This is a genomic window from Cryobacterium inferilacus (genome assembly GCF_019599185.1).
In the GTDB taxonomy this organism is placed as follows: domain Bacteria; phylum Actinomycetota; class Actinomycetes; order Actinomycetales; family Microbacteriaceae; genus Cryobacterium; species Cryobacterium inferilacus.
This window is the reverse complement of record NZ_JAIEUL010000004.1, coordinates 55,469-113,139: the sequence shown is the minus strand read 5'-3', so window position 1 is coordinate 113,139 and position 57,671 is coordinate 55,469. Positions and strand designations below refer to the sequence as shown.

The following is a 57,671-nucleotide window of genomic DNA, read 5'->3' as shown; positions in this document are numbered from 1 at the left end:
ACCTGGCAGCCGGGTCAACTGGTGCTGCACACCTCCGCCAGGTACGGCACCGACGTGCTCCGGCCGGCGCTGATTTCGGGGGCGATCCCATTGGCGATCCACCCGGCCATGACCTTCACCGGAACGAGCCTGGACATCGCCCGCCTCACCGACAGCTACTTCGCCGTCACCGCGCCCGGCCCGGTGCTGCCGATCGGGCAGGCCCTGGTCGTGGAGATGGGCGGGGAACCGGTGATCGTCGCCGAGGCGGACCGGACCGCGTACGCCGAGGCCATCGAGACGGCGACGGCCTTCTCGACGGCTATTGTGGAGCAGTCCACCCGGCTGTTGCAGGGCATCGGTATCGACCAGGCCGGCGCCGTGATCGCCCCGCTCGTGCGATCGGCGATCGAGAATGCGCTCAGCCGCACCGGCGCCGACCGGCTCGGCGCAGCGCATCCGCTGGACGAACTCGACGACCAGATCTACCCGACCCACCCGCGTGACCCGTTCGACCCGGAGGACCCGTGACCGTGCTCACCAAGCCAGAAGTCATCACCACGATTGACGAGCTGCAGGGCCGGCTGTGCCTCGCCAAGCAGAACATCGCCGCCAAGGGCGGAGACGCCCACGTGGTGCTTGTACCCACCATGGGCGCCCTGCACGACGGGCACCGGGCGCTGGTGCGCCGGGCCGTGGCCCTGGGCCAGATCGTCGTGGTGTCGATCTTCGTCAACCCGTTGCAGTTCGGCGTGAACGAAGACCTCGACACCTACCCGCGCACCCTCGACGCCGACGTCGCCGCCCTGGCCGAGGAGGGCGCCACCTTCGTCTTCGCCCCGCACACCCGCCAGATGTACCCTGATGGAGCCTCGACCACCCGCGTGACCGCCGGAGCCGTCGGGAGCCTCTACGAGGGCGCGGCCCGGCCAGGTCACTTCGACGGCATGCTCACCGTCGTCGCGAAGCTGTTCAACATCGTCGAGCCGGATGTCGCCGTGTTCGGTCAGAAGGACGCCCAACAGGTGTTCCTGGTGGAGCGGATGGTCGCGGACCTCAACCTGCGCACGAGCATCGAGGTCGTTCCCACGGTGCGCGAAGACACCGGTCTCGCCCTGTCCAGCCGCAACCGCAACCTCGACGAGCCGGCGCGCACGGCCGCCAGGTCGCTGTCGGTGGGCCTGACGGCCGCCGCGGCCGCCGCCCACGGCGGGGTCCCGGCGGCGATTGTGGCCGCCCACGCGGTGATCGGCGCCTCGCCTCTGGTTAAACTGGACTATCTCGTTGTCGTGCATCCGCACACCTACCTGGTGGTCGACGACGACTATCGCGGCCAGGCCAGAATGCTGGTCGCCGCGATGGTCGGCAGCACCAGGCTGATCGACAACATTTCACTGGACATCCCCTAACCGATTTTCAACGGGGTACCGGCCTGGCCCGTGTACGCCCACCGACGGAGAAACCGCATGAGCACCACCCCCGACGCCGTGCCCGATGACAACGACGACGCCCAGGCCGCGGCCGAACTGTCCGAGCAGAAGGCCGTGCGCCTGGCCAAGCGGGACCGCCTGAACCAGGCGGCCACCACCGCCGGCGGCGGCGCATACCCGGTATCGGTGCCCGTCACCCACACCATCCCGGCCGTGCGTGCTCAGTACGGCGAGCTTGAAGCGGATGCCGCCACCGGCGACACCGTGGGCCTGGCCGGCCGCATCGTTCACCTGCGCAACACCGGCAAGCTCTGCTTCGCCAGCCTGCAGTCCGGCGACGGCAGCCGCATCCAGGCCATGGTCTCGCTCGCCGCCGTTGGCGAGGAGTCCCTCGCGGCCTGGAAGGACCTCGTCGACCTCGGCGACCACGTCTTCGTCGCCGGCGAGGTCATCTCCTCCCGCCGCGGTGAGCTGTCGATCATGGTCACCGACTGGCAGATCGCCGCCAAGGCGTTGCTGCCGCTGCCCAACCTGCACTCCGAACTCAGCGAGGAGACCCGGGTACGCAGCCGCTACCTCGATCTGATCGCCCGCGAGCAGGCCCGCCGCACCGTCGTGCAGCGCTCCCAGGCCGTGGCGAGCCTGCGCGCCACGTTCACCGGCCGCGGCTTCCTCGAGATCGAGACGCCGATGCTGCAGACCATGCACGGCGGCGCCTCCGCCCGGCCGTTCAGCACGCACAGCAACGCCTTCGACACCGAACTGTTCCTGCGCATCGCGCCCGAGCTGTTCCTCAAGCGCGCCGTCGTCGGCGGCATCGACCGGGTCTACGAGATCAACCGCAACTTCCGCAACGAGGGCGCGGACTCGACCCACTCGCCCGAGTTCGCGATGCTCGAGGCCTACGAGGCCTACGGCGACTACACCTCCATCGCCGAGCTCACCCAGACGCTGATCCAGGATGCCGCGGCCGCCATCACCGGCGGCTCGCACGTGGTGACCTGGGCCGACGGCACCGAGTTCGATCTGGGCGGTGACTGGGACCGGATCAGCATGTACGACAGCCTCTCCGCCGCGGTCGGCCGCACCATCAGCCCGGCCACCCCGCTGACCGAGCTGCAGGCCCTCGCCGCGGCCGAGGGCGTCGAGGTCGACCACCCCATCCACGGCAAGTACGTCGAAGAGCTCTGGGAGCACTTCGTCAAGGCCGATCTGGTCCGCCCCACGTTCGTGCTCGACTTCCCGGTGGACACCAGCCCGCTGGTGCGCGGCCACCGCTCCATCGACGGTGTCGTGGAGAAGTGGGACCTCTACATCCGCGGCTTCGAGCTGGCGACGGGGTACTCCGAGCTGGTCGACCCCGTCGTTCAGCGCGAACGCTTCGTCGAACAGGCCAGGCTGGCCGCCGGCGGAGACCCGGAGGCCATGCGCCTGGACGAGGAGTTCCTGCGCGCGCTCGAGCACGGCATGCCGCCCACCGGCGGAATGGGCATGGGCATCGACCGGCTCCTGATGGCCCTCACCGGCCTCGGTATCCGGGAGACCATCCTCTTCCCCTTGGTAAAGTGAGGTCATGATGACTTACCTGCCCAAGGACGAGCTGAAGCCAGACGACGACGGCGGCAAGAAGGGCCCGTCGACGAACCGGATCCTGATCTGGATCCTCGTCGGCGGTGTCGGACTGTACCTGCTCGGCTCCGGCATCTGGGGCATCCTCGTCAAATAGCCGCCCCCAGCCCCGCCCCCACCCCCGCTGGGAGGACGGCCGCCGGGGTGCGGGCGGAGTTCGCGTAGGCTGGAGGGACTATGGATAGCTTCTGGGCCAACGCTTTGTACTCGCTCGCGCCCACCGTTCTGGTCGGGGTGATCTTCTGGATCATCATGCGCGCCATCATCCGCGCCGACCGCACCGAACGGAACGCGTACGCGCGCATCGAAGCTGACGAGCGAGCCAGGCTCGGCCTCGACACCCCGGCCGACTGACCGTGTTCGGCATTGAACTGTCCACCATCTTGCTTGTGGTGGCCTTCCTGGTGGACTTTGCCATCCGGGTGGTGGCGATCATCGTCGTCCCGCGCAACCGCAGGCCTACCTCCGGCATGGCGTGGCTGCTGGCGATCTTCCTGATCCCGTACTTCGGTGCCCTGTTGTTCCTGCTGATCGGCTTCCGCACCCTGCCCAAGCGCCGGGTGGAGATGCAGGCGGAGATCAACCAGTTCATCCTCGACAGCACCGCGGGGATGGAACGGGTGCAGCGGGAGCATCCGTGGCCCGGCTGGCTGGAATCGGTGGTGGAGCTCAACCGCAACCTGGGTTCGATGCCGCTCGTCGGCGACAACCGTGCCCGGCTGCACGGCGACTACGACGAGACCCTCGCCGCCATGGCCGCGGACATCGACCAGGCCACCAAGTACGTGCACGTCGAGTTCTACATCCTCTCGCTCGACGACACCACCGGCCCGTTCTTCGACGCGATGGAGAACGCCGTCAAGCGTGGCGTGACCGTGCGGGTGCTGATGGACCACATCCAGTCGATGCGGAAGCCCGGCTTCAAGGAAACGAAACAGCGCCTCACCGCGTCCGGGGTGAAGTGGCAGCTGATGCTGCCGTTGCAGCCGTTCAAGGGCAAGTGGCAGCGCCCCGACCTGCGCAACCACCGCAAGCTCGTGATCGTCGACGGCCGGGTGGGCTTCATGGGCTCGCAGAACGTGATCGACCGCAGCTACAACATGAAGCGCAATCTGCGCCGCGGCCTGAAGTGGAAGGACCTGATGGTGCGGCTCGAGGGCCCCATCGTGTCTGGCCTCAACGCCATCTTCATCACCGACTGGTACAGCGAGACCAACGAACTGCTCACCCGCGACATCGAGCCCGTGCACCCGGTGCAGGTCTCGGATGCCATCGACTGCCAGATCGTGCCCAGTGGGCCGGGCTTCGAGGGCGAGAACAACCTGCGCCTGTTCCTCGCGCTGCTGTATTACGCCCAGGAACGCATCGTGATCACCAGCCCGTACTTCGTGCCGGACGAGTCGATCATGTACGCCGTCACCACCGCCGTGCAGCGCGGCCTGCACGTGGAACTGTTCGTCTCGGAGATCGGCGACCAGGCCCTCGTCTACCACGCTCAGCGGTCCTACTACGAGGAACTGCTGCGTGCCGGCGTGAAGATCTACATGTACAAGGCGCCGTACGTGCTGCACGCCAAGCACTTCACCATCGACGATGACGTGGCGGTGATCGGGTCGAGCAACATGGACATGCGCTCGTTCAGCCTCAACTTCGAGGTGTCGATGATGGTGCGTGGGCGCTCCTTCGTGGAACAGCTGCGCGCCGTCGAGGACGGCTACCGCGCCGACAGCCGTGAACTCACCCTCGAGGAATGGATGAAGCAGCCGCTCAAGTCCACGATTCTGGACAACCTCGCCCGACTGACCAGCGCGGTGCAGTAACGCCGGACGGGCGACCCGGTCGGGCTCACCGGCGGGGCTTGAGCCTGACGGTGGGAAGCTCGGGTGCCGGCAGGGCCGACCCGTGGTACGCCACCTGACCGAACCGGCCCGCGGCATCCGCCTGATCGATCACCTCGAGCTGCCACTGGGCGCGCCAGGCGATGATCTCCTCGTGACTGCGGCCGATGAAGTTCCACCACATCACGATCTGCTCGCCGAGCGGCTCCCCGCCCAGCAGCACCACCCTGGCCGGGCCGTCGCCGGTGTTCTCCAGGCGGATGCCCGTGCGGCCGGCCTCGATGAAGCCAAGCTCGGTGCTGTGCACGGTGCTGCCGGCGACGCTCACGGTGCCGGTGTCGACGAGTACCCCGTGCTCGAAGGACCCCTGCACCCCGAGGTCGATGGCGGTGCCGACCGGCAGGTCGATCTGTGCGCCGAGCAGGGGGGTGTCTGCGGTGGCGTCGGCGGTGTGCCCGGCCACAGTGCCCAGGAACACGTGCAGGGTGACACCGTTGCGCACGATTGGAGCGATGACGTGGTTCTCGAAGTGCGGCGCCTGGTGCCGGGTGAGGTCGGGGAGCGCTATCCACAGCTGCACGCCGTGCAGGGCGGTGGTGTTCGGGGTGGACACCTCGGAGTGGCTGATGCCGGCGCCGGCGGTCATCAGGTTCAGTTCGCCCGGCCGCACCAGGGCGAGGCTGTCGACGCTGTCGCGGTGCTCCACCTCGCCGGCGAAGAGCCAGCTCGCCGTCTGCAGCCCGGTGTGCGGATGCGGCGGCACCACCATCCCGCCGGTGACGGACACGTCGTCCGGACCGTAGTGGTCGACAAAACACCAGGCGCCGATCAGGCTGCGCTCGCGCTGGGGCAGGGTGCGCCGCACGTTCATCGCGCGCAGGCCGCCCAGGGGCACGTCCCGCGGGGCCAGGATGACGACGGTGGGATCAGACGCCACGGCGGCCTGGGCGTCGCAGACCAGCTCGGCGGGTTCGGTCTCGAGATTGCTCACAGTGTGAGCCTAATCCGGCCTGCTGTCCGCACGGATCGGTTCGAGCGGCTCGGTGGGGCCGGTCTGCCCGCGCAGGTTGTCCGGGTCCCCCGGCGGGAGCGGAAGGGTCGGGTTGGCCGCGGTATCCGTGCGGGCGGCCGGACCGGCCGGGCCGGGTCCGTCGCCGGGGGCGGCCCCGGCCAGCGGCGTCGCCGGCGGCGCCACGGGCGGGCGCTGCAGCACCTCGACGAGCAGCACCGCGATCAGGGCGAGCACCGCCGTCCACAGGATGACCGGGGGAGTGAGCGGCCGCCAGAAGATGGCCACGGCGGCGGCGGCCAACCCGATCAGCACGTGCGCCAGGCGCCGGTAGTGGTACAGGAACGCGCCGAAACCACCGGTCGTGATGCCGGCGTTGCCGGCCGCCGCCCTGATGCTGGCGGCGGTGCCGATGGTCGACCGACGCAGCATGCCGGAGCCGCGGAACGGCCCGGCCAGATAGGCCACAACGGCCACGGTGAACCCGACCAGACCCACCGACAGCGCCGTGGTGTTGATGAACGGCACCACCGCGTCGTAGAGGGCCTGGGCCACGTTGTTGGGCAGATAGGTGGGCGAGAGTGCGCTGATGAAGAGGATCCGGCCAACGGCGATGCCGGCGGCGAGGATCGCCATCGACAGGGCAAGGGTCAGACCGGCCCAGATCAGGGTGCGGGAGCGGCGTTTGGCCACCAGCACCCCGAGCGCGATCAGGCCCAGGCTCACCACGGGCAGGACGAAACCGAGCACATTGAGCAGTTGATACCCCGTGCGCGCCTGCACCAGCGAGTCCGACTGGGCGACCACGATGGTGCGGTCCACCTCGGGGATATTCTGTGCCAGCGAGAAACCCCGGTTCACGAGCTCGGTCTTCACCTCGTCGATGATCGGGCCGAGCTGGATGCCGATCTCGCCGGTATCGCTGATCACCAGGGCCCCGCCGGTATCGCCCTCCAGCGCGGCGATGACCTGGGTCTGGCTGGTACGCAGCGCCTGTTCCCAGAGCTGGGCGAAGGCATCCGAGGCGACGATGTTCGTCGCCGTCGACCTGATCAGGCCCTGAACCCCCTGGATCGCGGGCTGCTCGAGCAGGCCCAACGCATTCTGGGCGGCCGGCGGGAGGTCGAGGTTCGCCAGCCCGTCGAACAGATCGCTCGTGATCCCCTCGATGTCGACATTGTCGTTCACGACGGTGACGATCTCGTCGACCAGGTAGGCCTGCACGGCCGGGTCCTCCGCGAGCGGGGCGAGCGAGGCGACGAATCGGTCGGTGTCGTTGATGTAGCCCTTGGTCCAGTACGCCACGACACTGACCGGGGCCAGAATCACGCCGATGGTGATGAGCAGAGCCGCGAAGAACGCCCGCCACCTGGCGGCCGCACGGTGTTCGGCGGCCGGGCCGAGCTGCCCGCGTAGGCGGGCGTTTTCGGCGGAGAGACGGGCGATCTCGTCGGCCGGGTCGGTCTCGATGGTGCCCGCAGTGCGAGGACCGGCGGATTTCTGGGAGCCGTCCATGGTGCCACCGCCTTTCGCCTGCCGCTGCAGGTTGCGAAAATCGTGGAGCCGGATGCTGACAGTATTTGCGCTCTCCGGACCCCTCGCAAGGGCAGGCGATGGCTCTCAGTCGGCGCGGACGAGCAGGGCGATGGGTTCTCAGTCGGCGCGAACGAGCAAGTCACCCACCTCGCAGTCCAGGGCGACACAGACGGCGGCCAGGGTGGAGTAACGGATGGCCCTGGCCCTGTCGTTCTTGAGGACCGACAGATTGACCACGCTGACCCCGACCAGCTCGCTCAGCCGGGTGAGGGTGATTCCCCGTTCCACCAGCAACTCGTCGAGTCGGCAGTGGATGCCCGTGGACTCCTCGTCGCTCTCCGGCGCCATCAGACCAGCCCCGCGGTGTCCTGCTGCAGGCGCTGGCCCACCCGGATGGCGGCGGCCGCGACCAGGATCACCAGGCCGGCCACGGCGGGGGAGGGGTCGATCAGCGCGGCCAGCGGCCAGAAGTCGGCACCGGCCGCTGCGCTGAGTTCGTCGGCCGCCATCATGCGGCCCAGCCCGCCGAAGCCCTGACCGAGGACAGTGCCGAGGACCAGCGCGTACCCGACCAGAGCGACTAGCCAGAAGACCGGCCGGTTGAAGGGGCGCCGGCGCAGCACGCTCCAGCAGAAGTACCCCACGGTGACCGACACCAGCAGACCTGTCGCCACAGCCGTGGCCCCCTCCAGGGTGAGCAGAAAGCGGGGCAGGACGCTGAGCCCGGACACGATGACGTCTGCGGTGCTGAAGGTGCCGTCCACCAGCTCGGCGGTGCCGGCCGAGGCCTCGGCAGGCAGGGCGGTATCCACCAGTAGGGTCACGGCGAAGCGATCGCTGATCAGCTGCCCGATCAGCGAGACGGCGCCGATCACGACCGACAGCGCCCCGAACACCACGCTTCCCGCCAGCACCAGCCAGGTGAGTCCGCGGCCCAGCCGGCGTTCGAGGCGGGCGTCCCTGGCGGCCTTCGCGGCTGGTGTGCGTACCATGATGCTCTCCTAACGATTATCGATATGATATCCAGGCTGAACATATCGATTATCGTTGGCATGCGCAAGTGCGACCCCTGCGCAGGCGGCGAGGCAACCCGGGTAAAGCCTGCACGTCGCGTCACATCCGTCACGCCCACGGCGAACAGAGGCACGCATCCGGGCATCCGCTGGTTACTCTCTTTGTATCGGTGCCATAACCGCCCTGGCGCCAAGGGAGTGTTCATATGTTTGAGAGATTTACCGACCGAGCTCGTCGTGTCGTCGTCCTGGCCCAGGAAGAGGCCAAGATGCTCAACCACAACTACATCGGAACCGAGCACATTCTGCTCGGTCTCATCCACGAGGGTGAAGGCGTGGCCGCCAAGGCCCTGGAGAGCCTCGGCATCTCCCTGGATGCCGTGCGCGAACAGGTGCAGGACATCATCGGTCAGGGCCAGCAGCAGCCCACGGGTCACATCCCGTTCACGCCGCGTGCCAAGAAGGTGCTTGAGCTAAGCCTGCGCGAAGCGCTGCAGCTCGGCCACAACTACATCGGAACCGAGCACATCCTGCTCGGGCTCATCCGCGAGGGCGAGGGCGTGGCCGCCCAGGTGCTGGTCAAGCTCGGTGCCGACCTCAACCGGGTGCGCCAGCAGGTCATCCAGCTCCTTTCCGGCTACCAGGGAAAGGAGCAGGTGCAGGTGGGCGCGAACGAGACCGCAGCCAACCCCGCGGGCAGCCAGATTCTCGACCAGTTCGGACGCAACCTCACCCAGGCGGCGCGAGACAACAAGCTCGACCCGGTGATCGGGCGCGAGAAGGAGATCGAGCGGGTCATGCAGATCCTCTCCCGCCGGTCCAAGAACAACCCCGTACTCATCGGTGAGCCCGGCGTCGGCAAGACCGCCGTCGTGGAGGGCCTGGCCCAGGCGATCGTCAAGGGCGATGTGCCGGAGACGCTGAAGGACAAGCAGCTCTACTCGCTCGACCTCGGCTCGCTCATCGCCGGCAGCCGCTACCGCGGTGACTTCGAGGAACGCCTGAAGAAGGTCACCAAGGAGATCCGCACCCGCGGCGACATCATCGTGTTCATCGACGAGATCCACACCCTCGTCGGAGCCGGTGCCGCCGAAGGCGCCATCGACGCGGCCTCGATCCTCAAGCCCCTGCTCGCCCGCGGTGAACTGCAGACCATCGGTGCGACCACGCTCGACGAGTACCGCAAGCACTTCGAGAAGGATGCCGCGCTCGAGCGCCGCTTCCAGCCCATCCAGGTGAACGAGCCGTCGCTGCCGCACACCATCAACATCCTCAAGGGTCTGCGCGACCGCTACGAGGCGCACCACAAGGTGTCCATCACCGACGGCGCTCTTGTGGCCGCGGCGAACCTCGCCGACCGGTACGTCTCCGACCGGTTCCTGCCGGACAAGGCCATCGACCTGATCGACGAGGCTGGCGCACGCCTGCGCCTGTCGATCCTGTCCAGCCCGCCGGAGCTGCGCGAATTCGACGAGAAGATCGCCGTGGTTCGTGCCGCCAAGGAGACCGCGATCGAGGACCAGGACTTCGAGAAGGCCGCAGGCCTGCGCGACGAGGAGAAGAACCTCCTCGGCGAACGTCTGCGCCTGGAGAAGAAGTGGAAGTCCGGCGACGTCAAGACCACCGCCGTGGTCGACGAGGGCCTGATCGCCGAGGTCCTGGCCCAGGCCACCGGCATCCCGGTCTTCAAGCTCACCGAGGAAGAGTCCTCGCGGCTCGTCTTCATGGAGAAGGCACTGCACCAGCGCGTCATCGGTCAGGAAGAGGCCATCTCGGCGCTCGCCAAGACCATCCGTCGCACCCGTGCGGGCCTGAAGGACCCGAAGCGTCCGAGCGGTTCGTTCATCTTCGCCGGCCCCACCGGCGTCGGCAAGACCGAGCTGGCCAAGGCGCTCGCGGAGTTCCTCTTCGACGACGAGGCCGCCATGATCTCGCTCGACATGAGTGAGTACGGCGAGAAGCACACGGTCTCCCGCCTGTTCGGTGCGCCTCCCGGGTTCGTCGGCTTCGAAGAGGGTGGACAGCTCACCGAGAAGGTGCGCCGCAAGCCGTTCTCCGTGGTGTTGTTCGACGAGATCGAGAAGGCTCACCCCGACATCTTCAACTCGCTCCTCCAGATTCTGGAAGAGGGTCGGTTGACCGATGGCCAGGGTCGCGTGATCGACTTCAAGAACACCGTCATCATCATGACCACCAACCTCGGCACCAGGGACATCAGCGGCTCGCCCGTCGGGTTCCAGCTCGAGGGCGACACGGCCACCAGCTACGACCGGATGCGCGGAAAGGTGAACGAGGAGCTGAAGAAGCACTTCAAGCCCGAGTTCCTCAACCGCGTCGACGAGATCATCGTCTTCCCGCAGCTGTCCAAGCCGGAACTGCTGCAGATCGTGGACCTGTTCATCAAGCGTCTGGGCGACCGACTGCTCGACCGCGACATGACCGTGGACCTGACCCTCGCGGTGAAGGAACACCTGATCGAGGTCGGCTTCGACCCCGCACTCGGTGCCAGGCCGCTGCGTCGCGCGATCCAGCGCGAGGTGGAGGACCGTCTGAGCGAGAAGATCCTGCACGGCGAGCTCAACGCCGGCGACCACGTGCACGTGGACTTCGTCGACGGGGAGTACGTGTTCACCACGACGAACCGTGCAGAGGCCGTCTCGGTGGGTATCAACACCGCCGCGGGTGTCGGCACGGGACCGGGCACGCCCGATCTGGCCATCACCAGCGAGTAAGAGACATCAGCATTCAACACAGGCCCGGGGCACGCTCCGGGCCTGTGTTGTTGCAGCAACGGGGGAGCACGATGGGTGTCGAAACGCCGGAATCATCGACGGGGAGCGAACGCCGACGCCGGATCGAGAGGATTGCGGCCTATGTCCCGGCGACGGTCCTGATCGTGTACCTGGTGATCGGACCACTGTGGATCGTGATGAACGGCATGGTGAGCCTCGCTACGGGCGCCACGCCCAATGTGCCGGAGGGCCCAGGCGTCACCACCCGGGACAGGTGGGCCGGCGCCTACCCGTATGCCCTGCCGGTATGGGTGTACATCGTGGCGATCCTGCCACTGCCGGCAGTGCTTGTGATCGGGTGGAAGGCGAAGGGCCCGGTCTCGTTGGGCGCCTCGCCAGTGGCCATCGCCGTCATCGCGCTGCTCTGCTCGGTCTTCGCCTTCGACATCGGCTCGTATTTTCCCGGACCTGACGGTAGCTACGGGCTGCACTGGATTGCCGGGACGGTGGGCGTGGCGACACTCGTCGCCGCGATCATCCGGCAGAACCTGACCCGGACCCTCCCGCCCACCAGGCGTCGCCGGCGGCCCGCCGCCGCGTAGGCCGGAGGAGGTCTCGCCGGCGTAGGCCGGGTCTTGGGCGCACGGCGCCGCCGTAGACTTGGTTTCTCGAACGAGACAACAGCAACGGCCGTGCGCGGCCAGGGGAGTGGGCGGGCGTGACCAAGCAGGAGTTCATCGTGCGTCGGGCCCAGACCCGCGACGTGCCGCACATCCAGGCTCTTGTCGAACCGCTCGTGCAGCAGCGCATTCTGCTCGGCAAAGACCGCGTGGTCTTCTACGAGGCCGTGCAGGAGTTCCGGGTGGTCGAAGACCTGGAGGGAAACCTCATCGGCTGCGGCGCTCTGCACGTGATCTGGGAGGACCTCGGTGAGGTGCGCACTCTCGCCGTGGCCGAAAACTGGCTCGGGCACGGGGTGGGGCACGCCATCATCGACCGTCTCGAAGCGGATGCCCGTGAGCTCGGCCTGAGCCGCCTGTTCTGCCTCACCTTCGAGGTGGGCTTCTTCGGCCGGCACGGTTTCGTCGACATGGGTACCGAGACCGTGGATCCGGCCGTGTACGCCGAACTGGTGCGCTCGCCCGACGAGGGTGTCGCAGAGTTCCTCGACCTGGCCCGCGTCAAGCCGAACACCCTCGGCAACACCCGGATGCTCAAGCGCCTCGGCTGATCCCGCCGCCCGCTCAAATGTGGGCCGGAACGGCACTTTCCTGCTCATCTGAGCGATGCGCCGCGCTGTAACGCGCCCGAAATGCGGCGTCCATAGGCTCCTGGCCACGTCAGTCGAGGCTCCCACGTACACCAGGCGTTCACGCTTGCGGTCCCGGAGCGTCACCCGTCATCCCTACGCTGGCGCCGCTGATTGCTGTCTGGTACCCGCATTCCGATCGTCCCACTTGAGGAGAACCATGTCGCTCGTCCCCCGAAGCCGGCTTACGCTGGCTGTCGCATCCGTGATCGGAGTGAGCCTCGCGGCCGCCCCGGTCGTGGCCCTACCCGCGCGGGCCGATACCGCGGGCACGGGAGTGGTCATCAACGAGGCCTACCTGAGCGGCGGCAGCGCCGGAGCGGCCTACTCGGCCAAATTCGTGGAGCTCTACAACCCCACGGATGCCGCCATCGACCTGAGCGCGTGGTCGCTGCAGTACCGCAAGGCCACCGGTACCGTGGCTGACGCCCCGAGCGCCGTCGCCCTCACCGGGACGATCCCGGCGAAGGGCTACTACCTCGTCTCCGGTGCCTCGAACGCAAATGGCGCGAACGGCGCGGCTCTGCCCACGCCCGACCAGACCAGCACGCTCAACCCGAGCGGCACCACCGGCACCCTGATCCTTGCCAAGTCCACCTCGGCTCTCACACTCGCCGCCGGAGATGCCACCGGCAACCCCGACGTCATCGACCTGCTCGGCTACGGCAGCTCGCTGACCTTCGAGGGCGCCGTCGCCACGGCACCGAGCTCCACCACCGACGTCAAGTCGATCAACCGCACGTCGGGCATCGACACCGACAGCAACGCCACGGACTTCAGCCTGGCCGCCACCATCACGCCCACGTCCTCAACGGGTGCCGCTCCGGTCGAGCCAGAGCCCACGCCCACCACCGAACCCACGGGAACGCCCGCACCGGTGGAGACCGTCGCGATCAACGCGATCCAGGGCACGACGGATGCCAGCCCCCTGGCCGGCAACACCGTGACCACCACCGGTGTCGTCACCGCCGCCTTCCCGACCGGAGGGTTCAAGGGCTTCTACCTGCAGACCCCCGGAACCGGAGGAGCGGTGGACCTCGCCGGCCACGCCGCATCGGACGGAATCTTCATCTACACCGCGGACCTGACCGCATCCGTCGCCGTCGGCGACTACCTGTCGGTCACCGGTGTGGTGAGCGACTACTACGGCCTCACCCAGCTCTCCGTCGGTGCACTCACCGACATTGCGGCGCTGGATGCCGCCGGAATCGTGGCGCCCGCGCCCGCGACGGTGAACCTGCCCGCCACGGCGGCCGAGCGTGAGTCCCTCGAGGGCATGCTGATCGCCCCCGCCGGCGACTTCACCGTGACCAACAACTACACCACCAACCAGTACGCCGAGATCGGGCTGGCCGCCGGCACCACACCGCTGGTCGGCGCCACCGTGACCGCCCGCCCTGGCACGGCCGAGTACACCCAGGCGCTGGAGGCGAATGCCGCCCGTGCCGTCACGCTGGACGACGGCGCGTCGACGAACTACCTCAGCTCGGCCAACAAGGACAAGCCGGTGCCGTACCTGTCGACCACCGAGCCCGTGCGCATCGGTGCCGCGGTGACCTTCACCAGCCCGGTCATCTTGGACTACCGCAACAGCACCTGGAAGTTCCAGCCGACTACCGAGCTCGTGCCGGCCAACGCCGCCACCGTGCAGCCGGCCACGTTCACCAACACCCGCACCGACGCTCCCCGCGCCGTGGGCGGCGACATCCGCCTGGCCAGCTTCAACGTGCTCAACTACTTCACCACCACCGGTGACTCGATCCAGGGCTGCACGTACTACACCGACCGCGCCGGAGCACCCACAACGGTGAACTCGGGCTGCGACGCCAGAGGAGCCGCCGACGAGGCCAACCTCGAGCGCCAGCAGGCCAAGATCGTCGCCGCGATCAACGCCCTCGACGCTCACGTGATCTCGCTCGAAGAGATCGAGAACTCCGCCGCATTCGGCAAGGACCGCGACACCGCCCTCGGCGACCTCGTCAACGCGCTCAACGCCGACCTGGGCACAGAGGAGTGGGCGTTCGTCGCCTCCCCGGCCAGTGTTCCGGCCAACGAAGACGTGATCCGCACCGCCTTCATCTACAAGAAGGCCGCCGTGGAAACCGTCGGAGCATCGACCATCTTCGCCGACCCTGCCTTCGACAACGCTCGGCAGCCGCTGGCCCAGGCCTTCCAGTTGGTCGGCGACGCCGGCAGCGCCTTCCAGGTGATCGTCAACCACTTCAAGTCCAAGGGATCGGGCACCGGAGCCGACGCGGATACCGGAGACGGCCAGGGTGCGTCGAACGCGTCCAGGGTCGCCCAGGCCACCGCCCTCGTCTCCTTCGCCGACACCCTCACCACCGACACCGGCATCGGCCGGGTCTTCCTCACCGGTGACTTCAACGCCTACGACCAGGAAGACCCGATCAAGGTGATCACCGACGCGGGCTACCTGAGCCAGGAGGCCAAGACCGGCGAGTACACCTACGCCTTCGGCGGCACGGTCGGCTCGCTCGACCACATCTTCGCCTCACCCGCCGCGAACGCCACCGTCGCCGACGTCGACGTCTGGAACATCAACTCCGTCGAATCCGTCGCACTCGAGTACAGCCGGTACAACAACAACGTCACCGACTTCTATGTCGCCGACGCGTTCCGCTCCTCCGACCACGACCCCGTGGTCGTCGGTTTGAACCTCGCCAGCGCGGAGCCGGTGGAGATCAACCTGCTCAACATCAACGACTTCCACGGCCGCATCGACTCCAACACCGTGAAGTTCGCGGGAACCGTGGAGAAGCTGCGCGCGGAGTTCGGTGACGCCAACACCCTGTTCCTGTCCGACGGTGACAACATCGGCGCCTCGCTGTACGCCTCGGCGTCACAGCAGGACCAGCCGACCATCGACGTGCTCAACGCGCTCGAACTGGACACCTCGGCCGTGGGCAACCACGAATTCGACCAGGGAATCGACGACCTGACCGGTCGGGTCGCTGACGCCGCTGACTTCGAATACCTCGGAGCCAACGTCTATCTGAAGGGCACCGAGACCCCGGCGCTGCAGGAATACGCCCTGTTCGAGATCGACGGCGTGACCGTCGGCGTGATCGGCGCCGTCACCGAGGAGACCCCCACCCTGGTCACCCCGAACGGTATCGCCTCGATCAGCTTCGGTGACCCCGTCGACGCGGTGAACCGCGTGGCCGCTGCGCTCACCGACGGCAACCTCGAGAACGGTGAGGCGGATGTCCTGATCGCCGAATACCACGAGGGAGCGGGCGGTAACAGCACCTCCAACCCGGTACTCGAGGAGGAACTGGCCGACACCGACAGCGCCTTCACCAAGATCGTCACCGAGACGTCGCCGGCCGTGGACGCCATCTTCACCGGTCACACGCACAAGACCTACGCCTGGAACACCCAGGTTCCCGGTGCCGAGGCAGGGGTGACCCGCCCGGTGCTGCAGACCGGCAACTACGGCGAGAACATCGGCCACGTTGTGCTCAGCTACGACCCGACCACCGACACCGCCAGCACGGTGACCAACGAGAACGTCAAGCGCAGCACCGCTGCCGACGCCGATCTCGTGGCCGCGTACCCGCGTGTCGCCACGGTCAAGACGATCACGGATGCCGCCCTCGCGGAAGCCGCCGTGACCGGCAACGTCACGGTCGGCTCGATCACCGCCCCCGTCACCCGCGCCTCCGTGGGCGGGGCCAGCCCCGTGGTCGAGGACCGTGCCGCACCATCCACCCTGGGCACATTGATCGCCAACTCCCTGCGCGAATCCCTCGCCGACCCGGCGAAGGGCGGCGCCGAGATCGGCATCGTCAACCCCGGCGGTATGCGCGCGGACCTGCTGACGACCCCGGACTCCGACGTCAGCGTCGCCGAGGCGAACGCCGTTCTGCCGTTCCTGAACAACCTGTGGACGACGACCCTCACCGGGGCGCAGTTCAAGACGGCTTTGGAACAGCAGTGGCAGCGCGACGCCGCCGGCGCGGTGCCGAGCCGGCCGTACCTGCAGCTGGGACTGTCAGACAACGTGAACTACACGTTCGACGCCACCCGCGACGAGGGCGACCGGATCACCGGGATCTGGATCGACGGCGAGCCCGTCGACCTCGACCGGGACTACCGGATCGGTTCGTTCAACTTCCTGATCACCGGCGGTGACAACTTCCGCGTCTTCACCGAGGGAACAGGCACCCGTGATTCCGGTCTTGTCGACCGGGATGCCTGGATCTCGTACATCACCGCGCAGAGCCCGATCTCGCCGTCCTTCGCGGCCGGACAGGCGTCAGTGGTCGGCGTTCCGGAAACGGTGACGGCCGGTGACGAGGTGACCTTCACCGTGTCGCAGCTCAACCTGAGCTCGACCGGTGCACCGAAGAACACCGAACTCGCCGTGTCCTGGGGAGCCAGCGAGAACACCTTCGCACCGGTGACAGTCGACGAGACGGGAACGGCGATCGTGACCGTGACCGTGCCCGCCGATGCCGAGGCTACGAGCGAGATCACCCTGACGGCCAAGGAATCCGGCACCGTGGTGCGCGTTCCCCTCGCCGTGACGCCGACGACGGAACCGACCCCGGTACCGACGACGGAGCCCACCCCGGTCCCCACGGACGAGCCGACCCCGGCCCCGACGACGGAGCCCACTCCGGTCCCGACCGACGAGCCGACCCCGGTCCCGACGACGGAGCCCACTCCGGTCCCCACGGACGAGCCGACCCCGGCCCCGACTGACGAGCCGACCCCGGCCCCGACGACGGAACCCACGGAGGAGCCGACTCCGGCCCCGACCGACGAGCCGACCCCGGCCCCGACGACGGAGCCCACGGAGGAGCCGACCCCGGCTCCGACGGACGAGCCGACCCCGGTCATCCCGCCGACCGACCCGACCGAGCCGACCGAGCCGACCGTGCCGACCGTGCCGACCGTGCCGACCGAGCCGACCGACCCGACCGTCCCAACGGTCCCGACGGTCCCGACCGTCCCGACCGTGCCGACCGACCCGACCGTGCCGACAGCTCCGACAGCTCCGACAGCTCCGGCGGCTCCGACCGCGCAGCCGTCGGCAGCTTCGGAATCCGCTCTGACGGCGCTGCTGAAGGACAAGATCACGTTGAGCGACTCCACGGTCACCGCCGGAGCCAGCGTCACGATCACCGTTGGAACCGAGTACACCGGCCAGTACGTCTCCGCCTGGGTACGTTCCACACCGGTCAACCTGGGCGGCTGGCTTCAGGTGAGTGAAGCGGGCGCCGTGACTGTGACGCTCCCGACGGACCTCTCCGCCGGTGCTCACCGCATCATCGTGCAGGATGCGAACGGGGCAGTGATCGGCTGGACCGACATCACGGTGGCCGCCAGTGGCACCACCGCATCCGGTCTGGCCCAGACCGGGCTGGACGCCAGCCCGTGGCTGGCCGGAGGAGTGCTGCTTCTGCTCCTCGGTGCCGTACTGATGCGTCATCGTCGGGTGGCGACGCAGCCGTAACCGGCCCAGGCAGCACCGGCGGCGCCGGTGGACCGTCTCGGCCCGAGAGTCGACGATCACGTATCGTCGGCTCCCGGGTCGGGTGGCCCATCGGCGCCGTTCGCGTTGTGCGGATTCAGCCGGATTCCTGTCCGACACGCAACGCATTACCGGCGGTGACAGTGCACCTCGTTACCCTGGGAACATGTCGACGACCAAGCCTCCCGTCGGACCTACCCCCAGCAGCGTCTACCGGCGCCGCCGCCTCATGGTGGGGTTCGGCGTTCTGGCCGTTCTCGTGATCGTCTTGCTCATCTTCTTCCGGCCCGGCACCGGTGCCGAGCCTGCCCCGGCCGACGCCCCGACCACGAACCCGGTCGCCACCGCCGACACCGGTGAGCCCGTGAGCACGGCCTGCGATCCGGCCAATGTGCTCGTCGAGGCCATCACCGACCAGGACTCGTACGACCCCGACGACAACCCCGAACTCTCACTCAGCGTCACGAACACCGGCACCACACCGTGCGACCTCAATGCCGGCACCTCCACCCAGGTGTTCACCATCACCAGCGGCGCCGACGTGTACTGGACCTCCACCGACTGCCAGACCGAACCCGCCGACGCCATGGTCACCCTGGAGCCGGGTGTCGCCGTGGCCACCGACACCCCGCTGGTCTGGGATCGCACCCGGTCGAGCCCGGAGACCTGCGAAATCATCGACCGTGAGGCCGTGCCGGGCGAGGGCGCGTCGTACTACCTGTCGGTGACCGTGGGCGGCTTCGCCTCCGCCAGCCCCACCCAGTTCCTGCTCAACTGACGCCGGGCTCGGCACGGCGGCGTTCGCTGCGGGCTGAGGCGTCGACTGGCCGCGCCGCGGCCACGGATGATTGAATGGGTCACGTGACAAACGCGACCTCGGACACCCGATCAGAAGCCCTCGCCACCGCACTGGCCAAGCAAGACGTGGCGGCGGTGGCCTACGCCCTGCGCAACGACGTGGTGATCGCACCGCTGCTCGTGGTCAAGGGATCCGCCGAACAGGTGCGGGTCTTCGGCCGGGAAGGCAGCGACAAGCGCACCCTGCTGCTCTTCTCCTCCGGCGAGAATTACGCGCGCATGATCCCCGACGAGGTCAACCCGCAGGTGATGGTCGCCGACGGCCAGTGGCTGCGCGAATTCCTCACCGTGCACAAGGAGACCCTGGAAATGGTGTTCTTCGACGTGGCCGGTCCGGCCGTGATGCAGGCCGCCCCGGCGGACCTGCTGCGCGCGCTCGGACCGATCGGTGACCAGGCCGAGACCGGCCAGGCCGGCCCGGACTCCGGCGACTCGGAGCCGACCGACTAACCTTCAGCGTCGCCGACGCCCCACTACCTGAGGACGTCGTCTACCTGAACGCGTCGTCGAGTTCGGCGTCGCGGCGGGAGATGCCCGTGCCCAGCGCCCGATTGACCGCGGTCTGCACGGTGCTGCTGGATGCGTCGATGCGGGTGTTGAACCCCATGCGGGTAGCCTCGGTGGCGCGTTGTTTCGCGGCGGACACCGGACGGATCTCCCCGGCCAGGCTGATCTCACCGAATGCCACCACGTCGTGGGCGATAGGTTCGTCGAGGATCGCGGACGTCAGCGCGATCGCGATGGCGAGATCGGCGGCGGGTTCGCCCAGCCGCACGCCGCCCACCGTCGACACGTAGACATCCTTCTTCGAGAACTGGTGGCCGACCCGTTTCTCCAGCACGGCCAGCAGCATCGCGACGCGGGAGCCGTCTACCCCGTTGGTCACCCGGCGGGGGTTGGGCATGACGGTGTCAATCACCAGTGCCTGCACCTCCACCGGCAGGGCGCGACGGCCCTCCATCGCCACGGTCACGCAGGTGCCCGAGACCGCGGTGGTGCCACGGCTGAGGAACAGTCCGCTCGGGTCGGCGACCTCGCTGATGCCGTCTCCGGTCATTTCGAAACATCCCACTTCGTCGGTGGAGCCGAATCGGTTCTTGAGGGCGCGTACGAAGCGCAGCGCGGTGTGCCGGTCACCCTCGAATTGGCAGACCACGTCGACGAGGTGCTCCAACAGGCGGGGGCCGGCGATGGTGCCGTCCTTGGTGACGTGACCCACCAGCAGCACGGGCAGGTTGCGGTCTTTCGCGAGCCGGATGAGGGTGGAGGCGACCTCGCGCACCTGGCCGGGCTGTCCGGCCTGGCCGTCGTTGAGGGAACTGGACACGGTCTGCACCGAGTCGATGATGACCAGGTCGGGCTTGACCGCGTCGATCTGGCCGAGGATGGTGGCCAGGTCGGTTTCCGCGGCGATGAACAGCTCGGGTTGCAGGGCGCCGGTGCGTTCCGCACGCAGGCGCACCTGCGCCACCGACTCCTCGGCGCTCACGTAGAGCACCCGTGACTTGGCCAGGGCCGCCTTGGAGGCCACCTCCAGCAGCAGGGTGGACTTGCCGACGCCGGGCTCACCGCTGAGCAGGATCACCGAGCCGGGCACGATGCCGCCGCCGAGCACCCGGTCGAACTCGTCGATTCCGGTGGGCCAGTGGGCCACCGCGGTGGTGTCGACGTGCGTGATCGGCCGGGCAACGCTGGGACCGCTCACGAAGGACGGCGTGACGGACCGAGTGATGCTCGTCTTCACCGCCGCCTCGACCACGGTGCCCCACTGCTGGCACTCGCCGCAGCGGCCCGCCCACTTCAGGGTGGTCCAGCCACACTCGGTGCAGTGGAAGTTCGAGACGGGTTTAGCCATGTCAGCGAGCCTAGCCGCGGCCGCCGACACCGATCACTCAGGCATCGACCGTCTGGGGAATGCGGTGTGCCACCGCGCTGCTGAGTTCGGGCAGGAACGCATCCGCCCAGATGCGGTAACCGCGGTCGTTGGGGTGGAACAGGTCGTTGGCGACCTGGCTGAGCACGCTGCGGATGCCCTCGCGTTTGGTGGTTGCGTGCAGAGGGACCACGGTGAGGTCGTGCTCTGCCGCCACCTCGCGCACGATGCGGTTGGCCACGGCCACCTTGCGTTCGTTGTGCGGCAGGTGGAAGCACGGCAGGTCGGCCACGATCGCGTGCGGCGGCAGGGCCGCGAACACCTCGCGGATGCCGGCCTCGAACTTCGCCGGATCCCACTGGGCGATGTCGTTGGCGCCGATCGCGACCGTGACGAAGTCAGGCTTGAGCTTGACGAACCGGGGCAGCTGGTCGCGCACGGCGAGCTCCACGGTGGCGCCGGAGACGCTGAGGTTGATCACCCGCAGGGTACGGCCGGTGGCCAGACGGATGTGGTCGGCCAGGATGCCGACATAGCCCCGGTTGGGCGCGCTGGCGCCGATGCCCTGCGCGGCGCTGTCGCCGATCGCGACATAGAGCAGGTCGCCCTTCTCCTTGGCATGGGTGCGCCACCAGAGCGAGTTGATCGGCAGGGTCTCGTTGAGCTCGGCGGCGTTGGCTGCCAGCATCCGCTGGAAGCGCCGGTACCCGACGGTGGCCGCGGCGCCGACGGCGGCCGTGGTGGCCACCGCGCCCAGGGTGAGGGAGAGAATACGGGGAGTGGAGGTGTCGTTCGTCACGCAGGAGAGAGTACCGCCGGCCTCTGACAGTTGCCCGGATTCGCGTGCGAGCCCGTTCCTGAACTACAATCGCTCTCGGTACCGTGTCCGAGCGGCCGAAGGTGCAACTCTCGAAAAGTTGTGTGGGGGAGACTCCACCGTGGGTTCAAATCCCACCGGTACCGCCACAGATAGCCCCCTTGCATCCCTTTGTTTTACTGGGAAGCGGGGGGTTTTCTACTTCCCAGAATCGGCTTTTGGCCACACTTTGGACACACTTGCATTCGTTCTCGCCTGATCTAGCGCGGTTGCAACGGCGTCTAGGTCGTCCTCGAACAGGTCCGCGTAGGTGTCCAACGTCATCGCCGCCGACGCATGGCCAAGCATCCGCTGCACCGCCTTGACGTTCGCGCCCGCCGAGATAGACAGGCTCGCCGCCGAATGTCGGAGGTCGTGAATCGTCACGCGCTCGAACGTCGGGTCTGCCGCCTGTGCCCTCGCAACCGCTGCGACAAACCAGCCCCGCCGAGAATCCGGCAGGCGTACATGGTCGGTACCGTTCCCGAACAACAGCGCGTCTCGAGCCTTCCCTTCGCATAGCTTCGCCAGCGGTTCGGAGAGGAAGGCGGGGAAGGGGACGCTTCGCGCCGTGTGCGACTTCGGAGTGCCCACGATGATCTTTCCGCCGACGCTCACCGCGTTCTCGGAGACGTTCACCCGCCGCCTAAGCGCGTCTAGGCTCCGCACCCTAAGTCCGGTCGCCTCACCCCATCGCAGGCCCGTATAGGCCAGAAACAGGACCAAGGTGGAGTTGCCCTTCGCGCTATCGGCCAGCAGTTGCACCTGGTCGTGGGACAGGTACACCCGCGCCTTGCCGGTCTTCCTGGGCAGGTTCACACCTCGAGCTGCATTCGCCGGCACGCGACGATCCTTGACCGCCACGTCGAGCAGCGCGGCCAGCACACCGTATGCCCGTAGAACCGTCGTGGCACCCTTCCGCGCCGTCAAATCCGTGACCCACGCCTGAACTTCACTGTGCCGGATGCTACCCACGGCGCGCTTCCCCCAAACAGGTTCGACGTGCAACCGCCACGCAATCTCGACCGGACGCAACGACGACGGCTTCAGGTGCGACTGGTGGGCCAGCCACTCCGCGCCGAGCGTCCCCACCTTCGCCCGTGCCGCCGTCGCGTCGACAAACTCGCCCTTCGCCTTCGACACAACGACAGACGCCAAGAACTCGACTGCATCCCGCTTCGTCTTGAGTCCGCGCTTCCGGCCCGCGCTGTGGTCCGGCTTCCGATAGCGCACCTCAAACCGCTTGCCGGCAGCAGTCTCGTAAGCATGGACGCTACCCACGGTTGTCCGCGGCGTCGTAGGCCAGCCAAGGTCCCTCTGCCCACGTCAGGTCCATAGTTCGAGACATTCTTTTGAGCGCGTTGTAGGCGTCCTGGGCTTGACGCGCCATCGCGGCGACGTGCATCTGGCTGTACTCATTGGGGTCGTGGTGGGCCGTGTATTCGTCGCCCTCTGGGGAATAAGCCGTGTACTCAAACACCGGCTGCTCTTCAACGCTTTCCGCCAAAGCCGCAGGGAACTTCTGGGTCGCCACCGACAGGTCTTCAATGTGACCCATCACCGCACGGATCCAGGAACCCAAGTTGGAGTAGGTCCGGGCGGATTCATCTACACGGAACCACTCGACAACGTCCCAAACGGTCATCTCCGACACCGACTGTCCGACGCCCGGTAGCTCAGCCTTCGCCAAAGGCATGTTGATCGGAACGACCAACGCTACCGGGGGAATGTCGAGGGCTTTGGATATGTCGAGCAATTGCGAAACCGTTAGATCAGCCTTCCGCCCGCTTTCGACATTCTGAATCGTCGACTTAGTAATGGCGTCGTTCGGGATGGCGTCGGCAAGGTCCCCGGCGGTCTTGAAACCTGCCGCTTTTCGATAGCCGGCGACTCTGCGCCCGATGTGTTCAATCGTCATTTTGACAGATTACACCCGTTTTGGTTTGCAGTAATGAAGATTTGCTGTATTGTCATTTATGCGATCAAATCTGCTCGCGTTAGTCGTTTTGAAGAATCGAGGGTCACGTGAATATCTACCTTTCGCCGGATCAGGTCACCGAGATGATCCCCGGGATCACCAAGGGGCAATTGGCACAGTGGCGCTACCAAGGAGTCGGGGGGCCGAGATACCGGAAGCTCGGGAAGAAGATCATCTACGTCCAGTCGGAGGTCGTCGACTGGATCGAGGACAGCGCCCGAACTGGCACCGCGCTCGAGGCGGTCTGATGGTCCGGGGCAAAGAAATAGCCGCCGCGCCTGGTAGGGCAACGACGGCAACGACAAAAAACTCACCGCTAAGCAAAGGATTCGTCTTGAACCACCGTACCCGCACCACCAGCGACACCGCCACCCTGACCGCACCGACGACGAGAGTGCAGGCGTGGCTCGAGGCTCACCCGAACCTGACCCACGAGCCCGTCGTCAGCATCATGCGAGCCGGCTTCTCGCCCGAGGAACGGGCGTTCATTCTCGACATGGCGGTCACCAAGACGAGAAGCGCCACCGACAAGGACTGGAACGGGCACACCGTCGCCACCCGCGCCGGCTTCGTCGTCAAGCCCGACAGTCTCATGATGCGCAGCCTGTGCAACGGGGATGCTGCACGCGCCGGAGATATTGACCGCGCCCGCTTCTTCGTGAACGCGGGGGAGTAGCCGTGATCCTCCACCTGGTCGACACCAAGACCGGCCCGCTGGTGTACGTCGACGCAAAGGACGACTACCTCACCCCCGACGAGGCCCGCCGACTGGCGATCAAGCTGCTCGAGCTTGCACAGCAGGCCGAACGCCCGACCGTCGCTTCCGAATGGCCCTAAGTCACCCCCGTCAGGAAGGAAGGAACCGTGACCACTGCGAACGCGGGATTCCTCATCATTCCAAACTGGGTGATTCGGGATTCCACCCTCGACGGGCACGAGCTGCTGGTCTACATGGCGCTGTTCAACCACGTCGACCGGAAGGGCTACGCGTTCCCCGGCAAGGCGCGCATCGCCAAGGAAGCGCGTATGTCCGTGCCGACCGTCAAGCGCACGCTCAAGAAGCTCGAGGCGCGGGGACTTATCGAGATTCGGCAGCGACCGCTCGAGTACGGCAAACACAACTCGAACATGTACCGGGTCGCCACCTTCGCACGGGAGCAACCTGTGGATAACTCCATGGGTGCAACCGGTCAATCTGTCCACACCTGGGGTCACACAGACCCTACCCCCGGGTCACACAGACCCGACCCCCGGTTCACACAGACCCCCAAAGAAGACACACATGAAGAAGACACAAGAGAAGAAAACTCTGAGGGTCAAACAAGTTTGACCGCGAACGTTTTTTCCTTTCCTGAGGCTTCAGATGGGGCAACGACCAGTCAGCTCGAATACCTCCACGACCTCCACATCCACTACGCAAACGAAGTAGCGCCCGACAACACCAAGCGCCAGTGGGCCGCACTCACCAGCGAGAAGGCAACGGAAGTAATCAACAGCTATCTCAAGTTCATACCCCGTTACGACTCATACGAAGGCCCCGAGTACGGCGACGACAACTACTTCAAGTTGTCACCCGCAGGCCGCGAGTACGCCGACACCGGATTCCTACCTGAAGGACGTGCATTTTGAAGATCAAGTTCATCCGCATTATCGGAGCCAGAGCCACCAAGCCCGGAGTCGTCGCCACCGTCGACGATCACCTGGTCAAGTGGAACCCCAGCAAGGACTGGGAGTGCGACTGCCTCACCGACCTCGACGAGTTCGAGTGCGACCACATCGAAGCGATACGCGGTCTGCTCGACGACCGTGTGCTGACTCCGCTGCGCCGACGAGGACTGATCCTTTGACGCTCAAGCTGTGCGTCGTGTGCGCTGAACCCTGCCCGGACTACAGGTGCAAGGCTCACCAGCTCGCACGACCCGCGAAGGCTGGACGTGAGGAACGCGGATACAACGCCGCGTGGCGCAACCTGTCCGAGCGTGCCCGCAGGCTTCAGCCCTGGTGCTCAACGTGTGGCAGCACTGAAGACCTGACTGGTGACCACCTGGTGTGGCCGGCGCGAACGCTCAAGGACGTCGACGTGCTGTGCCGCAAGTGCAACAGCGCGAAGGGTGCGCCGACCGAAGCCAACGACCCACGGGGGAAGACCGTAAAACTTTCTGCTCCCCACCCGGGCGGCAAGGCAAATATTCTCACTGTACCCCCGGGGGTATCGTGAGGCCCGGGGCGAAGTCGGCTATTACTGCCGATGACCTCGCCTGGGATGCTTTTCCTGCCCGTGGCGTGGACCGTATCGACGCGTTCGCCAAGTCGTTTCTGAAGGTGCCGAAGGGCGAGGGAAGCGGGACCCCGTTTGTTCTCCGGCCGTGGCAGCTCGAGACGGTGGCCGCGTTGTATCCGATGGATGCCCCGCGACCCCGGCAGGCGCTGCTGTCGCTTCCCCGAGGCAACGGGAAGACCGGTCTAGCGGCTCTGCTGGCCCTGTACAGCCTGTTTGCCGACGAGGTCGACGCCCCGCAGGTTCTGGTGGTCGCATCGAGCGAGCAGACGGCACAGCACGTCTACAAGGCCGCTCGCCGGATGATCGAGTTGAACCCGGAGCTGGAGGCCCGCGCCCACGTCTACAAGGACCGCATCGTGACCCCGTTGAACGGTGGCGAGTTCTACGCCTTGCCGGCGACGGTGGCCGCGCTTCAGGGCTGGGACCCGACGCTGATGATCGTGGACGAGCTGCACGTCGTCGACCGTGACGTTTGGGAGGCCGTCACGTCGGCATCCGGCAAGCGGTCGGAGTCGTTGACGCTGGCGATCAGCACGCCGTCGGATTCTCAGGAGTCGATCATGTTCGACCTGGTGAAGTACGGCCGGAAGCAGGACGACCCGTCGTTTGTCTTCCGCGAGTGGGCTGCACCGGAAGGGTGCGCTGTCGACGACGAGGATGCGTGGTACGTCGCTAATCCGGCGTTGGGGGACTTCCTGTCCATCGACGCTCTCCGCGCCACGCAGGCGACGACCAGAGAAGCCGCGTTCAGACGGTACCGGCTGGGACAGTGGGCCGGCGCCCAAGATTCGTGGCTTCCGTTCGGCATCTGGGACACCCGCGCAGCAGATCGCAGCTTGCAACCGGGGGAGAAGGTCGTGCTGGGCTTCGACGGTTCGGCATCGGGCGACTCGACGGCGCTGATCGCTTGCACCCTCGACGGCTTCATCTCGCCTATCGGCATCTGGAACCAGACCGACGAGCCGGGCTGGCGCGTGCCGCGTGCCGAGGTTACGCAGGCCGTCGACGACGCCTTCGACCTGTACACCGTCGTCGAGCTGGCAGCAGACCCCTGGGGCTGGCGCAGTGAACTCGAGGACTGGTCGAAGCGCCACGGCGAACGGAAGGTGATCGAGTACAACACCGGCTTTCGGCAGCGCATGGGGCCGGCCACTGATCGTCTTTACGCCGCCGCCATGGACGGCACGATGACGCACGACGGCAACCCGATTCTCTCCTTGCACGTCTCGCAGACCGTGGCGGTTCAGACCGCTATCGGCGCGATCGTGTCGAAGGACAAAAGAAACTCCACCCGCAAGATCGACGCCGCCGTGGCTTCGATCGTCGCGTGGGACCGCGCCAATTGGCACACCCGTAAGAAAACCCGAAAGGTCGTTTCGTTTTGAGTACCAAAGATGTTCTAGACACCCTGTCCGCCAAGCTCGACGAGTCGCAGGCCGCACTTGCCAAACTGGATACCTACTACGAGGGCCGGCAGCCGGCCGCGTTCCTCTCCCCGAAGTCTCAGGAAGCCCTGGGGAACAAGCTCCGCATGTTGAGCGTGAACTTCCCGAAGCTTGCCGTCACGTCGCTGGCCGAGCGGCTGAACCTCACCGGCTTCCGGGGTATCGGGGAGGAAGCCGCCGACGTGGACCTGTGGCGCATCTGGCAGCAGAACGACCTGACCGAGCAGGCGCACCTGGCGCACCTCGACAGCCTGGTCTACGGCCGGTCTTTCGTGATCGTCTGGGCAGGCGCTGAGGGGCCGCGTGTGACCGTGGAAAGCGCCAAGCAGGTATCCGCCGCCTACGACCCCGCAACGGGCCGTGTCGTGGCTGCTGTGAAGCGGTGGACCGATGGTCTGACGCATTATGCCGTCGTCTACGAGGCCGACCAGATCACCCGCTACGCCGGCAAGGAAAACGCGCTGCTGGTCGTCGAAGTCATCCCTAACCCGCTCGGAGAAGTCCCTGTTGTTCCCATCGTCAACCGGGGCCGGCTGCTCGACTTCGACGGCGTGTCAGAGATGGCCGATATTCTCGACCTGGCCGACGGGCTGAACAAGGTGATGTCGGATGCCATGGTGTCGAGCGAGTATTACGCCCGCCCGCGCCGCTGGGTTACCGGCCTCGAGATTGTCGAAGACGACGAGGGCAACCCCGTCAACCCGTTCAGCTCCGAGGGCGACCGCATCTGGCAGTCCGAGGCACCCGAAACCAAGTTCGGTCAGTTCGACGGCTCCCGGCTCGACGGCTACTCGGACCTGTCCGCCACGCTCACGGCACAGATCGGCGCGATCAGCGGTCTGCCCGGTCACTACTTGGGCTTGCACGGCGATCAGCCGCCGAGTGCAGACGCGATCCGCTCCGCCGAGGCATCCCTGGTCACCCGCGCCACCGCTAAACAGCGCACGTTCGGCCGGGCATGGGAGAAGGTGGCGGACCTGATCGTGAAGGTTCGGGACGGTCAGAACACCCGCGACTTCCAAACGCTCTGGGCATCCCCGGAAAACCGCACGCCCGCGCAGGTGGCAGACGCCGCCGCCAAGCTCGCCGGCATCGGTGTGCCGCTCGAGTCCGTGCTGGCCGACCCGCTGGGCTACTCCCCGTCGCAGATCGCGCAGATCAGGCAGGCACGTCGCGCCGAAGCCCTCGACGCGTCGGGCGCGGACCTGTCGACCTTCCTGGTGACTGCCGAGTGAGCTACCACGACACCCTGGCGAAGCTCACCGACCGAACCAGCGCGCAGGTGCTGGCAACGTTCGCCGGCTGGCAGGAAGGCAAGTTCACCGACGACCAGTTTGTGCAGTTGGTGTCCGCGTTCATCGCGTCATCGAACGGGCGCGCCGTGGCTCTGGCAGACCTGTCGCTGGCCGCTGAAATCTCTGTTCAGCTCCGCGCCCTCGAGCCTGCCCTAGGTGTCGTGTCGGCAGCGGATGACCAGTCCCGGCTGGCGAAGGGTGCCGCGACCCTCGCCGCCGAGTCGAAGGCCGGCTTCGATATTGCCGACCGGCTGGCACGGTTCGCCCACGCTGAAGCGTCTGCTGCTGCGGCGAACGCTTACGCCGACGGCATCGCCCGGTCGGAGAAGGTCACCGGCTGGGTCCGCAAGCTCGACGGCGACCCGTGCCAGCTCTGCACCTGGTGGTGGCGCGAAGGTCAGGTTTGGCCCAAGGACCACAAGATGCCGCACCACAAGGGATGCCAATGCACCCCGACACCCGTAACCCACGAAAGGACCGCACGATGACCACCACAACGACCGACCAGACCACCACCACCGAGGTCGTCGACCAGCTCGACGCACCCGCCGACGAGGCACAGGCGACCGACGCGCCCGAGGACGCTGAGACGTTCCCGCGTGAGTACGTCGTCAAGCTCCGCGACGAGAATGCGAAGTACCGGCAGCGTGCCGGCCAGACCGACGACCTGGCACGTCGGCTCCACCTCGAGCTGGTCAGGGGCACCGGGCGGCTGGCAGATGCAACCGACCTGCCCTTCGACGACGCGCACCTTGCCGACGCCGGCGCGCTCACCGCCGCTGTCGACGCGCTGCTGACCTCGAAGCCGCACCTGGCAAGCCGCAGGCCCTCCGGCAACATCGGGCAGGGTGCGTCCGTCGTGGCCGATACCCTGAGCCTGTCTGGACTGCTCCGAGGCAACGCCCGCTAAGCTCCGCGAAAAGCACGACAGACACGGTTTGTCAAATTGCCCCTCAGGTGGTATCATACAGGTACCCCTGGGGGGTATTCCGCGTTAGTGGGTCTGGCACCCAAACGACAATCAATCAATCGTTTGGAGAATCCCATGGCCGTATCAACCGCCAACGCCGCAGAACTCACCGCCGAGCAGGTCCAGTCCATCCTGGTCCAGCCCCTCGAGCAGGCATCCGTCTTCCTCGCCGCCGGTCCCCGCATCTTCGACACCGACGGCAGCCCCGTCCGCGTCCCCAAGCTCGGTGGCGCGACCAGCCCCGACTGGAAGGGCGAGAACGAGCTGATCGCCGACGACGACGTGACGTTCGACGAGATCACCCTCCTGCCCTCGACGATCAAGTCCGTCAAGACCCTCACCCGCTTCAGTAACGAGCTGGCCCGCCAGTCGGTCGTGTCCCTCGAGGCCGCGATCAAGGACCGCCTGGTGCGCGACGTGGCAGCCAAGCTCGACGCCGCGTTCATCGCCGGCACCGGAGATGGTGGCACGACTCCGCTGGGTATCCTCAACTACGTCGGCACGCAGGAAGTCGCCGCCGTTGGCACCATCGGTCTGGACGCGCTGCTGGACGCTTGGGGTCAGGCCCTCGCCGGCGGGGTGAACATGGCTTCGCTGAAGTGGATGCTTCGCCCCGAAACCTTCGTGGCGCTGCGCAAGATCAAGCAGGGCACCGGGTCGAACCAGTACGTCCTGACCCCCGACCCGACCACCGACGGCGTGTTCCGCCTGTTCGGCTCGCCGGTCATCATCACCAACCGCATCCCCGTCGACACCGGCACCACTCAGGCAGTGCTGGCCGACTTCTCCCAGATCGCCGTGGCACGCGATCAGGCACCGACGGTCAAGATCCTCGACCAGACCTTCGGTGACTACGACCAGCAGGCAATCCGCGTGACCGCCCGCTACGACGCCGCACCGCTGAACGTCGAAGCTATCGTCAAGCTCACCGGCATCACGGTCTAACATGCCCTTCCCCACAGCGGAAGACGTGGCTGCATTCCTGGGCAAGGCCGGCGACCTCACCGTCGTCGGCCTTGCCGGGGCGCACCTCCCAATGGTCACCGAGCTGGCCCGCGCCCACACCCGGGGCAAAGGGTTCACCGACTACGACCTCGAAGCGCCGGTCGCCAGCGTCATCGTGTCCGCCACCGCCCGACTGACCAACAACCCCGAGTTGCTGGTGTCCGAGACAATCGGGGACTACTCCGCCCGGTACACCGTGTTTCAGGGCTGGTCCATCATCGAGCGGTCTGTCCTCGACGGCTACCGACGGCGTACGGCATGAGGCTAGGCGACGTGGTGCAGATCGAAGGCGTCATCGGTGAGGGTGGAGGCTACGACGAGCAGGGTTATCCCATCGAAGACCGTGGCATCCTGGCATCCGTTCCCGCGCACGTCTTCTACAGCACGTCGGGTCTGGAAATCGGGTCCACCGGCGTCGTCGTCACCGACGAGTTGCGCTGCATCATCGAGCCGCCTGCCTTCGATATTCTCCCGGGCCAGCACCGCATCATCTGGCGCGGGGATTACCACCAGATCAACGGGCGGTTGGTGAGGTCGAAGTCCGGCCGCATCCACCACCTGACCCTGAACCTGGCGCGAGCCACCTAAGACCGGCGTGAACGTCACCCGCTTCGTGGTCTGCGCCAGCGGGACCGATGGTGGCGAGTTCCCTTTCGACTAAGACCCACCAGCGCCAACACCAGCACCGCCCCCGGACCTGAGAAACCCGGGGGCGTTGTTGTGTCTCATTTGGCCACACTTTGGCCACACTTTCTGAAAAACACCCTGTTTGACGACTGCTCATGTGATTCAAAACCCTTGTAACTACGCGAAAGTAGGGAGTCCGAACCGCACCGCCCGGGGTCAAATTAGAGTTCAAATCCCACCGGTACCGCCACGGGGTTGTTCCTGGAACTCATCGATTCTGTTCCAAGAACTGCTCCCAAAACGAATGGCCTCCGAGGTTTCGGAGGCCATTCGTCGTTTCTTGGGTGTCTAACTTCTGATTGCTTGTTCACGTCGGCGAGCGGGCGCGGATTAAATGACAAAGCACGGCCAGGGGTGCCCGGGCGGCCGATTTTCGGCGCTGCGGATTGTCCTGGTCGTGCGGTGGAGCGATTATTGGTGAGTTTCAGCGCGCGGCTATGTTCTGAGCGGCGGGTCGAGTTCCGAACCGTCCGGGGCTCCGGGGAGCACCTTTAGTGGCCACTTCGCCTTGTAGTTGGAGTGACCCTCGCGGTCCCGGCGTCTCGTGGTCGCTCGTACTGGTCCCATGCCCGTTGCGGCGGCCGGTTTGTCTTGCGATGCCCGTGTGGCACGGTCAGTGAGGAACTGGATGATTTTGCGGATATTCGCCGACACGAGCAGGATCGTCGTCAGAACTTGCTGGGCGGCGAAACCGCGGATCCGTCGGCGCGCTGGAACGTCAAGCGCCTCGTGGCCTTTGGATTTCACGTAGGCGTGGAAGCTCTCATCAGTGTTTCGGCCGACGCGGTAGGCATCGCTCCACTCCTTCGACTGGTATCGGAAGAGCTGGGCGTCGCGGATGCCGTCGGCAGGACCGAAGTCCACGGTGCCTTGCGTACAGATGAGGTCGGGGGCTTCAGGGACATTCTTGTCTTGAACGGTTGGGCGGACCTTGCCGGGTGCCTTGGGGTGGATTTTTCGGATTGGGCAGGTGACGGTGGGATTGGGTCCGGCGGCTGGGCACATCATCGGTACATGCCCGCGTTTGTCGGGCCGCTCCTTCGGACGAAGTTCGAACGCTGTCCGCTCCTCGAGCCGAGTCCGGTAGGTTTCTTCGTCGATCTTGTGTGCGGCCGCATCATTCGAGGCGTTGAGAAGATCCTTGCCGGTGCCGGCGCAATATTGGCGGCCTTCGACCTGGATGGAGCCTGCCTTTCCGCCGCGGACACCCATGCGTGTTACCTGATAGTCGGTAATGACGTCAAAGCCCATCTTCTTGATCGGAACGTGCAGTGTTTCAGGTAGTAGGTTCGCGAAGTACTCGCGATCGGCGACGATGGTGCCCGGGGTGTATCCGCGATCGACGATTGACTGGGCAACCGCCACTGTGTCACGGGCCAGGTGATGACCGGGCATGCTCATTGAGAAGCCGATCGCGATGTTGGCAAATTCTGATTGGGTGCTGCGGCTGTTCGGCACAAGTACGGCGACATTTCCAGCCCAGCCCCAGACGTATTCAGTGTCCTTCTGGTTCTCGGGACCGGATCCATCTCGCTTCTCCGGAGATTTTGCGTTCCATCCCGCGTCTGTTTCAATGACGAGTTTGTCTTTGTATTCTTTCTTCGTCTTGGGGTTAAACCTGCGCTCCATGCCCGTTTTGGGGTCGATCGGGGCGCGGCCTCGGGGGCTGGTTGCGGCAATCGTTGTTTGGTCGATTCCGATCATCACGTGCTGTTTCACATGGCGTCGGACGTCACGAGGCTGCAGGCGGAAGGTCATCTCGAGGAATGCGTCGCTGTACCAGTTGAGGCGAGTGCGCCTCTTTTCGACGAGACTGTGATCACGCACGCGGAGGACGCGTTCGATCGGCTCGGCTCTGGAGCCGGTAATGCTGCGTGTCGGGATATGGGTCCATGGTTGCAATAAGGCGATGGAACGAGTTCCAGGCGGCGTTGTACCAGCGTCTTGCTTCAATGCGTCCCTTATGCGAGCCAGACAGTGTGACGGGCAGGCCCAAGTACGTGCGCGCTTCGCTGGTCAGGCGCTGGTGCAGCAGGTTTCCCATCTCCCGGGCCGACTGCGGAGCGTGCTCGCGTCCAAGAAGCAGGAGTACGACGAGGACAGTGCGGTCATCGACTAGCGGAGCACGACCGCCGGCGTGATTGTTCCCGCGATCCTCGCGACGCCAGCCGACGATGTGTTGAACCGTCTTGGATTCATCGACCATCGTGGCGGTCCTGCGAACATCGTCAATGTCGAACTTTGATGTCCGCCCCGAGGTGGTGCCGATCGAGTCGTCGAGGAGGTGCTCGAATTCATTCCCCTCCGGTTCCTCGTCCGTCATCGTGAGAGGAGCAGCGGCGATGCCTCTCATGAAGTCACCACCGCTCCGGTGATGAGACGGCGGAGGCAGGTTTGGTTTTCCTGAGTCATCGCCCGCACGTAGGGGGCAAGAGAGGTGGGACTCGTCAGGCCGGCCAGTTGGAGGAGGGTGTCCAGTCGCAGCCCGGCGTTGAGCTGGCCCACTAGCCAGGTTGCACGGAGCCTCGTGGCTGATGGGGTGGGTTCCTCGGGGACGTCGATGCCGAATTGGTGGATCACCCGAGCCGGGTATTCAGGCAGGCGGTATCCAGAGAAGAGCCAGTCGCCCGGCGCCCTGTCGTTGATGCCCGTGACCAATGTGCGTCGCCACCCCACGCGCAGGGGGACCGTGCGAGGGTGCCTGCCGTGCACGCTGACTAGAAGGTCCTCGCCATCGGCCGTGACGTCGCTGACGCGGGATAGGGCGATTTCTTCGGCGCGCAGGCCCGCGCCGGCACCGAGGGCGAGTAGCACGTGGGCGTTCGCCCGCCGATCGACGTTGGTGCGTCGAGCGGCGGAGCTTCGGAAGATTACGAGCTCCCGGCTGGCGTAGGGGCGAACCGATGCCGGGTCCTTCCGGGTCTGGCGGTCGGGCGTGGTGGTGGTGAAGTGCGCAACGAGTGTGTTCAGGCGTTGCGCCGTCTGCTGTCGGTAGGTTTCGCCGTGGTCTGGCATGACCTCGCACACGAATCGACGGACAAGCGATGGGCGGAACGCTACTGCAGGGTCGAGGTCCGCAGCCGCTGTCTGCCAAAGCCACTGTGCAAACTTCGAGGTTGCCGCAAGGTAGTTCCGAGCGACACCCCGAGTCTGGAGCCCGAGGCCGGTCACGCTGTTTCGGACGAAGGCTTCGGTTTCGGCCCAGTGCGCGGCAGGTATCTCGGCGACATAGTTGTCGATGACGCGCTGCACTCCGGGCGGGCTGACGGCGCTCATGCCTGGCCCGTGCAGGGCCGAGAGGTGGGCAGGGTGCTGTGGGATGGTCGTGTGGTGGGGAATGTGGGCTGGAGGATGCTCATACCAAATTGACATGCGGAGGATCCGGGCCATCCCAGGACGAAGCGCCCTATTAGGGCACCAATACCGATAGCATGAGTGACGGTGACCGATCCGCGTTTTCTTCCGAGAGCTTCCTGTGCGCCCTCGACGAACTTCGGAACACCGCGCCCCGTGACCTGGGACAGCCCCGCTGGGATGACCGAAAGCGCGCTTGATCAACTGGGAACAGCCAAATTTCAGCACGCGCATGCTCAGCAAGTTCGCGCCGCTCTGGCAGCGGACGGTGCGACGATCGCGTCGTATGCCAAGGCGAACGGAATCGACAAGACCCGCCTGGGACGGATCCTTCGAGGCGACGTGGTCGTCAGGGTAGAAGATCTGGTGAATGCGGAGCGCAACCTCAAGCTGAGGGAACGACGCGCTGCTCCAGGTGAGAGTCCGGTTCAGCGCTGAGGCGTTACCGCGGGGTAGCGACCGCATCTCGCAGCGCGTTCCGGTAGTACCCGGAGTCCGGTTCTCTCACGAACTTGAAGAACCGGTCCAGCGCCTCTGGAGACTGCAGCCCGGCAGCTCGCATCAACGGGATGAGCGGGGTGCCGGCTTCCAGATGCTGCACGACCCAAGTCGCGTGCATTCTTCGGGCCTGCAGCCGGATCTTCCCTTCAGCCCGAGAGACGAAGTCCGTGATCAGGTTCCGGTTGGCACCGGCGTGCTGCTCCCGGAATGCCCAGGTCTCGGTCTGACCGGGATCGACCCGAGCTGCCAAGGCTCGCTCCCATTCACGCAAGACGGGGACCACTCGAGACCGATCGCCACGTACCCTGATGAGGACGCCGTGGTCGTCGGCGTTGATGTCCCCGATCCTAAGATTGACGATCTCTCGCCCGGACAGTCCCGCGCCCAGACCGAGGGCGAGTAATGCCTCCGCGTTCGACCGGCGTTCATGAGTGGTCTGGGCGATTGCCCAGCTCTTCAAGGTGACAACGTCTCGGGCGGTGTACGGCGGTGACGGATCCGATCCGCCTAGCGGCCGCAGGACGGGCGGCGCCAACGGCGCGTCGAGTAGCGCTTCCGAGATCCTGAGGAGCCGGGATCGCAGGGTGTTCCGACTTGCCTTGCTCCCATAATTCGTAAGACCAACCCCGATGAACCGTTCGATCGTGGAGATGGCGAAAATCACGTCACGTTCAAGGGGCATTGCGGCCGTTTGCCAGGCCCACAGGGTCAGCGGTGTCGCAGCGGCATACAGTTCTCTCTCGGAGTAGGCCGTGCTGGGTGCCGCGTCCACCACCGCGGCGCGTACGAAATTCCTGATATGAGTCCAGTACCTCGCATCGATCTGGGGTAGATAGGCGCTCCCGCCGTCTTCCTTCATCGGGCGCACACGCACGTGCGGCCGGCACGCACCCGACTGGGCAGATCTGCACACTGGAATGATCGCAACCCACAATTGGGGCAGCGCGACTCTCCAGAGATCACGAGGTGGACCCGGGTGGGCCCGACCTCACCCAGGCAGGTCACCGCCCGCTCCCGGGAAATCATCACGGCTGATGCGTTCAATCGCGGCGATCAGAGACGTGTTCGCCCAGAAGAAGTCGATCTCGTCGTCCCACCCGTCGGTGTGCATCGTCCACCGGCCTCGGTGACCGACTTTGATGGCGGTGATTGTGCGCAAGGGCCTTGCTCGGTCGTTGACGGTCGGCGGGGCGTTGGCGCCGGGGACGCGGGTGACAGTGCCCCGTTCCAGATCAACGTAATGGTCACTGTCGCGCGTTGACACTCGCCACAGCCCGCCCTCATCTCCGGTGAGCTCGCTCAAATGGTCGGGTTCAACGTTGCGGTCGGTCATTGTCGGTCCTTTCTGGTGCGTTGGTGTCGGGCTCGGCGGGTGCGCCGTTCCGGTAGAGGTGTTCCAGGTCGAGGGTGGTGGTGTTGAGAATCGCGAGGTTCACCCTGTGCTTCCCGTTGATATCGAGCACCACCACGCGGGTGGGGTGGGGCTGGCCCGGCAGCGACAGTGTCTCGTCGTAGTGGCGGTGGTAGTGGCCTCCGAGAGTCAAGCGCGGGCGAGTTTGCAGGACCGCCCGGCGAAACATGACCCGGCTGCCGGCCGCATAGGCGATATCGGCGGGCAAGTAACCCGCGTCGCGGGCGCTCTTCACCAGTGCGCGCTCGTCCATGATCGGTGCTTCATGGCCGATGAGTACGTCGACAGGGTCTGAGCCGAGCTGGCGGAGGTCGGCGGCTGAGATTTGTTCCTCGGGCCACCAGCTCACGCCCTCTTGGCGAAACCGGCGGTCGATGCTGTTGGCGCCGCCCAGAGCAGCCAGGGTGAACTGCGTACCGATTTGTGTGCGATACCCGCGGGGGAGGTGACCGATGTTGGCGGAAATCCACCGGATGCCGTCTGCTGCGATCGGAAACTCCAGGAGCTTCGGAAAGTACTCGTGATTGCCGTCGATGAAGAGCATGGCCATCTGGTGGCGGGCGAGGGCACGTGAAATCTTGCGTAATGCGATCTGCCAGTTTGTGCCCGGCCAGAGGACGCCCCAATCGCCGAGCTGGATGACACAGGTCACCCCGCGGTCAGCGAAAGTCTGGACCGCTTGCATCGCGTGCGCGAGGTCACCGTGGAGATCGCCCATGACCCCGATTCGGCGAACCGTGGACAGTGACGGCAAGGCGTAGGGCGTGTACGAGAAATCCTGGACAGGGCGGTGCGCACGTTCACGCGGGTCGACATCCGTGCGCAGGTCCGGGGGTGGCGGTACCGATTCGGGCGCGATCATGGGGTGCACCTGACGCGTGGGATGATCCCGCCGTTGATGTACCCGCCGCCAAATCGGGAGGACTCCGCGCTGGGGGCTGGGGTTCGCTGGTGTGCGCGTAGCCGGCGGACCACCGAGATCGTCGAGCACGGCGCGGCGGGCGTCTGAGTGGTGCTCATCGCGTTTGGCTCACCGGCGGAGGGCAATGGTTCGGGGGTCATGATCCTGCTCCGGCGTCTTCGGGGTCCGGATCATCGCGGTCGATCGCCACCACCGGCGTCGACAGACGAATCGTCGCGTCTACGCCTTCGACCGCGAGGTCGATGAGCAGGTGCATCCGACGGCCCACCGTGCACTCCACGACTCGCAGCACTCGCACGGTGGCACCGTCCCGACGCAGGGAATGTTCGCGCCCAGGATCATTCCGCACCGGTATCCGGCACATCTCGTACCGGTCCAGGTCCAACCAATACGTCGACCCCGACGCCGTGTAGACGCGGAACTGCCCGGAAACCTCGTCCATCAGAGACGTCATCAGCAGCATGACGGCGACCGCTGCTCGGTGTGCACCAGCGCGCCGACGGAGGTGGCGGCGGAGGGGGCGTGCAGCGTGCTGCCTCGTTCAGGCTGGCACACGACGTCATTGGCAACGGCTGTCACCGCCCGTGTGGTGGTTGACACGTTGAGGACCTCGTGTGGTGTCTGAGCGCCTGCTTCGGGCGGCATTTGGTCGGGCATTCGCGCACCTCCGAGTGTCGCGCCGGTCGGATGACCGGTCGGTGCTGGGACGGTAGCCCGGTCCTGCCCGCCGGCGGATCCGTGCAGGAATACATCCTCCGAAACGCCGCTGCACCTGCGCCGCGCATGACCTATCCGACATCGCACGCCGTGCGAGTCGGGAAGGCCCCATGTCCGAACCAAGCCCGCTTGAAGCACTCCGTTCCGAATATGCGCAGCTTCACCGCCAGCACCCCAGCACCCTCACGCAGGATCAGAAAAGGTCCCTCACCCTCTACAGCGCCGAGCATGCCTGGCGCGACACCGGTGAGATAGCCGACACTGTCCCTCGAGACATCGCCGCCTGGATCCGCAGCATGACTGCGCTAGAAGCCTTCGTGCGCGCCGAGGGCCGCTTGCCGCGCGAGAACCGACGCCTGCCCGCCGGCGCCATCTCAGCCGACGAGAAGCGACGCAGCAACAGCATCCGCGCCCAGCGCCGTAGTTTTGCCGCAGGGCGACTCTGCTCCTACCAAGTGCGCCGGCTGCTGTGCATCCCCGGGTTCAGCTTCCACCCGAAAGAGGACAGATGGCGGGCGAACTATGGGGCCTATGACCAGTTCACCGCCGCGCACGGACATGCACCCAGGCTGCGAAGCACCGACGACGCCGAACAGGCCCTCGCCCGTTGGGCAGCAAAGACCCGAATGGCCCGCCGGGCCGGCACGCTGTCGACCGCGAAGGTCGCCACGCTGAACGAACTCAACTTCTGGGCCTGGGGAGCCCCACACCGTCGAACGTGATCTCACGTGCAGGAATACACTTCGGACGCTCCCTGAGCCTCCGAGGGCGGACGAGCGCAGGATAGAAGTATGAATGACGGTGACGACGGAGACGGAACCGGGCGTCAAGGTGCACCACGCTCCGCGAGCGCCTGTAACCCACAAAAACCAGATGCGGAAACCGAGTCGCACACCTCGCCGCAGCTAGCTAGGAGCCTTCACGCCACCAAGTTGGCTTGGGACCGTATGGAAGCGGAGTTCGGGCTGCTGACAGATAACGAGGCGGCCAAATTCCTGGGGGTCACGTCCCCCAACCTGATCCGGCTTCGCAACTCCGGCAGGATCATCGCAGTAGAGCGTGGCCCCTCGATCCGATATCCCGGATTCCAGTTCGATCGAGCCAGCCGTGCCATCCTCCCCGTCATCAAGCCCCTCGTCGAGGTGGCCCGCGAAAACGGGTGGTCGAATGAAAGCCTGACTCTCTGGATGCTCGGACCAACCACTTCGTTCGACGCTGAGGACCGGCCGGCGGATCACCTGAACGAGCCTGAACTATTGTTGGCCGCTGCTCGCAGTCACATGGAAGCCCTCTGGTGACCAGGGGCAACAAGGGCCGAGACGATATCGATCCGTCGGCGACGGCGCCAGAGACGACCTACTCCCAGAAAACGAATTCAGTGCCTAACGGCGAGGGGTCGCCCGACGCAGAGCTCTGGGAGTCGTTGATCGGTCCGTTCTACGATCGCGCCGGAGCCATGAGTCTGTCCCACATGTCATCGCACCAGCTGGAGCATTCTTCCAAAATCGGAAGGATCCTGCAGACCAGAACACAGGACGGCGAGGACCTCTACCCGTGTTTTCAGTTCGGGCCGGCAGGAGAGCCTTTGGCGGGTTTGAGCGACGTGTTATCCGTCTTGGACCCGGGGTTGGTTGACTCTTGGGGTGATGCTCTATGGCTAAAGGCGGCTCTCCGTCGATTCAACAATCGATCCGCTGCGGAGCTGATGCGGGAGGGGAGGATCGATGCGGTCCTCGCCGCTGCGAGAAGTGACCGTGCCAGGTGGGATCAATAGGTGCACCGCGCCGAGTCGAGGTGATCGAAGGTAACCACCGGCCGATACACGGCGTCGAGATCTTGGCGTCGAGGATGGCTTAGGACGGATTTCCGGTGCGAAGCAGCGCGTGCCCCTGTCGCCCCTCGCCAATAGGCTGAGGAACAGGTAATACGAGGGGAAGTACGCGCCACATGGCTGAGAACAACAACGGGGCATTCATCTGGTCGATCGCGAACCTGCTGCGCGGCACCTACAAACAGTCCGATTACGGCAAAATCGTTCTTCCCTTCACGATCCTGCGTCGCCTCGACGCCGTGCTGGATCCTACAAAGGGTGCCGTTCTTTCCGAGTTCGAGAAGCGTAAGAACGGCAACATCCCGGTCGAAAAGCTTCTCCCGGCGGTCTCCAAGCACGACTTCTACAACACCAGCCTGTATACCTTCGAGAAGCTCACTGGCGATCCCGCCAACGTGCGCGCGAACCTCCTCAACTACATCGACGGCTTCTCCACCAACGTGCGGGACATCTTCGACCGGTACGACTTCCCCGCTCAGATCGCCAAACTCGACGAGAACGGTCTGCTCTACCTCGTCGTCCAAAAGTTCGCCGGCGTCGACCTGCACCCCGACCGGGTCAGCAACACGGAGATGGGTCTCATCTTCGAGGAACTCATCCGCCGCTTTGCTGAGTCCTCCAACGAAACCGCGGGGGAACACTTCACCCCGCGCGAAGTCGTGCGCCTCATCGTCAGCCTCCTCTTCACCGAGCACCCCGACGAAGACCCGAGCAAGTCACTCAGCGTGCCCGGCGCGGTACGCACCGTGTACGACCCCACGGCAGGCACGGGCGGCATGCTCAGCGTCGCCGACGACTACGTGCGCGACCACTATCCGCAAGCGTCCCTCACCCTTGTAGGCCAGGAGCTCAACGCTGAGTCCTTCGCCATCGCCAAAGCCGACATGGTCATCAAAGGCCAGGCCATCGACAACATCATCTGGGGAGACACCCTCACCGACGACGGCCACCTCGGAAAGACCTTCGACTACGGCATCAGCAACCCGCCCTTCGGCGTCGAGTGGAAGAAACAACAGGCGTTCGTGCAGAAAGAATACGACCAGCGCGGATTCGACGGCCGCTTCGGACCGGGACTTCCACGCGTCTCCGACGGTTCGCTGCTCTTCCTCCTGCACCTCGTCAAGAAAATGCGCCCGAAAGCCGAAGGCGGCGGCCGGGTCGGCATCGTCCTGAACGGGAGCCCGCTCTTCACCGGCGGCGCCGGCTCCGGCGAGTCCAACATCCGCAAGTACCTCATCGAGAATGACCTCCTCGACGCCATCATCGCGATGCCCACCGACCTGTTCTACAACACCGGCATCGCCACGTACATCTGGATCCTCGACAACGACAAACCCACCAGCCGCAAAGGCAAAGTGCAGCTCATCGACGCGACCGACCAGTGGATCAAAATGCGTAAGAGCCTCGGATCCAAACGCCGCCTCATCAGCACCGAACAAATCGAACACATCGTCCAGCTCTACGGCACCAACGGCGAAGAAGCAGAATCGATGAGTACCGACGCCTCAAAGATCTTCGCGACCGCCGACTTCGGATACACCACCATCACCGTCGAACGGCCACAGCAACTCAACTGGGCAGTGACCCCTGAACGCCTTGAACTCGCACTGGCAGCCAAGAACCTAAGCGCCGTGGCCGAGCAAGTCGAACTCGCGCTTCTGAACCTCAGCACAACCAGGGAGACGACAACGGACGCCGTCGCGTTCGCCGCCCGCATCAAGAAGACCCTCGCCGTCGTCGGCGTCACCCTGACTGCTCCGCAATTGAAGGCCCTTATCGCGGGCCTTGCCGAACGAGACGAAACCGCGCCGGTAGTTACCGACAGCAAAGGCAAGCCGGTGCCCGACACCACCCTGCGCGACACGGAAAACGTGCCACTCACCGAGGACATCGAAGCCTACATCCAACGCGAGATCGCCCCACACGTAAAGCGCTTCTGGGTCGACCGCACGAAAGACAAGATCGGGTACGAGATCCCCTTCACCCGACACTTCTACAAATACGTACCGCCTCGATCACTCAAGGAAATCGACGCCGACCTAAACAAGCTCGTTCACGAGATCACAGTACTTCTCGGGGAAGTCGAGCGGGCGTGACCAGGGTCGCTGCCTACCCGGAGTACAAAGCCTCTGGAACAAAATGGCTCGGAGCTGTCCCTAAACACTGGAAGATTTCGCCACTTGGTCAACATTTTCGAGAACGCAAGGGAATCGTCAGTGATGCCGATTTCGCCGCGCTGTCGGTTACGAAACAAGGTATCGTTCCCCAACTCGAGACAGCTGCGAAGACGGATAATGGCGACAGCCGGAAACTGGTTTTAACTGGAGATTTCGCAATCAACAGCCGGTCCGACCGTAAGGGATCCTCAGGCGTGTCGCCGTTCAATGGCAGCGTCAGCCTCATCACCACAGTCATCACGCCTATTGGGCTCGAAGCCAAGTACGTACACCATCTGCTTCGAAGCGAGCCATTTCAGGAGGAGTACTACCGGTTCGGCAACGGGATTGTCGCCGATCTCTGGAGCACCCGCTATGCGCAGATGAAGTCCATTTCACTTGCAGTTCCACCACTCGTGGAGCAGCGGCAGATTGCGGAGTATCTGGATCGGGAGACCGGGCAGATAGACGCGCTCATCACCAAGCAGGAGCAGCTGGTCGAGACGCTAGCCGAGCGCCGCCAAGCCGTGATTACTCATGCCGTCACCCGAGGCCTCGACCCCAGGGTCGATTTCAAAGATTCAGGAATTGCGGCAATCGGGCGGATCCCGGGCCTTTGGCAAGTGAAGAAGTTGTCATACCTTTTTTCCACGATTGGAAGTGGAACCACGCCAGCTGCTGAGGGTACGGACTTCTACGACGGGGACATGCCCTGGGTAACCACCGGTGAGTTGCGTGAAAGCGTGATTCTGACAACGAGAAAGGCTGTCAGCGAGAGTGCTCTCAGGACGCTGAGCGCACTGAAGGTGTTCCCTGCCGGCTCCCTTGTCCTTGCGATGTACGGTGCGACCATCGGCAGACTTGGCATTTTGGGGGTGGATGCGACAACTAACCAGGCCTGCTGCGTATTGGCGGAGCCTCGTGGCGTCAATGTCGATTTTGCATATTTCTCGCTCCAAGTCGCGACGGAGCGGCTATTGAACATGGCCTCAGGCGGTGGACAGCCAAACATCAATCAAGATGTCGTCCGACAGTTTCGGATCGCGGTACCTAGCTTGGCCGAGCAGTCTGAGATCGTGCGACATCTGACGATCGAAGCCTCAAGAATCGACAATCTAGTCGTCAAAGCTCGCCAAGTTGTCGAGGTGCTCAAGGAGCGACGCCAAGCGCTGATTAGTGCAGCGGTCACGGGGAAGATTGATGTGAGGGGGCTCTAATGGGGCAACACAACGAAAAGCCGTTCGAAGAGGAACTAGCCCTGTATTTGGAGTCGCACGGGTGGCTTTACTCGGCGACGAGCACCGGGTATGACAAGGAGAGGGCGCTGTTCCCAGCGGATGTGTTCGGGTGGTTGGTCGACACGCAGCCCGACGAATTGGAGAAGGTCGTGAAGCCGGCGGACGCCGCATCCGTCCAGCAGAAGTCCCGCGACGCGCTGCTCGACCGGCTGGTGAAGTCACTCGACGCGCCGTTCGACAGCGTTGGCGGCGTGCAGGGTGGCACTCTGTCCGTGCTCCGGCGGGGGTTCAAGTTCACGCCGGTGTCGTTGCGCATGGCGCAGTTCAAGCCCGCTGACGGGTTGAACCCGGCGACGACGGCTGACTACGGCCGGATGCGACTGCGGGTGATGCGGCAGGTGTTCTACTCGACAGCGAATAAGAAGAGCATCGACCTGGTCTTTTTCGTCAACGGTCTGCCGGTGGCGACGCTGGAGTTGAAGACGGACTTCACGCAGAGCGTGCAGGACGCGATCGCGCAGTACCGCACCGACCGTAACCCCAAGGGTGAGCCGCTTCTGTCGTTTGGGCATCGGGCGCTGGTGCATTTCGCGGTGTCGAACTCCGAGGTGTTCATGACCACGCACCTGCGTGGGCCGGACACGTTCTTCCTCCCGTTCAATCAGGGCAACGACGGGAAGGCCGGCAACCCGGTGAACCCGAACGGCTCCGCCACGGCGTACCTGTGGGAGCGGGTATTCCAGAAAGACGCATGGCTGGGTATCTTGGGCCAGTTCATGCACCTGCAGGTCGAGAAGAGTATCGACCCGGTCACCGGGGTCGTCGAGAAGACCGAGACGCTGCTGTTTCCGCGGTTCCAGCAGTGGGAATCGGTGACGAAGCTAATTGAGGCAGCCCGAGTGGAGGGGCCGGGGCACCGGTATCTGATCCAGCATTCTGCCGGGTCGGGCAAGACGAACTCCATTGCGTGGACTGCGCACCAGCTGTCAACCTTGCACCGGGCTGATGGCAGCAAGGTGTTCAGTTCGGTGATCGTGGTCACCGACCGCACCGTGCTGGACACCCAGTTGCAGGATGCGATCAAGCAGATCGACGCAAAGACTGGCGTGGTTGTGGGTATCGACGGCAAAACCGCCGGGTCGAAGTCGTCCCGGCTCGCCGAGGCGCTCACCAAGGGCGCGCAGATCATCGTTGTGACCATCCAGACGTTCCCGTTCGCGATGGCCGAGCTGGCCAAACTCGAGGGCACCCTCGCCGGCCGCAACTTCGCGATCATCGCAGACGAGGCCCACTCGTCGCAGACGGGAACTACGTCGAACAAGGTGAAGTCAGTTCTCAATGCCGAGGAGCTCGAGGACCTCGCCGACGGCGGCGAAATCGACATGGAGGCCCTGCTCGCGGCCGACATGGAGAACCGTGCGAACGCGTCGAACATCTCCTACTTTGCCTACACGGCCACGCCGAAGGCGAAGACCCTGGAACTGTTCGGCCGTGTCCCGGAGGGTGGGGAGCTGCCGCAGGCGTTCCACCTGTACACGATGCAGCAGGCCATCGAGGAGGGGTTCATCCTCGACGTACTGCGCAATTACACTCCGTACAAGGTCGCGTTCAAGCTGGCCCACAACGGCCAGGAGTACGACTCCGAGGGCCCGCTGGTCGAGAAGACGCAGGCGGTGAAAGAGCTCATGCAGTGGGTGCGGCTGCACGAGTTCAATATCACCCAGAAGGCTGCGCTCATCATCGAGCACTTCCGCGAGAACGTCGGTTGGCGGCTGAACGGCAAGGCGAAGGCGATGGTCGTCACCGGCTCCCGTAAGGAGGCCGTGCGTTACAAGCTCGCCTTCGACGAGTATCTGAAACGCACGGGCCACGTGGATGTTCGCGCCCTCGTCGCCTTCTCCGGGGAAGTGCTGGACGAGGCGTTGAGCCCCGACGCGTTCACGGAGATCAACATGAATCTCGGGCTCAAGGGCCGGTCGCTGCCGGAGGCGTTCAAGACCGACGCATTCCAGGTCATGCTTGTCGCCAACAAGTTCCAGACCGGGTTCGACCAGCCGCTGCTCGTGGCCATGTACGTCGACAAGAAGCTCTCCGGCGTCACCGCCGTGCAGACCCTGTCCCGGTTGAACCGGATGGCCAAGGGCAAGGACACCACGTTCGTGCTCGACTTCGTGAATGATCCCGAGGTCATCCGCGAGTCCTTCGACCCGTACTTCAAGGAGGCGAAGCTGTCGGCGGTGTCTGACCCGAACATTGTGCACGACATCAAGGACAAGCTCGATGCTCTGCACATCTACGAAGAATATGAGGTCGACGCCGCTGCATCCGTTGAGGTCTTCAAGAAAGGCAACAACGCCCTCACGGCCGCCGTGGCGCCTGGCAAGGAACGCTTCAACAAACGCTACGACGCGGCCCTTCTCGAAGGTGACGGCGTCGAAGTGGATCGATTGGACCTCTTTCGTGGGGACCTGACCGCGTTCGTCAACGCCTACGACTTCTTGTCGCAGATCATCAACTACGAAGACACATCGGTGGAGAAGCACGCCATCTACTACCGTGCGCTGGCGCGCGTGATCCGGGAAGACAACAGGCGCAGCCCAATCGACTTGGCCGGCGTCGAACTGATCGGCTACGGCATCAAGAAGCACGAGATGCAGAGCATCAGCCTCGATGACGGTGTGCTGGACCCGATGACGGCGTCTGGGTCGAAGAAACCCGTGGATCCAGTGCTCGCCCGGCTGTTCGAGGCGGTCAACCAGCTCAACCAGCTGTTCGACGGCGACGGGCTGACGGAGGCCGACATGATGGGCTTCTACGCTCACGTCAAGGGCAAGGCCGGCGAGAACGCAAAAATCACCACCCAGATCGCCGCGAACACCGAGCAACAGTTCTTGTCCAGCCCCGACCTGGGCAGCACCGTCACCAACGCGATCGTCACGTCGGGCACAAACTTTGAGTCCATGGTGGCGGAGGCGCTGAACAGCGATGTGAAGCTCGCGAAGATTATTGAACTGATCGGGCGGGCGCTGTACCGGGATGGCAAGGACGCTGCCTAGTGGACTGGACGGCGGTTGCTGCGGCGATCAGTGCTGTAGCGGTGGTCGTGTCCCTCGTCATATTCACCGTTGAAAGTCGGCGTCGTGCCGAGGAGGCGCGAAAGGCCGCCACCCACGACGCAATCTCACGCGTACTCGAAACAATGGAGAACGCCGTCAGATGGCAACAGAAGCCCGTGTTTATTAGGATGTTCGCAAACCCGGAGCTCGACTACGCCCTCGCCGTGCTGAGACTCCGACACGAGCTGCCGCGTGAGGACTCGCCGGTCGCGCAGTGGACGATGTCCCAAGCGCAACTCATGATGGCTGCGACATCGGATCGCGGATCACGCGACGTGGGCGTGCAGGTAGCGAGCAAGCTCGTCGAGTGGGGTCAGGGAGCGGTCCCCGATGAGTGGTTCCTGACGGAATTGGGGTTGCATCCACCCCAGGCACCATTCAAGGTGCCTCGCGAGCGACGGCGGCGCCGTTCTCTGTCGCGGGCCAAAGAAAGCTTTATAGAGGGCACAGCGATTGGGCTGGTCGTCATGCTGTTCCAAGGGTTGAAAGCGCTCTGGAAATCGGTCAGGTAGAAACCAGTCGGGGCAGTGCAATGGGACGGCATGACAAGCTTCCGGTATGAAGAATGAACTCACCGCGGCTGAGGCAGCAGAAATCGTCGGCAAATCGGCAAAGCACTTTCGTGCCACGCTCCGGGTGATGAAAGCTGATGGCGACCTGGACCCGGAGGGCGCGTGGCAGGAACCGGCCAAGGCGAACGGCATCTGGAAGATCCGTCTCGTGTACCTGACTGTGCTCGCGGCTGACCGAGGTTGGACAGTAGAGCAGGGCTAGGCCGATCTTTCAGGCGGCCGCCGTTGGCCGCCGAGACGCTGACGTCAACGCAAAGCCGGCTTAACTGTTCACAATGCGGGGGAGCTTCGACGCCCTAGTGTCCAGCCTGACGAGGCTCGAGCGACACGCTACTTGGGAGGGCTTAGCGCGGCGATCAGGGCGCCCCAGAGAAAAAAGAAGCTGAGGATGGCGCAGCCCACCATGACGTAAAGGATCACTAACCCAACGGTCGGTTCGATGGGCCAGACACCAATGACGGCAAAAGATGCGATCACCGCAGCCACGAAGCTCCAGCCCGACAGCCGGAATAGAGGAACCATCCATGGATGATGCGCTCGCTTCGGTAGGTTCGACGCTGCATTCAGCAATACGCCGGCGCCGACAATGCCAGCCCCAAGCCCTCCGCGTCGTCGCCCCATGAGTGCAGGCTAACGCACGAATCGACGGAGCTCGGCGCGGTCACATCCCAGACCCTCCGCCAAACCATTGCCCCTGGGATACGTGGTCGGGCGGGCCGGGAGCAGAGCGCGCCCCGGACTGGGGGAGCGGGACAGACCGGGGCGCTGAGCCTCTCGGCTACGCTCGATTCCGGGCGTCGCCCCACTTTCTCCGCCATCGCGGAGGTGTCCCGAAAAAGACAACTACGATTGCGCAAGCGATCGCAGTGCCCGGGGCGGCGCCCATCTGTGTGCCCACGGACCTCGTGACGGGGTCGGGGCTCGTGACATATGGAGGGTTATCGGCGTATCTCGGCAGAGGCGGTCGGATTGAACGGGCTCAGATTCCTGCATCTAGCAGGGGCGTCACCCCTCCCGGCTCCAGGCGTCTGGACGCGTAGTTGAGGTGGGCGCTCAGATCAGCCATCAGAATTCTTTAGGGCCTAAATATTCTTTCAGCCGGCTGAATAATGCTACGATCAGTGCATAAACACCGGCCCCTCTGTGTGCGATCGACTTTCAGTCAACGGCATTCCATGGGCCGGTTTTATTTTGTCCGGGGGACCCAGTGAACGAGCCGAAGGCCTTTTGCAATTACAACCAGTTGCTTGCGAAGATGCAAGAACGTGGAATGGAACTGGGCGAGCGAGACGCTGCACTGAACGCGCTGAAGCGCATTGGCTACTACCGCCTGTCTGGGTATTCCTACCCGTATCGCGCCGTCAGACTGAGCGAAGGCGACGATCGCACAACGCTTCTTGATGAGTTCGTCGAGGGAACGACTCTGCAGGAGATTCTGAGCCTTTACCGTTTTGACGAACGGCTGCGCGCAGTCCTGCTTGAAGGGCTCCAGATTGTTGAGACAGCCCTCGGCGCGTTTGTGGCGCACGCACTCGGCAAGAGGGATCCACTCGCGCACCTTGATGCCTCTCACCTCAATTCAACGGCGTGCAATCGGCCGGGACGGTCTCCCGGCTTCACCGCTTACGAGGATTGGCTGCGGCGGTACGCCGATCTCACGCCGAAGTCTGATCGTGAAGAGTATGTGAAGCACCACGAGCAGAATTATGGCGGCCAGATACCGATCTGGGCCGCGGTTCAATTTCTTGACTTTGGGTCGCTGACCTGGCTATTTGACTTTCTGCGCATTGATGAGCGAAACAGCGTGGCTAGCCAGATGGGACTTAAGAAGAAAGCCCCCGATCTGCTCCACTCGTGGCTCTTGGCTGTTGGCGCCTTGCGCAACCACTGCGCCCACGGCAATCGCGTCTGGAATCGCACCGTGTATCGACCGCCAGGGCGAATATCTCCCGACTCCGTTGGCGAGCAGCTTCACCATCTTCACCGTCTGGAAGAGGGCAAGTTGAATCGGCTGTACCCACTCGCTGCATTGATCGCGTACATGGTGATAACGGTTTCCCCGTCAAGCGAGTGGCCCATGACGTTCAAGACCCAAATCAAGAAGCTAGAGAAACAAACGCGGTTCCGTCCCGAACATGCAATGGGGTTCCCTGAGGGATGGGAAAACGAGTCGTTGTGGAATCGCGGGTAGGGAAGCTCTTTTGAACCCTGCCTGAGCCACCTGGAATGAATCGGGCCGCGGTCGCCTTTGGACGAGCCAAGACGACCGTGACAACTGGCGACCAAGTGAACGGTTCTTTGCGATGTGTTAGCGGCCATGCCAAACTCGGCGGTGGCACGGCGCCGAGTCGCATTGCAGGCGCCTGGTCAAGGAAATGATGACTCCCCTGCGGTATCCCTTTGTCGCTAGATTGCTCGGCGCCCGAGGATTCCTACCGAGCAGTCGTCCTTGGTGGCACCCCGAAGTTGAGTGTCAATTACACGCCTTAGTGACTTCTTGTGGGCCGGGTTTTTTGTTTGTTTCATCGGTGCCTCACCGACAATCGAGATCAGCTTGGCGCACGCTGGTGCGAGTGACTTGGTGCGCTGGTCAAAGAGGCTGGCGCTCGTGCCGTCGCTCATCAGGATGAAGCCAGCGATACCTTGTAGCGATCCGCGGTACAGCCTTAGTGAAGCGGCAGCATTTCCCGAAGTTACGAATGTTGTCTGATTCGCGAACTCCGCGTTGTCGGGTGTCGACGCGACCTTGAGCTCGCCGTCCTTGACGTAGCCGATGACACCGTCACCTATATGAGCGGCCACGAAGCGGTCCTCGAATAGGGCGACCGCTAAAAAGGTTGACGCGAGATCAGTGACTTCACATTCGAGGCGCGCTGCGGTTTTCGCGAGGCGAGCGTGGAGTGTGCCAACAATGTCCTCTCGGGCCTGCACGGCATCTTCGCCGGTCGCGAAATCGTGAAATCGGTCAGCAAGCAGAGCGCAACCCGCGTGCGTAACGGCCTGTGCGCCGTACGCGGAGTGCGATGCGGAACCCGCTCCGTCAGCGAGACACAGGACGTGCACACCGTGCTTCTTCGCGTAATGCGTCCGGTCCTGGCCGAGCGTACCTTCGGCTTCGTGCCCACGCCCGCGCACCTGGTAGTGAAACTCGTTGAACAACTACAATTCCGCCCAACCGGCAAGTCCTTCAAGGTCGAGCTTCACAGTGTCACCCGGAGTCGACTGCGAGACGCGAGAAACCGACTTCGAGAGCCATTCGAAGAACTCTTTGAAGTTGAGCCCGCGTAACCGTAGTGGCGGTCGGTTCGGGCTGAACCGAGCGAGAACGCTCATATCGGCGTCGGCACCGATGCCGATGGGAAATACCGTGAGCTTTTTTTCGGCGACCAGCTCCGTGACGCGTTGCACAGCACGTTCGAGCTCGCGGGCGTCCCCGTTCGGCTGGCCATCCGTCATGAGTACAAGCCACGGCTGGTAGTAGAGCACGCCACTTCCGGAGTAGTCCGATTTGCGCTTTTCGAGTGTGTCAAGCGCGAGATTGACGCCTTCGCCGAGGAACGTCAATCCGCGTGGGTCAAGCGTGCTGATCGGGGTGAGTCGCTCCACGCTCGCATAGTCCTGAAGGAGGCTTGCGCGGGAGTTGAATTCGACGACGCTGACCTCGGCGGCATCGTGCGCGTCGTCGTCAGCGTCGATGGTGGCGTAGAACTGGTTCACGCCTTCGACGAGTTCACGGATCTTGTCACCCATCATCGATCCGCTTGTGTCGATGCAAAGTGAGACTGGAACGCGGGGGGTCGGATTCTCAACTAGATCGTCGGCTGAGATTCTGAGTGCCATGGTGGTCCTTTCGGTTTAGGGGGAGAAGCAGATCGTTTAGTTCCAAAACCAGCCAAATAGTCGAGCCAAGAGGCTCTTCTGGGGCTGGGTGCTCGGCTTAATGGGCTGAGTGCGCGGCTTTTTGGTGCTGGGAGCAGTCGGAGGGCACTGCTGCTTTGTGGCGGTTACGTGTGACTTCGGCATGGCGAGACCCTTGCCTTTGAACCAGTCCGCATGGTCGAAGGTTATGAACGGTCTGCGACAGTCGATGCACAGCTGCGCAGGGTCCAGTTGTGCGCCCTTCGCAGCGCACTCCGCGCAGTGCCCATAGGTCATCGACGATTTGAGCGCCGAACGACCACAGCTCTTGCACATCGCCGTATTCTGTGGGGGTCTGGGCTGCTGGCGGTGCCGGTTCTGCCGGCTGCAGTCGAAGCAGAGCTCGGGCTCGAAGTAGGACTGCTGGTCGTCATCCCATTCTCCGACGATGGCGTTCTTGCCGTGGCACTGGGGGCAATCGCGAATAGGTGTGTCAGGTCGAAAGGCTTTGAAACGGGATGGGTAGACGTCGTTGGACATCGGGTCGAAGTCGTCGGCGCTGCCGAAAAAGGCCTTGTACTCGCGGAACACCTGAAGCCACTCGCCTGCCGTCGGGCGACGCGTGTACCGGTCGCCGTCGCGGTGGAAGGTGTGCCAGAACAGGCTTTTGACCTTGAAGGGCAGGTGGCTCCACATGTACTTCCACTTTCCACCCGGCTGATCCTGATCGGACTTTCCATGGAATTGGAATGCGAACTTTCCCTCCTTAATAAGTCGTGGAATGTCGCCGTCGGTGCCCGCTCTGGAGTATGGGAACTGGCCGGTGATCAGAACCATGAAGAGCATCGTTGCCACTGCAAACAGCTCCTCCTCCATGGTTCGCAGGTTGTCGGCGTAGTCACCCTTGACCGTCGGTGCGGTGAACATCGCTGTACCGACCGGGCAGGGGTATCCCTCCAGCTGCCACGAGTCGGCGTCGATGATCCACACCGTCTTCTTCGCCTCGACCATAAGGTTCTTCGGATTGATATCACCGAGCAAAACGTTGAGCGAGTGCAGATACACGACCCTTTCCAGGAACGAGATACATACGTCCACCAGATCGGCCTTCGACCAGTTCGGGTAGGTTTCTCTGAACCGCTTCGGGCGCATGAGAGTCGACTGGAACTCTTTCCCCTCGGCCCTGGGCATGGCGTAGCCGACAAAGTCGCCCGCCATGGTTGTAATCACGGAAGACGGGAAGGCAATGCCGGGACGAGCCAAGCCGTTTGCTGTGAGCAGAACTAGCTTCGCCTGGCGGTGTGCCGTCCGATGCTCCGCGTCGAAAATCTTGGCCACTCGGTTCGGCTGGCCAGCCACCTCATAAACCTGCCCTTCGCCGCCTTCCCCAAGAAGTCGGCCTAGGGTGAAGCTGGCTGCGCTAGTGGCCGAGCCGAATCGGACAGTGTCGCCCTCACGCGGGATAGTCGTGGTTCCCAGTACGTGGTCAGGGCCCCTGAACTTAGCAGGGCTCGAGAATGCGCAAGGAGTTCCCTCCGGCCGGGCAACTGTTGCGGGACTCGGCGTGTGACTCGGCGCGGGTTGTCGCGCCGCGGGGCTAACGCCCAGCGTGTGCTGGAAGTCGTCGAGTAGCGGCTCCAGGCTCGCGGCCTCGCGCTCTGACTTGGCTACATCAATGCTCTGCCTGATTTGCCGCTGCATCCTCTCGAGCTTGCGCGCACCCTTTTCGAAAAGGACCTGATCCGATTCGACTTCGATCTGCCCTTCCTTGCTCAAGCCGCCGGCCACGAGTCGTCTGTTTGTCTTGGCCGCGAGGAGACGAATCCGGAGGAGGAGGGTGATGTCGTGGGTAAGCAAGCACATTTCGTACTTGCCACCGACCCGAGTAAAAATTTCAACGAATAGGTCGTCGGCATATGGGTTTGAGTTGTCGCCCAGGTCCTTGCGCACGAGCCCGAGTGGCGCCACGGACTCAAGGAACGTGAGCGAGTTCGTTGCCTTTCTCACTGCGGCGGCCTTCCCGTCGGTGAGGCCCGCGGGGTTAGTGCGACTTTGCTTCGTCAATTCGTCGACGACCTTCGTGGGAACCACGATTGGATTGCTGTTCCGTGCGATGTCATCCTGGCATCGCTCGAATAGCCTCTTGAGGCCGCCTGCCCGTCGCGTGTCCGTGTCCATGAAGACATTTGTGTCGATGAACAGCCGTCGCTCCTGCTGGACGAATTCCGTCGGGTCAAGCATTTCTGCCCGGTTATCAGTCCTCAGCGGACTCGCCTCCCTACTGGCTTGCGGCGAGCGGTGCGATTGGAGACGGAGCTTTTCATTCGGTTCTGCCCTTGTTTCACTGGGGGTCGTCCCATGACTTGGGAGGTGGGCCAAGAATCTTCCCCGCCGCTTTGATTACGAACCACCCGAACAGGTGGTTTCCAGCGGCGCCGATGCCAACTCCGATGAAGAGAGGGATCTGTTTGCCGAGGACAAGCACACCCTGCTTCGTGCCGTACTTGGTCACGAATCGTGGGCCGAGAATGCTGTTGGCCTTGTTGATCGCTGACATTGGAATGGACTGCACCATCTTCTTCCCCCAATACGGTGCTGTGCGTCCGATCAACGGCTCTAGGGCTGTCGTCGCGGCTGTGTTGCCAACGAGGACAGATGTGACCAGAAATCTGCGTCGCTCGACGTCTTCGATATCCAACCCATGGATCTCGGCAACTGACAGCGTGTACAGGACCGAGGCTTCCAAGAATGTAATCAGGTCGACGAGGGCGACGGGAACCTGAACCCATCCATTCGGGACGATCGCCGCCGCACCTGCGCCTGCACCGGTCGTCGTGACGGCGCTGAGATAGATCGTGTTCAGGTAGGAGATGAGCTCCGCGGGAGACTTGCCAGGATTAACTCGTCGGAGACGCGCGACGTTCTCGACCGCCAGCGGGTACTGAGCCTCGAGCGCCTTATTGAGACCAGTTTTGACAGCGGCTTGGATGTCGATCTTCCGGAGAGCCGCGCGGATCTGGTCACGGGCATCTTGTTCCCATTTTGGAACGGACGATTTCTCTGGCTCTGCGACGACTTCCGACACTTTGCTAACCCCCCGATTGCATACTCCTTATTCGTCAGGTTAGGGGGTGCCGGCCACCGGTGGGGGTCCCGCGCGCCAATGCCCCGTCAAAGGGGGGGGTGCCCCTATGTTTTTGTCAAGCGGCGAGTGGGTGGTCGGTTTGGTAGAGGGTGCCGTCGCGGAGCATGGCGTAGAGGACGTCGCAGCGTCGTCGGGCGAGGGCGATGAGGGCTTGGTTGTGGCGTTTGCCTTGGGCGATCTTGCGGTCGTAGTAGGCGCGTGAGAGTGGGTCGTGGAGGGCGGCGAAGGCGGAGAGGAACAGGGCTCGTTTGAGGATCTTGTTCCCGCGTCTGGAGGGGTGTTCACCGCGGATGGAGCTGCCGGACCGTCGCGTCACGGGGGCGAGGCCGGCGTAGGCGGCGAGGTGGCCGGCGGATGCGAAGTCCTTGCCGGAGACTTCGGTGAGGAGTCTGGCTGCGGTCCTGATCCCGACTCCGGGCATGCTGATCAGGACGGGGTGAAGAGGGTTTGCCTCCACGAGTCGTTCGACTTCGACCGCTATCTCGTCGCGCTGACGGCGCAGGGCTGCGAGTTGTTCGGCGAGTTTGGGCAGCACGAGGCTGGTCGCGTTGGTGCCGGTGACGACGACTGTTTGCTGGGTCAAGGCCTGGGTGATCTCGGCCGCGAGTCGGCGGCCCATCCGGGGTGCGAGCTTGACCAGGCGGTTGCCGAGTCGGGTCGTGCCGGCGGCCTGCATCGCGGCGGGTGACGGGTAGCGCCGGATCAGGTCCAGCACGGCCGGGTGGTCCAGGTGGGGGCCGAGGACCCGCTCCAACGCTGGGTGGATCTGGGTGAGCAGGCCACGGATCCGGTTGCTTGTGGCGGTGATCTGGCCGACGACGTCATCGTCGAAGCCGCAGAGCATCGAGAGCTCGGCGACCTGCTCGTCCGCGAGTTGCAGCGACCGGAGCGCGTGCGGGAGGGTCCTCGCGGCTTGGGCGATGATCGCGGCGTCGCGGGCATCGGTCTTGGCTTCACCGGCGTGTAGGTCGGCGATGCGCCTCATCGCCAGGCCCGGCAGGTAGCCGACCAGCACGTTCTCCGCCTGGGCGACGGCGATCGGCAGTGCCCCGATGGTCGCGGGCTGATCCACGACGAACAAGACTTCGCCGTGTCGTTTTAGCCGCCCGATCAGGTCCCGCAACTTCCCTTCATCGTTGGGCAACGCCTTGTCGAAGAGTTGCTTGCCGGCCCGGTCGAGGGCGACCGCATGGTGCTCTCCCTTGCCAACATCCACGCCGATGAAGACGTCGACGCTGCCGTAGTTCTCGATCATGATGCTCCGTTCAGGTGTCGATTCGTCGGCCTGAACCGCGGCATCAAGTCTCGGCATCCACGTTACGAACGACCTGGGACACGTCCCGGTCCAGCCCCTATCAGCGATCACCTGACACCAGTCAGGCCCGGTGACAACACCCCCCGGATCATGGACGACTGGGGGCAGGAACCATGCCGGGCCTGACAGGCCAACACCCTCACAGGACTACACGATCAAGGGCTACGAAGAAAGTAACGGGGGCTAGGCACGTGGGCCAGCTGCTTCGTGTCCACGGAGGAGTTGGGCGTCGCGGATGCCGCCTTCGGGGCCAAAGTCCACCAATACTGCCTCACTGGTGCCCCTTCAGACACCGTTGAGCCGTTCATGACCCGCCGTCACGACCCAAACACGCTCCCCGGAATTCGTGAGGTGCCATGCCGGTTTAGGGTCGACCCGGAACGGTTCGGGAGCCGACTAATGCCAAGGTGCCCGGGCGGAACAACGGATTCTAGGTTCAAGGAGCAACCTGCCACAGACGTTGTGGTGCGGGATCCAACAACCCAGAAGATTCGAGTAGTTCGGAGTTGCGGACGCACATTGTCGTCTGTGGCGGGCTCGATTAGAGGTTCGGAACTGAAGCAGCCCGCCAACAGCCCCGCTGCTGCCATACTTCGGAAATGAGCGAAGACACTGCCCCGGTCGACCCCTCCGTTGAGGCTGCGGGGCCACATCTTCCCGCGGCGATTCCGGCGAAGGAAAAGGGGCCGGCCTGGTACGACAAGGTCAACGCCTGGGTGGATCGGCAGCCTGTGGTCTTCGAAGGCGTGACCATGAAGGCAGGCATCCTTAGTTACAAGCGTGAACGGCAGCCCGTCACTGGGGTGCAGGTAACTGTGGAGACTGCCGGGGAATTGCAACGGCGGTCTACTCTCACCCGCACAGCTGCCGGAGCGATCGTGTTTGGCCCTGCCGGTGCCGTCGTCGGGGCCTTGTTTAGAAAGCAGGTTGATCGCCGCGAACTCTACCTACTTGTGGACGGTGACCTATTCGCCTGGGCTGTCAATATCAACCCCTCGAAGGGTGCCGCCGCGCGGGCCTTCGCCGCAAAGGTGAATACGGCCGCTCGAGGCTAGACGGCAATCATTCTCACTTTCGTGAACTCGGCTTGACTGGCCAAACAGCTGAAACTCTTCCGAATGCCGCCGAACTCCAAACCTCGACGGACACCAGAATTCCTGTCATTGACCCACGCCATCGAGGTCTGCAGCGTTGCGCTGCCACATGCGAGCTGCCGGGACCCAGCGGATTCGTCCTGCCGAACTCGGGCAAGGCATCGGATGGACGGGCGGGTCGCTTCCGGTATCATCTCGTGGCAACGCGGCGAGAGTCCGGCCGATGGAGGACCCACGTATCTCGCGGTCTTCGGTTCTTCAGAGGATTTTTTGCACGCCCATGGAGGATGTGCGCGAAAGTGCCGAAAATGTGCCCAGTGCTTCAGCGGCCCGTGAGTTATAGGAACAACCCGCCACGAAAAACCCCTGGTAAAACAGGGGTTTTTTGCTTCTATCGAACCGACCTTGTAGACCGCTGCCGTCCGGAAGACCACGGTCGGCCGTGCCACCCGCACCGACCGGCGCTGAAACTCAGCCTCATTCGGCCTGCCGGAGCCGGCCGGTTCTAGTGGGCGGAGCCGCCGGCCCGCGCGGCGGCTTACCGTGGCCGGTGTCGCCCGCTCCCATGCGGTTGCTACGCTCGGTCAGCGCGACGAGTCCGAGGTGCTTATCGGCCGTCCAACAGGTCAAGCGACCCTTCTGATCCTTGTTGCGATTCAGGATCCCCGCCTCGCCCAACTGGAGCAGCGCGCGATTGGCGGCCGCCACGGAGACACCGTGTCGTGCAGCCGCAGTGTCGATTGTCAGCACCGGCTCAGTGGCCAGATTCTCGAGGATTCGCAACACCACGGCGTCGCTACGCGGGATAGCGGGCTTGATGCCCTGCTGACTGCGGTACCGGATCAGGTCCTCGTGCGTGGTTCGGTCCAGCGCCGAGATCTCATCGGCGAGCTGCACTGCGTTTCCCGCGGCCAGCACGGCGGCTTCAGCGAAGCCGATGATCCAGTCATCCAGGCGGGAAGGCTCGGCCCTGTATGCAGTGAGCCCCTCGATGTACGCGTCCTTGTTTCCCGCAAACACAGTGCTGATCGGGATCAGCACGTTTCGCAGCGCATCAGACCTGCGCAGCACTGTATGAATGAGCGCCCGGCCAGTCCGGCCGTTGCCGTCCTCGAACGGGTGAATCGTCTCGAACTGAGCGTGAGCGATCGCCGCCCGCACGACGGGGTTTCCCGCTGTTGCTGTGACGAAGTCGGCCAGGTCGGCCACCAGGCGCGG

General features: G+C 64.5%; 57 protein-coding genes and 1 tRNA gene (2 of these 58 running past the window's edge). 35 read left to right on the top strand and 23 right to left on the bottom strand.

Annotated features, from left to right (window positions below):
• From K2F54_RS05455 to cls, 6 genes are all read left to right on the top strand, one after another.
• Positions 1-510 carry the 3' portion of a Rossmann-like and DUF2520 domain-containing protein gene (locus K2F54_RS05455; protein WP_220604844.1) on the top strand. Its footprint begins 267 nt before the window's first position, so only the last 510 of its 777 coding nucleotides appear in the window; its start codon lies off the left edge, out of view; it ends in the stop codon at positions 508-510.
• A 2-nt stretch (positions 511-512) separates the two neighbouring features.
• Positions 513-1,388, top strand: a complete 876-nt coding sequence (gene panC, locus K2F54_RS05450; protein WP_220604959.1) for a pantoate--beta-alanine ligase — start codon at positions 513-515, stop codon at positions 1,386-1,388.
• A 57-nt stretch (positions 1,389-1,445) separates the two neighbouring features.
• Entirely contained in the window at positions 1,446-2,978 is a 1,533-nt protein-coding gene (gene lysS / locus K2F54_RS05445) for a lysine--tRNA ligase (protein WP_220604843.1), read from the top strand.
• Positions 2,979-2,982: 4 nt separating this feature from the next.
• The gene (locus K2F54_RS05440; RefSeq protein ID WP_220604842.1) at positions 2,983-3,135 is read left to right on the top strand and encodes a hypothetical protein; all 153 of its coding nucleotides are present in this window, start codon (positions 2,983-2,985) and stop codon (positions 3,133-3,135) included.
• A gap of 80 nt (positions 3,136-3,215) precedes the next feature.
• Positions 3,216-3,392: a hypothetical protein gene (locus K2F54_RS05435; protein ID WP_220604841.1), complete on the top strand. Its 177-nt coding sequence runs from the start codon at positions 3,216-3,218 to the stop codon at positions 3,390-3,392.
• A complete protein-coding gene (gene cls / locus K2F54_RS05430; protein ID WP_255576760.1) occupies positions 3,389-4,858 on the top strand; it encodes a cardiolipin synthase in 1,470 nt (489 codons plus the stop codon). Before K2F54_RS05435 ends, cls begins: the two co-directional genes overlap by 4 nt.
• A gap of 25 nt (positions 4,859-4,883) precedes the next feature.
• Here cls and K2F54_RS05425 read toward each other — a convergent pair whose 3' ends face one another.
• The 4 genes from K2F54_RS05425 to K2F54_RS05410 form a co-directional block, all read right to left on the bottom strand.
• Positions 4,884-5,867, bottom strand: coding sequence for a pirin family protein (locus K2F54_RS05425; RefSeq protein ID WP_220604840.1), 984 nt, complete (start codon positions 5,865-5,867; stop codon positions 4,884-4,886).
• Positions 5,868-5,876: 9 nt separating this feature from the next.
• Complete coding sequence (locus tag K2F54_RS05420; RefSeq protein ID WP_220604839.1) at positions 5,877-7,400, bottom strand: hypothetical protein; 1,524 nt, start codon at positions 7,398-7,400, stop codon at positions 5,877-5,879.
• A 138-nt stretch (positions 7,401-7,538) separates the two neighbouring features.
• Positions 7,539-7,769: a helix-turn-helix domain-containing protein gene (locus K2F54_RS05415; protein ID WP_220604838.1), complete on the bottom strand. Its 231-nt coding sequence runs from the start codon at positions 7,767-7,769 to the stop codon at positions 7,539-7,541.
• Positions 7,769-8,413, bottom strand: a complete 645-nt coding sequence (locus K2F54_RS05410) for a hypothetical protein (RefSeq protein ID WP_220604837.1) — start codon at positions 8,411-8,413, stop codon at positions 7,769-7,771. The genes K2F54_RS05415 and K2F54_RS05410 overlap by 1 nt, the downstream gene beginning before the upstream one ends.
• Before the next feature lie 227 nt (positions 8,414-8,640).
• Here K2F54_RS05410 and K2F54_RS05405 point away from each other — a divergent pair, with 227 nt between their 5' ends.
• From K2F54_RS05405 to K2F54_RS05380, 6 genes are all read left to right on the top strand, one after another.
• Complete coding sequence (locus K2F54_RS05405; RefSeq protein WP_220604836.1) at positions 8,641-11,166, top strand: ATP-dependent Clp protease ATP-binding subunit; 2,526 nt, start codon at positions 8,641-8,643, stop codon at positions 11,164-11,166.
• A gap of 71 nt (positions 11,167-11,237) precedes the next feature.
• Positions 11,238-11,768, top strand: a complete 531-nt coding sequence (locus K2F54_RS05400) for a hypothetical protein (RefSeq protein ID WP_220604835.1) — start codon at positions 11,238-11,240, stop codon at positions 11,766-11,768.
• A gap of 116 nt (positions 11,769-11,884) precedes the next feature.
• Entirely contained in the window at positions 11,885-12,397 is a 513-nt protein-coding gene (locus tag K2F54_RS05395) for an amino-acid N-acetyltransferase (protein WP_220604834.1), read from the top strand.
• Between the two features lie 238 nt (positions 12,398-12,635).
• Positions 12,636-17,957 carry an ExeM/NucH family extracellular endonuclease gene (locus K2F54_RS05390; RefSeq protein WP_220604833.1) on the top strand — a complete coding sequence of 1,774 codons (5,322 nt, stop codon included), beginning with the start codon at positions 12,636-12,638 and terminating at the stop codon, positions 17,955-17,957.
• Between the two features lie 184 nt (positions 17,958-18,141).
• On the top strand, positions 18,142-18,753 hold the full coding sequence (locus K2F54_RS05385) for a hypothetical protein (RefSeq protein WP_220604832.1): 612 nt from the start codon (positions 18,142-18,144) through the stop codon (positions 18,751-18,753).
• An 83-nt stretch (positions 18,754-18,836) separates the two neighbouring features.
• Positions 18,837-19,283, top strand: a complete 447-nt coding sequence (locus K2F54_RS05380) for a dehydrogenase (RefSeq protein ID WP_220604831.1) — start codon at positions 18,837-18,839, stop codon at positions 19,281-19,283.
• Between the two features lie 40 nt (positions 19,284-19,323).
• On the opposite strand, the gene radA is transcribed toward K2F54_RS05380, so the two are convergent.
• A complete protein-coding gene (gene radA / locus K2F54_RS05375; RefSeq protein ID WP_220604830.1) occupies positions 19,324-20,688 on the bottom strand; it encodes a DNA repair protein RadA in 1,365 nt (454 codons plus the stop codon).
• A 37-nt stretch (positions 20,689-20,725) separates the two neighbouring features.
• Complete coding sequence (locus K2F54_RS05370; protein ID WP_308287527.1) at positions 20,726-21,505, bottom strand: SGNH/GDSL hydrolase family protein; 780 nt, start codon at positions 21,503-21,505, stop codon at positions 20,726-20,728.
• 77 nt (positions 21,506-21,582) lie between these two features.
• Between K2F54_RS05370 and K2F54_RS05365 the strand changes: the two genes are divergently transcribed.
• Positions 21,583-21,672 (top strand) — tRNA-Ser (locus K2F54_RS05365).
• Between the two features lie 49 nt (positions 21,673-21,721).
• Here K2F54_RS05365 and K2F54_RS05360 read toward each other — a convergent pair.
• Both K2F54_RS05360 and K2F54_RS05355 read right to left on the bottom strand, forming a co-directional pair.
• Entirely contained in the window at positions 21,722-22,843 is a 1,122-nt protein-coding gene (locus tag K2F54_RS05360; protein ID WP_220604829.1) for a tyrosine-type recombinase/integrase, read from the bottom strand.
• On the bottom strand, positions 22,836-23,480 hold the full coding sequence (locus tag K2F54_RS05355) for a helix-turn-helix domain-containing protein (protein WP_220604828.1): 645 nt from the start codon (positions 23,478-23,480) through the stop codon (positions 22,836-22,838). Before K2F54_RS05355 ends, K2F54_RS05360 begins: the two co-directional genes overlap by 8 nt.
• A 107-nt stretch (positions 23,481-23,587) precedes the next feature.
• Here K2F54_RS05355 and K2F54_RS05350 point away from each other — a divergent pair, with 107 nt between their 5' ends.
• From K2F54_RS05350 to K2F54_RS05295, 12 genes are all read left to right on the top strand, one after another.
• On the top strand, positions 23,588-23,788 hold the full coding sequence (locus tag K2F54_RS05350) for a helix-turn-helix domain-containing protein (RefSeq protein ID WP_220604827.1): 201 nt from the start codon (positions 23,588-23,590) through the stop codon (positions 23,786-23,788).
• Positions 23,789-23,874: 86 nt separating this feature from the next.
• Positions 23,875-24,216: a hypothetical protein gene (locus K2F54_RS05345; RefSeq protein WP_220604826.1), complete on the top strand. Its 342-nt coding sequence runs from the start codon at positions 23,875-23,877 to the stop codon at positions 24,214-24,216.
• Positions 24,217-24,218: 2 nt separating this feature from the next.
• Positions 24,219-24,377 carry a hypothetical protein gene (locus tag K2F54_RS05340; RefSeq protein WP_220604825.1) on the top strand — a complete coding sequence of 53 codons (159 nt, stop codon included), beginning with the start codon at positions 24,219-24,221 and terminating at the stop codon, positions 24,375-24,377.
• A 27-nt stretch (positions 24,378-24,404) separates the two neighbouring features.
• Entirely contained in the window at positions 24,405-25,169 is a 765-nt protein-coding gene (locus K2F54_RS05335) for a helix-turn-helix domain-containing protein (protein ID WP_220604824.1), read from the top strand.
• Positions 25,166-25,387 carry a hypothetical protein gene (locus K2F54_RS05330; RefSeq protein ID WP_220604823.1) on the top strand — a complete coding sequence of 74 codons (222 nt, stop codon included), beginning with the start codon at positions 25,166-25,168 and terminating at the stop codon, positions 25,385-25,387. Before K2F54_RS05335 ends, K2F54_RS05330 begins: the two co-directional genes overlap by 4 nt.
• Before the next feature lie 436 nt (positions 25,388-25,823).
• Positions 25,824-27,206, top strand: a complete 1,383-nt coding sequence (locus K2F54_RS05325; RefSeq protein WP_308287525.1) for a terminase large subunit domain-containing protein — start codon at positions 25,824-25,826, stop codon at positions 27,204-27,206.
• Positions 27,203-28,501 carry a phage portal protein gene (locus tag K2F54_RS05320; protein ID WP_220604822.1) on the top strand — a complete coding sequence of 433 codons (1,299 nt, stop codon included), beginning with the start codon at positions 27,203-27,205 and terminating at the stop codon, positions 28,499-28,501. Before K2F54_RS05325 ends, K2F54_RS05320 begins: the two co-directional genes overlap by 4 nt.
• Complete coding sequence (locus K2F54_RS05315; protein ID WP_220604821.1) at positions 28,498-29,049, top strand: hypothetical protein; 552 nt, start codon at positions 28,498-28,500, stop codon at positions 29,047-29,049. Before K2F54_RS05320 ends, K2F54_RS05315 begins: the two co-directional genes overlap by 4 nt.
• Positions 29,046-29,471: a hypothetical protein gene (locus K2F54_RS05310; RefSeq protein ID WP_220604820.1), complete on the top strand. Its 426-nt coding sequence runs from the start codon at positions 29,046-29,048 to the stop codon at positions 29,469-29,471. Before K2F54_RS05315 ends, K2F54_RS05310 begins: the two co-directional genes overlap by 4 nt.
• Positions 29,472-29,558: 87 nt before the next feature.
• Positions 29,559-30,476: a phage major capsid protein gene (locus K2F54_RS05305; protein ID WP_308287524.1), complete on the top strand. Its 918-nt coding sequence runs from the start codon at positions 29,559-29,561 to the stop codon at positions 30,474-30,476.
• A gap of 1 nt (position 30,477) precedes the next feature.
• On the top strand, positions 30,478-30,798 hold the full coding sequence (locus K2F54_RS05300; protein WP_220604818.1) for a hypothetical protein: 321 nt from the start codon (positions 30,478-30,480) through the stop codon (positions 30,796-30,798).
• 11 nt (positions 30,799-30,809) lie between these two features.
• Positions 30,810-31,124, top strand: coding sequence for a hypothetical protein (locus tag K2F54_RS05295; protein ID WP_220604817.1), 315 nt, complete (start codon positions 30,810-30,812; stop codon positions 31,122-31,124).
• A 534-nt stretch (positions 31,125-31,658) separates the two neighbouring features.
• Here the strand turns inward: K2F54_RS05295 and K2F54_RS05290 are convergent.
• The 3 genes from K2F54_RS05290 to K2F54_RS05280 form a co-directional block, all read right to left on the bottom strand.
• Positions 31,659-32,927, bottom strand: a complete 1,269-nt coding sequence (locus K2F54_RS05290) for a hypothetical protein (protein WP_220604816.1) — start codon at positions 32,925-32,927, stop codon at positions 31,659-31,661.
• Between the two features lie 115 nt (positions 32,928-33,042).
• The gene (locus tag K2F54_RS05285) at positions 33,043-33,576 is read right to left on the bottom strand and encodes a hypothetical protein (protein ID WP_220604815.1); all 534 of its coding nucleotides are present in this window, start codon (positions 33,574-33,576) and stop codon (positions 33,043-33,045) included.
• Positions 33,573-34,499 (bottom strand): hypothetical protein, encoded by a 927-nt coding sequence (locus K2F54_RS05280; protein WP_220604814.1) that lies wholly within the window; start codon positions 34,497-34,499, stop codon positions 33,573-33,575. Before K2F54_RS05280 ends, K2F54_RS05285 begins: the two co-directional genes overlap by 4 nt.
• Positions 34,500-34,733: 234 nt before the next feature.
• Here K2F54_RS05280 and K2F54_RS05275 point away from each other — a divergent pair, with 234 nt between their 5' ends.
• Positions 34,734-35,015, top strand: coding sequence for a helix-turn-helix domain-containing protein (locus K2F54_RS05275; protein WP_134407820.1), 282 nt, complete (start codon positions 34,734-34,736; stop codon positions 35,013-35,015).
• Positions 35,016-35,019: 4 nt separating this feature from the next.
• Here K2F54_RS05275 and K2F54_RS05270 read toward each other — a convergent pair whose 3' ends face one another.
• From K2F54_RS05270 to K2F54_RS05250, 5 genes are all read right to left on the bottom strand, one after another.
• The gene (locus K2F54_RS05270) at positions 35,020-35,937 is read right to left on the bottom strand and encodes a site-specific integrase (RefSeq protein WP_220604813.1); all 918 of its coding nucleotides are present in this window, start codon (positions 35,935-35,937) and stop codon (positions 35,020-35,022) included.
• Between the two features lie 129 nt (positions 35,938-36,066).
• Complete coding sequence (locus K2F54_RS05265) at positions 36,067-36,411, bottom strand: hypothetical protein (RefSeq protein WP_220604812.1); 345 nt, start codon at positions 36,409-36,411, stop codon at positions 36,067-36,069.
• Entirely contained in the window at positions 36,392-37,351 is a 960-nt protein-coding gene (locus tag K2F54_RS05260) for a metallophosphoesterase family protein (protein WP_220604811.1), read from the bottom strand. Before K2F54_RS05260 ends, K2F54_RS05265 begins: the two co-directional genes overlap by 20 nt.
• A gap of 196 nt (positions 37,352-37,547) precedes the next feature.
• Positions 37,548-37,865 carry a hypothetical protein gene (locus K2F54_RS05255; protein WP_220604810.1) on the bottom strand — a complete coding sequence of 106 codons (318 nt, stop codon included), beginning with the start codon at positions 37,863-37,865 and terminating at the stop codon, positions 37,548-37,550.
• The gene (locus tag K2F54_RS05250) at positions 37,865-38,011 is read right to left on the bottom strand and encodes a hypothetical protein (protein ID WP_220604809.1); all 147 of its coding nucleotides are present in this window, start codon (positions 38,009-38,011) and stop codon (positions 37,865-37,867) included. The genes K2F54_RS05255 and K2F54_RS05250 overlap by 1 nt, the downstream gene beginning before the upstream one ends.
• A 413-nt stretch (positions 38,012-38,424) precedes the next feature.
• On the opposite strand from K2F54_RS05250, the gene K2F54_RS05245 reads away from it, so the two are divergent.
• From K2F54_RS05245 to K2F54_RS05215, 7 genes are all read left to right on the top strand, one after another.
• Positions 38,425-38,850, top strand: coding sequence for a helicase associated domain-containing protein (locus K2F54_RS05245; protein ID WP_220604808.1), 426 nt, complete (start codon positions 38,425-38,427; stop codon positions 38,848-38,850).
• 69 nt (positions 38,851-38,919) lie between these two features.
• On the top strand, positions 38,920-39,426 hold the full coding sequence (locus K2F54_RS05240) for a helix-turn-helix domain-containing protein (RefSeq protein WP_220604807.1): 507 nt from the start codon (positions 38,920-38,922) through the stop codon (positions 39,424-39,426).
• A 649-nt stretch (positions 39,427-40,075) separates the two neighbouring features.
• Positions 40,076-42,055 carry a type I restriction-modification system subunit M gene (locus K2F54_RS05235; protein WP_220604806.1) on the top strand — a complete coding sequence of 660 codons (1,980 nt, stop codon included), beginning with the start codon at positions 40,076-40,078 and terminating at the stop codon, positions 42,053-42,055.
• Positions 42,052-43,332 carry a restriction endonuclease subunit S gene (locus tag K2F54_RS05230; protein WP_220604805.1) on the top strand — a complete coding sequence of 427 codons (1,281 nt, stop codon included), beginning with the start codon at positions 42,052-42,054 and terminating at the stop codon, positions 43,330-43,332. Before K2F54_RS05235 ends, K2F54_RS05230 begins: the two co-directional genes overlap by 4 nt.
• On the top strand, positions 43,332-46,409 hold the full coding sequence (locus K2F54_RS05225; protein ID WP_220604804.1) for a type I restriction endonuclease subunit R: 3,078 nt from the start codon (positions 43,332-43,334) through the stop codon (positions 46,407-46,409). Before K2F54_RS05230 ends, K2F54_RS05225 begins: the two co-directional genes overlap by 1 nt.
• Positions 46,409-46,981: a hypothetical protein gene (locus K2F54_RS05220; RefSeq protein ID WP_220604803.1), complete on the top strand. Its 573-nt coding sequence runs from the start codon at positions 46,409-46,411 to the stop codon at positions 46,979-46,981. The genes K2F54_RS05225 and K2F54_RS05220 overlap by 1 nt, the downstream gene beginning before the upstream one ends.
• 46 nt (positions 46,982-47,027) lie before the next feature.
• Positions 47,028-47,243, top strand: a complete 216-nt coding sequence (locus tag K2F54_RS05215; protein ID WP_220604802.1) for a hypothetical protein — start codon at positions 47,028-47,030, stop codon at positions 47,241-47,243.
• Positions 47,244-47,371: 128 nt separating this feature from the next.
• On the opposite strand, the gene K2F54_RS05210 is transcribed toward K2F54_RS05215, so the two are convergent.
• A complete protein-coding gene (locus tag K2F54_RS05210; RefSeq protein ID WP_220604801.1) occupies positions 47,372-47,662 on the bottom strand; it encodes a hypothetical protein in 291 nt (96 codons plus the stop codon).
• 586 nt (positions 47,663-48,248) lie between these two features.
• Between K2F54_RS05210 and K2F54_RS05205 the strand changes: the two genes are divergently transcribed.
• Positions 48,249-49,232 carry an Abi family protein gene (locus K2F54_RS05205; RefSeq protein WP_220604800.1) on the top strand — a complete coding sequence of 328 codons (984 nt, stop codon included), beginning with the start codon at positions 48,249-48,251 and terminating at the stop codon, positions 49,230-49,232.
• A gap of 215 nt (positions 49,233-49,447) precedes the next feature.
• On the opposite strand, the gene K2F54_RS05200 is transcribed toward K2F54_RS05205, so the two are convergent.
• From K2F54_RS05200 to K2F54_RS05180, 5 genes are all read right to left on the bottom strand, one after another.
• Positions 49,448-50,200: a PP2C family serine/threonine-protein phosphatase gene (locus K2F54_RS05200; RefSeq protein ID WP_220604799.1), complete on the bottom strand. Its 753-nt coding sequence runs from the start codon at positions 50,198-50,200 to the stop codon at positions 49,448-49,450.
• On the bottom strand, positions 50,201-50,881 hold the full coding sequence (locus K2F54_RS05195) for a vWA domain-containing protein (RefSeq protein WP_220604798.1): 681 nt from the start codon (positions 50,879-50,881) through the stop codon (positions 50,201-50,203).
• Positions 50,882-50,917: 36 nt separating this feature from the next.
• A complete protein-coding gene (locus tag K2F54_RS05190; RefSeq protein WP_220604797.1) occupies positions 50,918-53,140 on the bottom strand; it encodes a protein kinase domain-containing protein in 2,223 nt (740 codons plus the stop codon).
• A 100-nt stretch (positions 53,141-53,240) separates the two neighbouring features.
• Positions 53,241-53,984, bottom strand: a complete 744-nt coding sequence (locus K2F54_RS05185; RefSeq protein ID WP_220604796.1) for a hypothetical protein — start codon at positions 53,982-53,984, stop codon at positions 53,241-53,243.
• A gap of 115 nt (positions 53,985-54,099) precedes the next feature.
• Positions 54,100-55,299, bottom strand: a complete 1,200-nt coding sequence (locus K2F54_RS05180) for an IS110 family RNA-guided transposase (RefSeq protein ID WP_220604795.1) — start codon at positions 55,297-55,299, stop codon at positions 54,100-54,102.
• Between the two features lie 659 nt (positions 55,300-55,958).
• Here K2F54_RS05180 and K2F54_RS05175 point away from each other — a divergent pair.
• Positions 55,959-56,414 (top strand): hypothetical protein, encoded by a 456-nt coding sequence (locus K2F54_RS05175; protein ID WP_220604794.1) that lies wholly within the window; start codon positions 55,959-55,961, stop codon positions 56,412-56,414.
• Positions 56,415-56,930: 516 nt separating this feature from the next.
• Here K2F54_RS05175 and K2F54_RS05170 read toward each other — a convergent pair.
• On the bottom strand, positions 56,931-57,671 hold the 3' portion of the coding sequence (locus tag K2F54_RS05170) for a Fic family protein (protein WP_220604793.1). 540 nt of this gene lie beyond the right edge of the window; only the last 741 of its 1,281 coding nucleotides appear in the window; its start codon lies off the right edge, out of view; it ends in the stop codon at positions 56,931-56,933.

Excerpts from the sequence above, each read along its gene's own strand:
- lysS (WP_220604843.1), top strand. The coding sequence starts at position 1,446 with ATGAGCACCACCCCCGACGCCGTGCCCGATGACAACGACGACGCCCAG.
- K2F54_RS05440 (WP_220604842.1), top strand. The coding sequence starts at position 2,983 with ATGATGACTTACCTGCCCAAGGACGAGCTGAAGCCAGACGACGACGGC.
- K2F54_RS05435 (WP_220604841.1), top strand. The coding sequence starts at position 3,216 with ATGGATAGCTTCTGGGCCAACGCTTTGTACTCGCTCGCGCCCACCGTT.
- K2F54_RS05420 (WP_220604839.1), bottom strand. The coding sequence starts at position 7,400 with ATGGACGGCTCCCAGAAATCCGCCGGTCCTCGCACTGCGGGCACCATC.
- K2F54_RS05415 (WP_220604838.1), bottom strand. The coding sequence starts at position 7,769 with ATGGCGCCGGAGAGCGACGAGGAGTCCACGGGCATCCACTGCCGACTC.
- K2F54_RS05410 (WP_220604837.1), bottom strand. The coding sequence starts at position 8,413 with ATGGTACGCACACCAGCCGCGAAGGCCGCCAGGGACGCCCGCCTCGAA.
- K2F54_RS05405 (WP_220604836.1), top strand. The coding sequence starts at position 8,641 with ATGTTTGAGAGATTTACCGACCGAGCTCGTCGTGTCGTCGTCCTGGCC.
- K2F54_RS05400 (WP_220604835.1), top strand. The coding sequence starts at position 11,238 with ATGGGTGTCGAAACGCCGGAATCATCGACGGGGAGCGAACGCCGACGC.
- K2F54_RS05390 (WP_220604833.1), top strand. The coding sequence starts at position 12,636 with ATGTCGCTCGTCCCCCGAAGCCGGCTTACGCTGGCTGTCGCATCCGTG.
- K2F54_RS05385 (WP_220604832.1), top strand. The coding sequence starts at position 18,142 with ATGTCGACGACCAAGCCTCCCGTCGGACCTACCCCCAGCAGCGTCTAC.
- radA (WP_220604830.1), bottom strand. The coding sequence starts at position 20,688 with ATGGCTAAACCCGTCTCGAACTTCCACTGCACCGAGTGTGGCTGGACC.
- K2F54_RS05355 (WP_220604828.1), bottom strand. The coding sequence starts at position 23,480 with ATGACGATTGAACACATCGGGCGCAGAGTCGCCGGCTATCGAAAAGCG.
- K2F54_RS05310 (WP_220604820.1), top strand. The coding sequence starts at position 29,046 with ATGACCACCACAACGACCGACCAGACCACCACCACCGAGGTCGTCGAC.
- K2F54_RS05300 (WP_220604818.1), top strand. The coding sequence starts at position 30,478 with ATGCCCTTCCCCACAGCGGAAGACGTGGCTGCATTCCTGGGCAAGGCC.
- K2F54_RS05290 (WP_220604816.1), bottom strand. The coding sequence starts at position 32,927 with ATGATCGGAATCGACCAAACAACGATTGCCGCAACCAGCCCCCGAGGC.
- K2F54_RS05285 (WP_220604815.1), bottom strand. The coding sequence starts at position 33,576 with ATGAGAGGCATCGCCGCTGCTCCTCTCACGATGACGGACGAGGAACCG.
- K2F54_RS05280 (WP_220604814.1), bottom strand. The coding sequence starts at position 34,499 with ATGAGCGCCGTCAGCCCGCCCGGAGTGCAGCGCGTCATCGACAACTAT.
- K2F54_RS05270 (WP_220604813.1), bottom strand. The coding sequence starts at position 35,937 with ATGAAGGAAGACGGCGGGAGCGCCTATCTACCCCAGATCGATGCGAGG.
- K2F54_RS05265 (WP_220604812.1), bottom strand. The coding sequence starts at position 36,411 with ATGACCGACCGCAACGTTGAACCCGACCATTTGAGCGAGCTCACCGGA.
- K2F54_RS05260 (WP_220604811.1), bottom strand. The coding sequence starts at position 37,351 with ATGATCGCGCCCGAATCGGTACCGCCACCCCCGGACCTGCGCACGGAT.
- K2F54_RS05255 (WP_220604810.1), bottom strand. The coding sequence starts at position 37,865 with ATGACGTCTCTGATGGACGAGGTTTCCGGGCAGTTCCGCGTCTACACG.
- K2F54_RS05245 (WP_220604808.1), top strand. The coding sequence starts at position 38,425 with ATGACTGCGCTAGAAGCCTTCGTGCGCGCCGAGGGCCGCTTGCCGCGC.
- K2F54_RS05240 (WP_220604807.1), top strand. The coding sequence starts at position 38,920 with ATGAATGACGGTGACGACGGAGACGGAACCGGGCGTCAAGGTGCACCA.
- K2F54_RS05235 (WP_220604806.1), top strand. The coding sequence starts at position 40,076 with ATGGCTGAGAACAACAACGGGGCATTCATCTGGTCGATCGCGAACCTG.
- K2F54_RS05225 (WP_220604804.1), top strand. The coding sequence starts at position 43,332 with ATGGGGCAACACAACGAAAAGCCGTTCGAAGAGGAACTAGCCCTGTAT.
- K2F54_RS05215 (WP_220604802.1), top strand. The coding sequence starts at position 47,028 with ATGAAGAATGAACTCACCGCGGCTGAGGCAGCAGAAATCGTCGGCAAA.
- K2F54_RS05210 (WP_220604801.1), bottom strand. The coding sequence starts at position 47,662 with ATGGGGCGACGACGCGGAGGGCTTGGGGCTGGCATTGTCGGCGCCGGC.
- K2F54_RS05195 (WP_220604798.1), bottom strand. The coding sequence starts at position 50,881 with ATGGCACTCAGAATCTCAGCCGACGATCTAGTTGAGAATCCGACCCCC.
- K2F54_RS05190 (WP_220604797.1), bottom strand. The coding sequence starts at position 53,140 with ATGCTTGACCCGACGGAATTCGTCCAGCAGGAGCGACGGCTGTTCATC.
- K2F54_RS05180 (WP_220604795.1), bottom strand. The coding sequence starts at position 55,299 with ATGATCGAGAACTACGGCAGCGTCGACGTCTTCATCGGCGTGGATGTT.
- K2F54_RS05175 (WP_220604794.1), top strand. The coding sequence starts at position 55,959 with ATGAGCGAAGACACTGCCCCGGTCGACCCCTCCGTTGAGGCTGCGGGG.